Raw genomic sequence first — 57671 nt, 5'->3', positions numbered from 1 at the left:
AAAACACTGTTATACAGTTAGGTAAAAAACTTTTGAAGTACTGTGCTTATTGATTTTAATATTTTTTTTTAATAACTGTATGTTTTTTGTTGTAGTGGTAAAAGTCCATTATGAAATTATAAAATATATCTTGTTGAGATAATAAAGTATTCTAAATGAAAGTATAAAAGCGAGTACCCTAAACTTATTAGTAAAATAATAATATTAAAGATTTTATTAAGAGTATAAAATTAAACACTAACACCTAAATTAAAAATAATTAATATGAAAAAAATTACATTTTTATGCATGCTATTAATATCTGCAATAGCTTTTGCTCAACCAACTACAAATCCAGCTGCTCCGATGCAAGACGCTGCAGATGTAGTTTCTGTGTACGGTGATACCTATACAAGTATTGCAACAAACTACGATCCATTTTGGGGACAATCTGGAGCTGGACTAGTAAACACTTCATATGATCCAGGAACAGGACAAGTTATATTAGCATACCCAAATTTTAATTACCAAGGAACTGAACTAACAGCAACTGATGCTTCTCAAATGGAATTTTTACACATTGACATTTGGACAGCAGCAAGTCCTGGAGCAACTGATATTCAAATAAGTCCAATTAACAATGGATCAGGAACAGTAGAAACGTTAGTTTCTATAGCCTATACATCTGGAACTTGGACAAGTGTCGATATTCCAAAATCTGCTTTTACAGGGATGACATGGGATAGTGTTTTTCAAATGAAGTTTGCTGCAAACGGACCAGGAAGTACAACACCTGTAGATATTTATCTTGATAACATATACTTTTGGAAAAACCCAACAGCAGCTGGTTCAGACGCAACATTAAGTGCTTTGGAAATTGATGCAGCTCCTTTAGCAGGATTCGGTTCAGGAGTATTTAACTATACAGTAGATTTAGCTCCTGGGACAACAGTAGTTCCACAAATTACAACAGCTACTCCTACAGATGCTGGAGCAATGACCAATATTACACAAGCATCAGCAATTCCAGGAGATGCAACGGTTGTGGTTACTTCTCAAAATGGTATGGAAATGGAAACTTATACAGTATCTTTTGTTATAAGCGGACCACCTACGGCAGCACCAGCACCACCAAATAGACCTGCTGCAGATGTTGTTTCAATCTATAGTGATGCATATCCAAATATTACCGTGGGTACATATGATGCTGGTTGGTGTGGTGCAGCAATTTCCGAAGTACAAATAGAAGGAAACAATACATTTAAAAAGAATACCGGTATTCCTTGTCAAGGAATTGACTTTTCTACAAACAGACAAGATTTGTCAGACTTTACACATATTCATTTCGATTTCTATACAGATGACGTAGATTTAGTAGGAGATGTTTTCAATGTAAAATTAGTTGATTTTGCTGGCGGAGGCGGAGAAGCTTCAGCATTAGAAGTAAATATTAACACTGGAACCATGCCAGCTATTGTTGCTAATACTTGGGTTTCTGTTGATATTGAAATTACATCTATAGGTGGTGTTGTAGCTGGTAATCTTACAAGAAGTGATATTGCTCAAATGGGTATCACAACTGCAAACTTAACTAATGTATGGTATGACAATATCTACTTACACAAAAATACAGTATTAAGTGTTGACGAATTCAATACGTCTTCTTTTAAGACATATCCAAACCCAACAAACGATTCATGGAATGTTGTAACAGATAATGTAAAAATCAATGCAATTGAAGTATATGATATTTCAGGAAGACAAGTAACTACGATGACGCCAAATGCTTTTACAGCTACTATTGATGGTAGCTCATTAAAAGCAGGAATCTACTTTGCTAAAATTCAATCGGATAAAGGTTCAAGTAGTATCAAATTAGTGAAAAACTAAAACACATAATAGTACTTATAAAAAGTGTGTCTATGAAAATAGATGCACTTTTTTATGCATTACTAGTCTAACTTAGTATTTTTACATTTCAGATTCAGATATAAATAATAAAACCTCGTACTCAATGAAAAATGTAGTTTCCTTAAAATCATTAGCAAAAGAATTAAATATATCTGTGTCAACTGTGTCAAAATCACTAAATGATAGTGAAGAAATTAGCGCGCAAACTAAAATACGTGTAAAAAACCTTGCCAAACTCAGAGGATATTCACCAAATCCTATTGCGGTTCGTTTACAAAAGCAAGAAACAATGCAAATAGGAGTAATAGTTCCTAATATTGAAAACCCATTCTTTGCTTCCGTGTTAAAAGGAATTGACGAAATAACAAACAGTTCTAAATACAATATCATTACATTTTTTAGTAATGAAAGTCTTCAAAAAGAAAAAGAATGTTTAGACTATTTTTCTAGAGGAAATGTTGACGGAATTCTAATTTGTATAGCAGAAGAAACCAATAAAAAGAAAACGTTTGATCATATTATAGATATCAAACAAAAAGGAATTCCATTAGTATTATTTGATCGTATTCCCATGCAACCACTTGGTTTTGATGTTGTACATGTAAATGATTATGATAGTATTGTAAGCGCTTATGAATATCTAGAAAGTAAAAATTGTAACAATATTGCTTTTGTATCTTCCATTCCTACATTAATTGTTGGACGCCTGCGCGAAGATGGATACTTATCTAAAGCAGAGAGTCCAACTGTAATTGCTTTTGAAGATTTAGACGATTTACAATTAACACTACAAAATACCCTGAAAAAAGGAAAAGTTGACGGATTAATTGCTGCTGATATCAATGCTACCTTACTTTGCAATAGAGCAATACAAACAAGAGGATTAAAATACTCAGAAGAAATCTCTTTAATTGGATATGTAAATGCTGCGCAAAATGATTTAAGTTACCCTAAAATTTCTTATATAGATCAGCATCCGCAAGAAATAGGAAAACAAACTACACGCATGCTCTTAGAACGTTTAGAATCGAAACCTGAAGGTAAAGAAACGAAAGATGTAGTGTTAAATACTACAATTACTATTGGGGAGACAAGCGCTTAAGTCCAATGTTTTCATAATGTTAATAATAGAAGCGTCTACATATTTTACAATCAAACACATATAAAAACTTCTGAGATTATTGTACTTTTGGAAAAAGTAGAATAATGAAGCATATATTTCCCATAGTAGCACTGTTTTTATTAAGTCAATTTGCATTAAGTCAGGTAGTTGTCATAAACGAAATTGATTGTGATACACCTGGAACAGACACAGGAGAATTCATCGAGTTAAAATCTCAAACACCAAACTTTGCCTTAGACGGATACGTTCTAGTGCTTTTTAATGGTTCAACTTCTGGAAATGATAGTAGTTATTTTGCGTTAGACTTAGACGGACAAGTAACTGATGTGAATGGTTTATTACTCATAGGAAGTAGCACGGTTTCTCCTGTTCCACAATTACTAATTGGTTCTAATGTTATTCAAAATGGAGCTGATGCCGTTGCAATTTATCAAGCCAATAGTTTTGATTTTCTACAAGGAACACAAGCCACTACAACAAATTTAATAGATGCAATTGTATATGATACGGGTGAATCTGATGATGTTGGATTACTTGGTCTATTAGGACTTACAACACAAATAAGTGAAGGCGGAAACAACAATACAAATTCAATTCAACGTAGCGAAACAGACGGATCATACTATACTGCAACGCCAACACCAAGACAACTAAATGATGGAAGTGGAGTAGCGCTAAACGGAATTTCTATCAATGTAGCACAAGATCAATATGGAGAAGGAGAAATGTTTACGATTGAATTTACTACAGAATTTCCAGTTTCTTCAAACTTAGATTTAACTATATCTTTGGATAACGGAACTTTTGATGCCACTGACTTTACTGGAAATACAATGGTTACAATTCCATCCGGACAAACATCAATAACAACTTCTATAACGTTAGTAGACGATACAGATGATGAAGGAGATGAAGAGTTAATCATCAATATAGAAGACAATTTAGCTATTGAGTATATCTTTTTGAATAACAACATACTTATTAGAGCTGTGGATAATGACTTTACAGTTGCGCCTTTTGGAACTCCACTAAATCCAACATTTGGAACGGTTGCAAGTACAGCGCCAAATGGTTATTATGACAGTATGGATGGGTTGGCTGATGCAGCTTTACAAAATGCAATGCAAGCTATTATTGCTGATGTAAATACAGTACGCGCACAAACATATGCTGATGTATATGACATGTTGCGTGAAGCCGATCAAAATCCAGCAAACAGTAATCAAGTTTGGTTGGTATATACAGAACAAGGGCGAGCAAAACTAGATCAACAATCAGGCTCAAACAGTACAGGAGCTTGGAATAGAGAACATACATTTCCACGTTCATTAGCTGGATATGGAAGTATTGAAGCAGATGATATTGCGGATGGAAGAGACGTATTCTGGATCACAAGACCAGACTCATTAAGACATGGAAACTCAGACGGGCATGCATTGCGTGCTAGTGATGGACCAGAAAATAGTTCAAGAGGAAATCAACATTATGGACAATACACAGGACCAACAGGAACGGCTGGAAGTTTTAGAGGAGATGTAGCACGAAGTGTACTTTTCTTAGCTGTTCGTTACAATGGTTTATCTATAGAAAATGGTTTTCCTGCTGTAGAAGGACAATTAGGAGATTTGGCTACATTGTTAGATTGGCACAGAAACGATCCGCCAGATGATTTTGAAATGAATCGTAACAATATTATTTACACATGGCAATTCAACAGAAATCCTTTTATAGATCATCCAGAATTAGTAGAGCATATTTGGGGAAATCAAACGGGCGTTGCTTGGGCACAACCATTATCAAATGAAGAATTTACAGCAGAAACTATTAAAATATATCCAAATCCTGCCAAAAAGCACATTACTATTTTTGGTATAAAAGAAGAAGCCACATTAGAAATCTATGCTATAGATGGACGAAAACTACTAACGAGTCAATTCTCAGGAATGGCTACAATTCCACTAGATTTAACAAATGGTATTTATCTTTCACGAATAATTTCTCAAGGAAAAACAATTACCAAAAAGATCGTGATTCATTAAATATAGTTTGTATACAATTTGGATAACATCAATTATACAATTACAAATCTTGTTGATTTTCTTGGTTTAGTACAAGGACTATTTTTAGGTGTCTATTTAATAATAGAAAATAAAAAGAATAGACCAACACTATTACTTGGTGCTTTCTTAATAGTATTTAGTTTTGAATTACTCGAAACTATATTGGTCGATTCGAAAATTATTGATCAATATCCTTCATTATTATTTTTGCCGCTAAACTTTTTTTATCTGACAATGCCTTTGTTTTACTTATATGTAAGACATATTACTGATACAAAGTTTTCTAAAAAAGATACCTTTATAATCACCTTGCCAGGGATTGTAGAGTTTTTATGCATGACAATACTCTTTTTATTACCAGCAACGACAAAAGTTGGTTTGGAAGATAATATATTCTTTGAGTTATCTTTTATAATATTTATTGTACTCTCTTTCCCATATTCGGTATACTATGTTATAAAGACAATACGACATATAAATAAGCATAATAAGAATGTAAATGAATACTATTCTAATACAGATGGAAAGCGTTTAAACTGGGCAAAAAAAGTAGCCTATTTCATGTTAGTATTTAGCTTTTTGTGGATAATAGAAATCTTTCAAGAAGAAAAATTCTTTGAAGACTATACATATCCTATACTATCTTCAATAAACGTAATTTTTATTTTTTGGATTGGAATTTCAGGTTTGAAACAATCAAAAATATCTGTGACAACCAGTGAAATGGAATTACCTTTAGAAGAAGACACAATTTCTGAAGTAGCAGCAAGTGCAGAAAGCAAACAACTAATTGCGCTTATGGAAATTGATAAATTATATAAAGAATCTGATTTATCACTATCTGATGTTGCAAAAGCAATCGGAATTCCACAGCGAAACCTTTCACAACTCATTAAACAACATACAAACAAAAACTTCAATCAGTTTGTAAATTATTACCGTGTAGAAGAAGCAAAACGACTTCTAAAAGATCCTGATTACGACAATCTAAACATGTTAGGAATTGCTTTTGAGTCGGGATTTAGCTCAAAAGCAACATTCTATGCCGTTTTTAAACAATTTGCAGGAAAAACTCCAAATGCTTATAAACAAGCAGTTTAATTCACTAGTCCAGAGTCCAGAATTATGTAAAAGAGTCTAAAATCACGATTTCAGACTTACCTATCTATATCCAAGACCTTTTTAGAACAATTACATTTCATATTTGTAGAAACAAATTCGAAGTCGAATAAACTTTAAAAACAATAATATGAAAAAAGTAATTGTATTAGGATTATTAATCCTTGGATCCGTATTCGGAGCAAACGCACAACAAAAATACGAATACAAAGTAATTACAAGTGTAGAATCAATTGTAGCAAACGGATTAGGTAGATCACGATTGATATCTGCTTCAGAAGAAAGAGATTATAAAAGCTTCACTTCAAATCGTTCAGAAGAGAATGATAAAAGAAACAAATCGAAAAGAAAAGACATTCGTGTAAAGAATTTCGAAGAAACAAAACTATTAAACTTCTATAACCTTGGTGGAATTCGTTTTCAAAATATTGTAGCCAATGATGCTGTGGTGACTTCAAAGATTAATACAATGGGAGATGAAGGCTGGGAATTATCTTTTGTTGTTAGTGGAGTTGAAAGTGATGCAGGAGAAGAAGATGGACAAGGAATCTACATAACACGATATATTTTTAAACGTGTAAAAGAGCAAAAACAAAAGGAAAAAGAGTAAATCTTTTTTTAAGCTAACCAACCATCAAATTTACCAAAATCACTAAGATGAATTTTAAAAATTATAAAAAAGAAAATCTAGCTCTTTTACTCATCACTTGAACCATTTTTTTGATATGGGAATTGCAAGTGATCAAATGGGCAGAAACGGTTGAAGGTTCAATCATGCGGGTTGACTTAGTCGTAATTTTACCAGGAATCATCATTCTTAGTTATTACTTATTGAGAGGTTTAAAAAAAAATAACAATTTATAAAAACACAACAAATGAAAAATATACTATGGAGTGTAGGCTTTTTATTTCTTTGTGTCATTACTTCTTGTAATGGGCAAAAAGCAATAAGTGCAAGTACACAACAAGCCTGTGCAGAAAAAGATGGATACTGGTATAAAAATAAATGCTGGGAAGGTTTTGAAGATGAAGGAATTGCCAAGAAAGATATTGATAGTGTTGTAAAAGCACAAATGAAATTACTAAAAGATGCTTCAATTACTTTGAATGGTAAAAAACATGAAATAAATTTCTTTTTTCCAGAACAACAAGAAGGTAACATCTTATTCGTTACTTCATTTAAAAACATGCAAGAAACTGTCTTAGTCATTGTTTCGGAAAATGATATTGAATACGGAAAAAAAGGAAGTTTTGAAGCAAATGCAATTTATTTGAAAGGTGATATTACTGATGAAAACAATGAACCAGAAATGGTAGCACAAGGAACTGCAAACGGAACAGTTGACGAAGATTTCAACGTACAAATCAGTGGAACATTGAAAGGAGAAAGCGAATACACGTTTGCAATAAAAGGAAATGAAGCGGTAATGGGAGCTGGAAACAGTAAAATAGAAATCAAAGGCAATGAAGCATACCTTTCGGGTACTTTAGGAACAATTACTTATCACCAGATAAAAGACATAATTGACAATCATAAAAACGTTAAAACAATAGTGTTAACACAAATTGATGGATCTATCAATGATGCTGTAAACATGCATACAGGACGTATTTTAAGAGAAGCAGGATTAAATACAAAAGTACTAGTGGATAGTAATATTGCTTCTGGAGGAGTTGATTTATTTTGCGCAGGAAACAAAAGAACCATAACTAAAGGAGCAAAACTAGGTGTACATTCTTGGGCAGGAGAAAATATAAAAGCAGACGAATTGCCAAAAGATCATCCAGCACATCAATATCAAATAGCATACTTTACACAAATGCTTGGAGAAAAAAATGGTCCAGATTTTTACTTCTATACACTTTCAGCAGCACCGCCAGAAACAGTACATTATATGTCAGTTAAAGAGATGACAGATTGGAAACTAGAACAATAATTAATAAAAATTACTATGAAAAAAATAAACATAAAATATTCATTATTGCTATTATGTGTTGCAGTATTATTCATTGCATGTAAAAATGACGATGACACGAATACAAACAGTTCTTCAACTACAGTTTTTGATATTTTTACAGTACAATCGGATAATGAAACGGTGGTTATGAACGGAGAAATAAAAAGTAGAACATTGCAAGATTTTAATAATATGTTAGCTGCATATCCAGATATAAAGCAAATTCACATAGCAGAAGTTCCAGGCTCTAGTGACGATGAAATTAATCTTCAAGTAGGAGTGAAGGTTCATCAAAAAGGAATCAATACACATATATTAAACAATGGATTGATTGCTTCTGGAGGTGTAGATTTTTTCTTAGCAGGAATACAAAGAACAAGAGGAACTAATACACAAATAGGAGTCCATTCATGGGCAGATGGAAATGGAAATGAAGCTACAGATTTTCCAACAAGTAGCAGTGAACACTTGCGTTATATTGAATATTATGAAGGCATTGGTTATTCAAATCAATGGTCGAGAGATTTTTATTTCTATACGATTAATGCAGCTTCAGCAGCCAACATTCATTGGATGACAGAAGCAGAAATTACACAGTACGAATTAATTACACAGTAAATTAAAAAAACTCTCGTTAGTAAAATAATGCAGAGTTTTTGTTTTTTTATGGATTAACGTGAGTTTAATGTGAAAGTTCTAATATAAAACGTTAAGCTTATAAAAATTAAAACTTGTCACTTCGAGCGCAGTCGAGAAGCTTTTATAGATTAAAGCTTTGAACCATACGCCAAATCACCTGCATCGCCCAATCCAGGAACAATATAACCGCGAGAATTTAATTTCTCATCAACAGCAGCAATCCATAAATGTGTGTCTTCAGGAAAGTGATCTTGTACATAATCAACACCTTCTGTAGAACCTAATACAGACATAATATGTATGTTTTTTGGCGTTCCTTGTTGTAACAATACGTCATATACATTTTTCATCGTACGACCAGTAGCCAACATAGGATCAACCAATAATAATGTTTTTCCTTCTAAGGATGGCGTTGCCATATAATTTACGACAATTTCAAATTCGTCTCCATCATCAATATGATCACGATACGCAGAAACAAAAGCATTTTCAGCCTGATCAAAATAGTTTAAAACGCCTTGATGCAATGGCAAACCAGCACGAAGAATAGAACAAATAACCACATCTTTTATGGGTAAAGTCATTTCTTTTGTTCCTAATGGCGTTGTTACGGTTTCGAAACTACTTTCTAATACTTTACTACTTTCATAACTCAGAATTTCTCCAACACGTTCAATATTTCTACGAAAGCGCATGGAATCCTTTTGAATCGTAACATCGCGCAATTCAGAAATAAATTGATTTAATAAAGAAGATTGTGTAGTGAAATCGTGAATTATCATAAAATATCGTTTGAGAATACAATAGTACTAATTTTTTCAATTCTAAGCATAATCTTCATTTCCGTAAAAGATAACTTTCTCATAATCTTGTATAAATTCACTTTTACTTATATTCGCCAAAAATAGAAAGCAATGTTAAAAGGAGTTTTATTCGATATGGATGGTGTAATTGTAGATACTGAACCATTGCATCACAAAGCTTACAATGGAATGTTTGATGAAGTTGGAATAGATGTTTCTCCACAATTATATCAATCGTTTACAGGACAATCAACCATAAATATCTGTAGAAAATTATGTGATCATTTTAGTTTATCAGAAGCTCCAGAAACGTTGGTACAGTTAAAACGAAACAACTTCAAACATTTATTTGCAAATGATCCGAGTTTAACATTAATAGACGGTGTTTTAGACATCATTAAGGAATATCATGAAAATGATTTAAAACTGGTGTTAGCATCTTCAGCTTCTATGATGACAATCAATAATGTTTTTGAACGATTTAACTTAAATCAATACTTCATTGCAAAATTTAGCGGAGCCGATTTAAAACAATCAAAACCACATCCTGAAATCTTTGAAAAAGCTGCGTTTGCAACAGGTTATGAACGCTCAAATTGTATGGTGATTGAAGACTCAACCAATGGAATAAAAGCAGCAAACGCAGCTGGAATTTTTTGTGTTGGATACGATAGTGTACATTCTAAAAACCAAGATTATAGCATTGCCAATATGGTGATTTCAGATTTTAAAGAAATTCAACATAGCAAAATTCAGGAAATATTTAAAAAGTAGTTACAATTGATATTTGTTTAATCTAGCATTGTTTTAATATTAAATTTTTGCTTCTTAACTAATTTAATAACAGTGTTTTCTGTTAAATTTGAATTGGCTTCAATACGTAGTACATTGTCTATATCTTCAAAATCAACAGACCAATTTATAATATCTGAATGATTATTAAAAACAGTTTTTAAATGCATTACTTCTTCTTCTGATGCTATGTCAGTTTGAAAGATGAGTATTTCCATAAGAATAATGATGATATTTAGCGTAATTCCGATTCGTCTGTTTGTATTTTCTTTTCTTTTCGTTCTATGTATTCCTCATAAAGTCGATCACCTTCTTCTTCCCAAAACTTATCATAATGTTCCCATTTAGAAAAATCACTTTTCGATTTTTTAGTGTCATGATCTTTACATTTTTTAGATGATTTTCCTCCTCCGCAACCGCCAAGTAGTACTTTAAACAATATAAATAGACCAACAGCTTGCCAATAGTTAATTGTAGTGAGTCCAAAAATTTCGGGCATCAACCAATTCCATAACCACATAATTACAAAACCAAACAAAATGGCTAATCCAGTAATTGCAATAATTCCAAAAATGATGATCCCTACAATTTCTAAAGGAGATTTTTTTCTCATTTTATGTGCAAAATAATTTTTCATGATATCTTATATTTTTTGTTTATTAATTTCTAATTCAATTTTTTTATACAATATTCCAATAGCTCTATGACGTCTGGACATTAAAGTTCCTTCAGGAATTCCTGTTTCATTTGAAATCTCTTTATATGAATACCCTTCAATATCAACTGCAATAATAATATCTCTATATGGTGGACTAAGCTGGTGAATGCAATTCTTTAAAACTAAAATCTTTTCTTCTGAAACTTGATCATCTGAAGACTGTTGCAACATTTCTGCGATCTCAGAAAATTCATTATCAATCTTTATAGGTTCCGTTTTTTTAGGTTTTCGCATAATATCAATAATCCTATTTCGTATGGATGTATACACAAAACCAGCAACATTATTAATAGGAGCGTACCTATCAGCTCCAGAAAATAGTTTTAAAGCAACATCCTGAATAATATCTTCCGCAGTACGATTTGCGGTATCTCTTATTTTGGTGTTCACAAAAACCTTGAGAGATTGATATTCTCTTCCAAAAAAATCTTTAAGTTTTTTATTATTATCTGATTCCAAATTCATTTAAAACCTTTTTACAATGGCTTTTGATTTAAAAGACGATACTTTTTGAATCTATTGCATATTTAATGCTTTTTTTTACCAAAATAGTATCCGTTTTATATAAAATACTTGAGTAGTGCTCTATTCGGGAAAGTAGGAAAGCTTTGTCATTAAGTTTTTAATGATTGATTGCCAAATAGAAAATTGTAGAAATGTAACCTAAAGAAATCAATTATGAATGTTCAGGGTATATAGGTTTCAGATGTTTATAAAGTCTTTTATGAAGAAATGATAAAATTATTTATCTCTATACAGAAAATTATAAAGATCAGAATCGATATCATCTTCCGTAAATAATATACCATCTTTACCAGCAGAAATCAGAAAATATTTTTTGCCATCATCAAGAAGTTCATAATAAAATGGATTTCCCCAACTGTCTATAAGTACATCTTCATCATCAAAAGGATTATCTTTAAAACACTCTAAATCAAACGGGTATTCACCATCTGTGTCTAATTTTTCAAAATATAATAAGGACATTACCGTATATAACTTATCTATGGTTGTTGTTTTCTTTCGTAAAGGAATATAGGATGAAAGAAAAATAACAGAAATCAACATAAATAAACCAATACTAGTATAAGAAATGATTTTTCGAAAAGATAAGATGCTTGACATATAAAGTAAATATACTAAAATGTAAGAAAAGTAGCTGGTATTTAAAAAAAATGTTTTTATTTTACCTGTTTATGAAAAACAATATCATCTTCAGTGTGTAACTTTCCATCTTTTCCTTTTGAAATAAGTATAAAATCTTCACCATTTTCAGTCTTTTCATAGAAAATTTCATGATCCCAACTATCAACAGTTAAATCTCCATGAATAGGATTTCTTCTTGAAAAACTTCCTAAGTCATCAGGAAATTTGCCAGTAGTTTCTTTTTCAAGCTTTAAAAGATACACAGCTGACAACATCTTATCCTTGGTTTTATTTTTTTTCTGCATAGGCGAAATAAATGAAAAGAACAGAACACACACACCAAAAACAATTATTGGAACAATAATGTATGCTTTCAATACACGAGTTCTTGCTTTTTCACCAGAGAAAAATTCTTCTTTTAGAATATAAAATTCAGCTACTAATTCAGCTATCCAAAGTCCTAACATAATTCAAATTATTAATTAAATAGTTCCAACTTCCATCATTCAACTTTCTTTTATTAGTAGTCATAATTAATTCAATGTTACTTTTTTATCTTAGAAATAGTCTTTCCAAACATTTTAGAAGGAGTTTTCATGTCAGAAAGAGAAAGTTCTATAGCTAAGGTAATCAATTTTTTAACAGAATCATTTCGATAATCGGCAACACTTTTTATAGGAATATGCCGAATCAATTTTCCTGTACCTACTAACAATTTATTCGGATCATTAAGAAGTACACCTTTATTGAAACCTAAATTCAAATGATTTGTATATATCGGAATCATACAAAACGCATCAGAAAGTTTCTCTGAAATTGAAAAAACACTTGTTAATGCATGCGTATGATATACAAGTTCATTTGCTTCAGGATACAATTCCAGCACATAATTTCGTAAGTCTGCATACAAATCGATACAAACTTGTGGCTTTAATTGAAGAAATTTCTTAAAATCAGGGTGTATAATCCGTGTAGAACTCATAAATTATAAATGGTTTAATTGTCTCAAATATAGTGAAATACGATAGTAATAGATAATTGTAAGCAAATGAATGAAGAGAATTGTATAAACATGATTTTTTATCAAAACTTTACAATGTTAAAATTTGTTCACAGAACAAATTGACTTAGCTTTGCACAGCTATAAAAAAAGAACCGTCATCGAAGATATAATTATAACAATGTTGTGGAGTATTTCACCTTTCGGAGAAGCCAAAGTTGGTATTCCGATTGGCCTGAAATCAGATGCGAATCCGTATATTATTTTTGTTGCTGCATTTGTGGCAAATGTATTGGTATTTCCTGTAATGATCTTTTTCTTAGACCATATTAATAGATACCTATTACACTGGAATTTTTATAAAAAAGCAGCTTTATTTGTTGCTAAAAAAGCAAAGCGAGGCGCAAAAGATAAAATTCAGAAATATGGTTTTTGGGGATTAATGTTATTTGTGATGATTCCAATTCCAGGAACAGGTGTATATGCAGGAACAATAGCAACCTATCTTTTCAATATAGAACGCAAAAAAGCATTTTTAGCAAATACAATCGGAATATTTTTCTCTTCTGTAATTGTTTGGGTAACCTTCTATTACGGTTTTAGCTTTTTTGACTAAAAAAGAAGCATAATTTTTTTCTTTCGAAATAAAAATATATGTTTGCTCCAGAATTTTAAGAAAATGAGAACTACAAACGTTAACATCATCGCATTAAACGGCGCTATCAGAACTGTGTTTTTTGGTAGAGCAGCATTGGTATTCTAAAAAGTAAATCTTCATATAAAATATACGTAAGGCTTTCTTTTTAGAAAGCCTTTTTTGTTCTACCGAATTTCTATAGACTAAAGCAATAGTATTTTAAATTCAAAAAGAATAATCCTAAACATCATGTTTACTTTAAAAATTATAGTAACTAAAATAATTCTACAAACGTAGGAGAGGATTGCTATTGTAAGAACTTAGCGGAAAGCCTCTCAATATTGAGAGGCTTTTTTGTATTACAAAAATTATTAAACTAGAACAAAATGAAACGATTAAAAAACATACGAAACATAGGGATCATAGCGCACGTTGATGCTGGAAAAACAACCACTACCGAGCGTATATTATATTACACAGGAACCATTCATAAACCTGGAAATATTGATGATGGAAATACGGTAACTGATAGTGATGTACAAGAAGCTTCACGCGGAATAACCATTTCATCTTCGGCAATTTCAGCTGACTGGAAATACAATGAAAAAATGTATCAAATTAATATTATTGATACACCCGGACATATTGATTTTGCTATTGAAGTAGAACGTTCATTACGTGTATTAGATGGTGCTGTTGCGCTATTTTGTGCATCTTCTGGAGTAGAATCACAATCGGAAACGGTTTGGAGTCAATCGGAACGTTACGGAATTCCAAAAATTGGATTCATCAATAAAATGGATCGAGTAGGAGCCGATTATTTCAAAGTATTATCACAAATAGAAGAAGAGTTTGGAGCAACAACCTTACCAATTCAAATTCCTATTGGTGATGCAGACGATTTTAAGGGAATCATTGATACTCTTAAAATGAAAGCGATGTTTTGGAATGCTGACGATTATGGAAAGTCACAAGAAGAAACCGAAATTCCTGAAGATTTAGTCGAATTGGCTGAAAAATGGCGATCAATTTTAATTGAACGTATCGCAAATTTTGATGATACTATTATGGAACAATACCTAGATAATACTACTATTGTGGTAAATGATTTACATCGAGCCATAAGAAGAATTACGCTGGAACGAAAAGCCGTTCCGATGTTATGTGGTTCAGCATATAAATACATTGGTGTACAGCCTTTATTAGATGCAGTTGTGAATTATTTACCAAAACCACAAGATATTGAAATAGTTGATGGAGTAGATTTATTGACTGATGAACTGGCAACGTTAAATTGCAATGTTGATGAACAATTATCAGCGTTTGTTTTTAAAGTTATTGTTGATAAATATGTTGGTAAGTTAGCAATGGTTCGATTGTATTCAGGAAATATTGAAACGGGAACACAAATTCTAAATTCTAGAACTGACGCTAAAAATAGAGTGAGTAGAATTCTTAGTATTCAAGCAGATAAGTTCACAGAATTAACTAAGGCAAATGCTGGAGATATTGTGGCGTTGATTGGTTTAAAAGATGTGAAAACTGGCGATACGCTATGTGAACTCGGTAAACCATTTGCACTAGAATCAATAGAAGTTTCTGAAGCTGTCATTAGTTTGGCTATTGAACCTGTCTCCAAAAATGATGAAAAGAATTTTGGTGATGCTTTGGCGAAATTATTAGATGAAGATCCTTCGTTACGTGCTTCATACGATAATCAAACAGGACAAACCTTATTGCACGGAATGGGTGAGTTGCATTTGGAAGTTCGTATTGAAAAATTGCGAAGTGATTATAAAATAGAGGTAAACAAAGGAAATCCAAAAGTTTCCTATCGTGAGCAATTGACAAGTTCAGTAACACATACCGAATTGTTAAAAAAACAAACAGGAGGAAGCGGAAGCTTTGCAGAAATTACGTTTACTATAGAACCGAGAACAGATACTGAAAAAGGGTTATTATTTGTAAACGAGAGTAAAGGTGGCGTTATATCGAAAGATTGTGTCAATAGTGTAGAAAAAGGTTTCCGAGAAGCAATGAAATCAGGTGTTTTACTAGATTATCCAGTAGAGGCAATGAAAGTTACTTTGTTGGATGGAAAAATGCATGAAACGGATTCGAGTAGTCAGGATTTTGAAACTGTAGCAAGACAAGCGTTTCGCAATGCTGCAAAATTAGCAAACCCTATTTTATTAGAGCCGATCATGGATGCAGAAATTAGTTGTCCAGAAAATTATCTAGGAAATGTAACTTCTGATATCAACAAGCGTCGTGGAATGATTGTTTCGATAAAAGAAAATGGAAATAGAAGAAAAGTAAATGCAGAAATTCCTTTACTAAAAACCTTTGGATACATTTCATCTTTACGAACCCTGACTAGTGGAAAAGGTTCTGTTACGTTAAAATTGAAAGATTATAAGCGTGTACCGAACAATATTTTACAACAGCTAGTTTGTTAAATACTAAAAACCATCTAAGAAATTAGGTGGTTTTTTTCGTCATTCTGGACTTGATTCAGAATCTCATCAAACTACAAAAACAAACTAGTAATTGATAAGATGAATAACAAAAGTAATCCAGCAGCAAAGATCATGACCATTTTTCCGATAGCATCATCTTTCTCTTTCTGAGGAGCATTTACATAGGTTTGATAACTTTTCTCATAACGTTTCTTAGAACCAAAAAACAATGCAACAACCAAGTATATAACAGCAATTAATGGAATTGCTATCATTTTCCCTATCATTTTTCCTGTACTATAGCCAAAAATGCTTTTTAGAAACCGTGTCAAATCTTTGGTAAAATCCTCTGAAATAAAACTCCAAATGATAATTATCAAAAAAAGATAAATCATAATTGTCGCTGCAAACAATAAATTACCATACAAACGTCCTTTTTGGACATCGACTCCTTTATTTTTTAATTCCCAGTATTGACTTCCGTAAAGTGCATCTATAACTGTCATATTGTTTTATTTAGATTTTAAAGTTCAAAAAAAATGACGAAATATGCAAAAGATGATTACGAAGGTTGTTTAAGATGCTTTAAAAGAAGATGCTCTGACAATTAAACTTGTACGGAGCTCAATTGTTTTATAAGAAAGGCTATCATTTTCAATTTCTTCAATAAGATACTTAACCGCAGTTTTCCCCATTTTATTTCCAGGTTGATCAATCGTAGTCAAATTGGGCTCAATTATAGTTGAATTAAAAGAATTACTAAAACCTACAACTCCAATATTTTCAGGTATTTTGATATTGAATTTCTTCAAAGTTTTAATTACACCAATTGCGCAACTGTCCGTAATTGCAAAAATTGCATCTGGCTTTTGTTTAAGCGTCAATACAATGTTAGTCAAACGCTTTCCTTGTTTTAACGAAATATCTTCAGTACTTAAAATCAATTTTTCATCAATAGGAATATTATTATCTTTCAATGCTTGCAAATATCCTTCAAATCGTTTTTCGGAATTGAAAGAATTCTCAGTTTCTTTAAAAATTGCAATGCGTTTTTTTCCTATATTAATTAAATGTTCTACAGCATTATATGCAGATTGTTTGTCATCAATAATAACTTGCGTACAAGGAATTTTACTAGAAACTTTATCAAACAGCACCAAAGGAATACGATCTAATACACTCAAAATGTCTTTAACATCTTTAGTTCTTCGAGTTAAACACAACAAAATACCTTCTACACCAAACTGAATCATTGTGTTTAACATTTCAATTTGCTTTTCAAAATTATTTTTTGATTCAGAAATTATGACACGATATCCATTTAACTCAGCAGTTTCCAAAATACCTTCGAGAATAGTGGAAGTATAGTAATGTGAAATTTTAGGTACAACAACACCAATTATCCGAGTACGGTGACTTCGGAATCCTTTCGCAAAAATATTAGGCTGATAATTAAGCTCTTTGGCTACTTTTTCTACTAATTTTTTAGTTTCTGGATTAATATCGGTATGATTATTTAATGCACGAGAAACAGTAGAAGTTGATAAACCTAATTGTTTTGCAATATCTTTGAGGGTAGCACTACTTTTTTTCTTCATTAGGAATGATAAAATGAATTGATTACTCAAAAGTAAATTTTTAAAATACAAATTGCAAACGTTCCCGGGAACGTTTGCATAATTTTTTATTAGCATTTTCGTAAAAATACTGTATCAACTGTGTTAATATTGCAACATAATCAACTATTAATTATTAAATCAACAAAATATGGAAAAAACTATTTTCACTCTTATTTGCGCACTTACGTTCTTTACAGGAATGGCACAGACTGAGATTTCCGGTAACGTAAAAGATGAAACTGGAACTCCAATCCCCGGTGCTAACATTTCAATAAAAGGAGATACTTCTGGTGCAGCAACAGACTTTGATGGTAATTTTTCATTCTCTTCAAACCTTACTGGTAAGCAAACAATTACAGTTTCATACGTTGGTTATGAAACATTTGAAAAAGAAATTGAACTGAACGGAACAACAATTAAATTAAACATCGTTTTAAAGCAAGGAGGAAACGCTTTGTCAGCTGTATTGTTAACGGCAACATCAACAAGACGTTCACAAAAAGAAACACCTTTATCAATCACTTCTTTTGGTGTTAAAGAACTAGCAAAACTTAATACGAGTAGTCAGGCAGATGTATTAAGAAGTGTACCAGGAATTACTGCTGAAGGTGGTGGTGGTGAAGTAGCTTCTAACATTTTCGTAAGAGGTTTGCCTTCAGGTGGACAATACCAATTTAATCCATTACAAATAGACGGAATGCCAGTTTTAAGTACATTCGGACTCAATTCTTCTGCGCATGATGTATATTTTAGAAATGACATCGGAATGAAAAGTTTAGAATTTGTTCGTGGTGGTTCATCAATCTTATATGGAGTTGGTTCTGTTGCAGGTATTATCAATTATACAAGTATTACAGGTGGAAGTCAACAAAAAACAACAATTCGTACTGAATTAGCCTCAAACTCACGTTATAAAGCAGATTTTGTAACAAGCGGACCACTTGGTGGAGAAGATTCAAAAACATTTTATGCATTATCTGGATTTTATCGTTATGATGAAGGTCCATTAAAAACTGGACTCGCTACAGAAGGTTTTCAGTTACGTGGAAACATTAAACACTTAACAGATAACGGATCTATTACATTTTCTGGACAATGGATTGACGATAGTGTACAATTCTTTTTGCCTTATCCATTAGAAGGTGGATCGAGAAACCGTCCAACAGGAAACGATGGAGAAGAAGTATTCACATTACAAACTGCAGAAGCTTCAGATATAGCATATGCAACACCAGACGGAATCTATCGTTCTCCAATTGAAGATGGAGTTGCAACAAAAGGTGGTTACTTCTTAACAAATTTCAAACATCGTTTTACGGATGATTTAAAATTAGATGCAAAATTAAGATACTCACGTTACAAACATCAATTCAATTTATTTCTTGATGGAAGTGGAGTTGGTGGAGCAAAAGTAGTAGAAACTCAGCAAGAATATTTAGATGCTAGAGGTTTAACTTCAGGAGATTTTACTTATTTAAATGGACAACCATTAGCTTCTAATGCATTACTATTCGAAAACAGAATTTTAGATAGGAGCAGACCTTTAGAAGAATTAATGGCAGACATTAAATTCACAAAAAGAACAGGAAATCATAGTATTACCTTAGGTACATTTATGTCTCGATCACAAGCAGGAGATTTTAATGTAATAACAAACTACTTAGGAGAATTTAACAACAGACCACGTTTGGTAAATGTTTCAGGATATAGTATAAATGGTGTTACTAACAGAGGAACAGCATATACAAACAGAAATATTTCAAGTAATAAAATTGCCGTATTCTTAACAGATGAAATTAAATTAGATCGTTGGAATTTTGATATTGGTGTACGTTATGAAAGAGCTTCTGGAGACATTGAAGTTGAAGGAACAGATTCTTTTCAAGTTGATAACACAGGAATTACAAACCTTGACAATGTAGTTTGGGGTAATGGAAGTTTTACAAGAGGTCATGTATCTGCGGATGATTTTGCAGTTGCTTTGGCAGCATTATATAAAGTGAACGACGATTTAAGCGCATATGGAAACTTCTCTAGAGGATATTTCTTTCCAGAGTTAAGAGGAACGCGTTTTGACGGGTTTGGAAATCCATCTACTTACGAAACTGAAAAAATTACACAAGGAGAACTTGGTGTAAAATATGCTAAAAACAAATTTTCTGGTACAGCAGCATTATATGCAGTAAGTTTAAAAGATAGACGTTCTGTAAGTTTTGTAAATGCTCCAGGAGGTGGATTTATTGAAGAAGTAGACACACAAAATACAAGTACATTTGGATTTGAAGGAACTTGGAATTGGGCATTTGTAAAAGACTTTAATTTTGCAGGTTCTTTAACATATCAAAGTCATGAAATTACTAAATCTGAAAGTAACCCAGAATTTGAAGGAAATGAATTAAGAAGACAACCAAATATTTTAAGCACACTTTCTGTAAACTATGACGATGCCAAATTTGATGCAGGAATCATATATAACTACACAGGAAAAAAATTCTCTAACGATGCCAACTCTATTGAATTAGATGCAATTGGTTTGGCAAGTTTAAATTTAGGATACTCTTTTGATTTAGGAGACAATGGAGAAACAATGCGTTTAGGTACGCAAGTATTCAACTTATTTAATTCTGATGGAATCACAGAAGGTTCTCCGCGATTAAATAATAGTCAAACAGAAGAAGAATTTTTTGTAGGGAGACCAGTATTACCTACAAGAGTATTTTTTAATGCAACATTTAACTTTTAAAAATCTTGATTGATTAGCTTTATTTAATACCAGCTCACCACATGTTTTCATAAGTATATTGTGGTGAGTTTTTCACATACCTAATTAAATAACAGCATTGCAAATCAACTAAAAGATTATTCATAAATCATACTAAAATCTATTACGTTTGAAAGAATTACAAAAAAGAGCTATGAAAGTGCTGGAAAACAACTGGAAAGATGGTTTCAGTATTCCATGTGAAGCATTATATCCATTCCAATGGAATTGGGATTCGGGCTTTATTGCTATTGGTTTGGCACATTTCGATATGGAAAAGGCTATAAAAGAAATGGAGACTTTATTAGATGCGCAATGGGAAAATGGTTTTATACCACATATTATCTTTCATACAGAAAGTGATTCCTATTTTCCAGGAGCAGATTTTCATTGTTCATATTTACATCCATCAGCTCCAAAAAAGTATAAATCTACAGGAATGACACAACCGCCAGTTGCTGGTTTTGCATTACAAGAATTATATAAAATTAGCAAAGACAAGGAAAATATTTTGGCAACAATTGAACCATTACTTAACAAAGTATATAAAAATCACGAATACTTCTATAACTATCGTGACCTTCATAATGAAGGATTGGTGTATATCTACCACAATTGGGAATCGGGTACAGATAATTCTCCTTTGTGGGACGATATATTTAGTACAATGCAGTCGCCAGAATTCACTTTTGAAAGAAGAGACACTACACATGTAGATGCTTCTCAACGTCCTTCAAAAAAAGAATATGATCATTATCTAAACATTATAGAAATTGCAAAAACACATAATTATAGTGATCAAAAAATTGCAGAATTATCTCCATTTTTAGTACAAGATCCATTATTCAATACAATGTTGATTAAGTCAAACGAAAGCTTACTTGAGTTGTACAAAATCATTGGAAATCATGAAGAAAAAATTCAGAAATTAGAAGTTTGGCAAGCAAAAAGTATCAAATCATTCAATAAAAAATTATTCAATAAAGAATTAGGCGCATATATACATTACGATTTGCGAAATGACAAACCACTAAATTATGTGTCATCATCTTCATTTACACCATTATATGCTGGAATTCCTACCAAAGAAAATGCTGATATATTGATAAAAACTATGATGGAGAAATTTGGGAAAGATCATCAATATCTGTGCGCTTCTTTTGATCCGACAAGTGAACGCTACAATCCAAAAAAATACTGGCGTGGACCTGTTTGGATTAATGTCAATTGGATTCTATATAATGGTATGAAAAAATACGGATTCACAGAAATTTCAGAAAGAATCAAAAATGATTCTGTAACATTAGTTGAAAAATTTGGATTCTATGAGTATTTTGATGCACGAAAAAGTGAAGGAGAAACTGGCTATGGAGGAAACAATTTCTCTTGGACTGCTGCTTTAATAATTGATATGTTGAATGACAACTAATACCTAAAACGCATGAATTGGCTTGATTATACAATAGTAATAGGATACATCATTTTCTTTTTAGGAATGGGATACTTCTTCAAAGAAAATAAAGATTCCAAAGATTACTTTTTAGGCGGTAAAAGCCTAGGTTGGTTTCCATTAAGTTTATCTACAATGGCAACACAATTATCAGCCATCAGTTTTATTTCTGCGCCAGCTTTTGTTGGTTTAAAACTCAATGGCGGAATGAAATGGCTCACTTTCGAATTTGCCGTTCCTCTCGCCATGATTTTTATTATGATTGTCATTGTACCTCCATTATTTCGATCGGGAGTAGTAAGTATTTATGAATTTGTAGAAAAACGATTCAGTACTTCTACACGTTTGATTTTAAGCATTGTATTTCAAATCAGTCGTGCACTCGGAACAGGTGTAATGGTCTACACTATTGCAATTATTTTACAAGCGGTATTAAATATCGATTTTACATATACAATTTTAATTATCAGTATTATTACGATTATTTATTCATGGCAAGGAGGAATGAAAGCAGTAGTTTGGGGCGATGCTATACAAATGATTATTCTCTTTGGAGGATTGCTAATTTGCTTGTTTTATGGATGGAGTTTACTCAATGAAAAAGGTGGATTAGTTAATGGTTTTGATCCAGCACGTTTACAAGTTATTGATTTCAACTTAGGTATCGGAAAAGGCAATGAATACGGTATTTTACCTATGATTTTAGGAGGATTCTTTTTGTATGTTTCCTATTACGGATGCGATCAAACACAAGCACAACGTCTGTTATCAGCAAAAAATGAAAAAACCGTTAGAAATCTATTATTAGTGAATGGATTATTTCGTTTTCCGGTTGTATTGGTCTATTGTTTAATGGGATTAATCATTGGAGGACTTATATCAATAGCACCAGATTTTTTACAAGATATTGCTTCGACTACACAACAACATTTTCCTGAAGAATTTGCTAAAAATGGTATGAAAGCAGATTTAATGCTACCAGTATTCATCCTAAAATATTTGCCACATGGATTAATAGGAATTTTAATGGTAGGAATACTATCGGCAGCTATGTCTACGTTGAGTTCAACAATAAATTCACTATCTGCGGTAACGGTTGAAGATTTTTTCAACAGAGGAGAAAAGAAATTAAGCAATAAAAAATACATGTCAATTTCTAAAATATCAGTTGTTTTTTGGGGATTTGCCTGTATTGCCAGCGCATTTCTCTTTGGAGGAAGTAAAAGTGCTGTAATAGAAATCATCAATGCAATTGGTTCTGTATTTTACGGGCCAGTTTTAATCACATTTATCTTAGCATTTTTCTCTAAAAAAGTAAATCATATTGGCATGAATGCAGGAATCATTTCTGCTGTGTTGATCAATCTTATATTTTCTAAAACCATGCAAGAAATCTTCGGAATCGACTTAGGTTTTGAAGTCTTCTGGATTTGGTTAAATGTTACAGGTGTTATAATTGCTTTACTAGTAGCATACAGTGTCAGTTATTTTACAAAAAACACACACATAAAAACAGTTAAAAATTTCAATATCACTGTTAAAAAAGAAGACTTTTTTACAAAAGAAGTCTACATATTAGTGGCATTTTTTATACTGATTTTAATTATCAGTTATTTTATGCCAACCATTTTAAATAGTTTTTAATTCTGAAAGTGCATGGCAAAAACTAGATTGATTTCATTAACATGATTTCTCGTTAGTTCCTATGGTTTAGGAAATTTGCAATGAAAACAATCATTCTTAAGTGTTAATTCTAAAAGGAATAGTTGATCATTTGTCATGCACTTATTAACTTAGTGAAACTCAATTTAAGATGTGTAACGAACAAACTGAAAATTGTAAGTTAAACTAACTCTGTGTTAATCTTAAATACAGTTTTTAATTTAATTACTAAAAAATAAATTTTGTGAAAATAGTACTTGCTCCAGATAAATTTAAAGGCGCATTAACAGGTAATGAATTCTGTGATGCTGCTATAGAAGCGATTCAAAGAGTATTGCCTTTGGCAGAAATTGTACGTTTACCTTTAGCAGATGGTGGCGATGGAACAATTGAAATCTTAACAAATCATTTGCAAGGAAAACTCATTGAAGTTACGGTAAAAGATCCGTTGTTCAGATCAATTGAAGCTTCGTATTTATGGTTAGAATCTAAAAAGACTGCATTTATAGAAATGGCAGAAGCTTCTGGAATGAAATTATTGCATCCAGAAGAACAAAATTGTTTAAAAACTACGACATATGGAACAGGCGAGTTTATTGTTAAAGCTATTGAAAAAGGTGCCGAAACAATCATTTTAGGTATTGGTGGAAGTGCTACTAATGATTGTGGTATAGGAATGGCAAAAGCTTTGGGATACAATTTTTTAGATAAAAATGGTCAAGAAATTACACCAATAGGTGAAAACTTAGTTCATATTGATCAAATAGATACGAGCAATGTACATCCTAAACTAGTATCTACAATCATTCAAGTTGCTTGTGATGTTACAAATCCATTACATGGCTTGCAAGGTGCAGCACATGTTTATGGACCACAAAAAGGAGCTTCTGAAAGTGATGTAAAACATTTAAATGAAGGATTGATTCATATGGCAAAACTAATGCATCAGCAATTCAATATGGATGTGCAACAAATAGAAGGAAGCGGCGCTGCAGGCGGAATGGGCGCAGGAACAACTGTATTTTTAAATGGAAAACTAACTTCTGGCATTGAATTAGTCAAAGAACTGCTTGAATTTGATAAAAATATACAAAATGCCGATTGGATCATTACTGGAGAAGGAAAGTTGGACGATCAAACATTTTCTGGTAAAACGATTACTGGTGTAATAACATCTGCTAAAAAACAAAAAATTCCAGTGGCTGTATTTTGTGGCGCTACAGATTTAAGTATTGAGGCACAAGAAAAATTAGGAGTCCATTATGTAAATGCAATCACGAAATCTCCTTGTGATATACAACATGCCATGGCTCACAGTTATGAAAATTTACAGTATGCAGTATATAATTTTGTAAAGTGTTTATAGTTTGACATTCATCATCTTAATTTTTATTAATCAAAGATGTTTAAAATATCCTTATTGCTTAAATCGCTTGCGTAATGCCAACACAAAAAATGCTAAAAACGTTCCACCTAAAACCAATTCTAAATTTCGAAGAATCAACCAATAACCTTCAAATGGATTTTCGGTATCAATTTGCATATACGGTAATGCGCCTTTTACACCTCTTTGTAATGCTCTTGAAATATCATAATCGATAAAGAAATACAATGCAGAAAAAACTAGAATTAAACCAATAAGGCTTACAATTGGCTTCTTAAAATCTTGCGTATAACCTCCAAAAACATCATAAAACTTAAAAACAAACCATTGATAATACTTTCTTTCTAACCAAAGTCTTCGTTTCCGCATTTCCATCTCACTTACATAGGCTTTTCCTGAGAGTTCCCAGTTTTTTGTACCATCAAAGTTCTTTTTTAGTTGACGATAATGATTTTCAGAATCCCGTAATTTTTTTATTAAACTTTCAACTACAGTTTTCCTTGATGGATTTTCATTAGAAAGTTTTAGTTGATTTTCAGTTTTAATGTTTTTTGGAGGTAATTCATTAACAAGTTTTAATCGATTCTCTTTATCATTCCAAATACAGCGGCTAAACCTAACCTCAGAAACGTCACAATTATTAAGATTTAACTCTTCGAAATTTGTATTACTAATGAATGTATTTGAATTAAAGAAAATTTCTTTGAAATATAATTTAATTGGCTCTGTGTAATTTTCTCTATCTCGCCAAGGAGTATTAATTTCTTTAAAATTAACGTCTTCAAAATAGCAATATGAAAAATCAGTTATACCTTTAAAGATAGGCTTGTTAAATATTACTACACTTTCAAATCTTGCTCCATCAAAGTTTACTCGGTCATGAAATTCAGGGCGTACAAAGTCTACTTTTTTTGAAAAAATTGTTGACATAAATTCACTAGGATGTAAAAAACTACATTCAAAAAAACCGACGTCATCAAGGAATATAGATTCATTAAATCGACAAGCAATTCCAGAAAATTCTAACTTTCCAAAATTTACATTTTTATGGAACCTAGAGTCATAGTAAAAGGTTAAACCCTTAAAATTACTATCAACAATATTTGCTTCATCATAACAGTCATTATCTGTAAAGTGAAAACCTTTAGAAAAAGTCGAGCTAACTAGATTTAATTTTTTTAGATTAGATCTACGAAAAAAAACATTTTCCTTAAATGTGCAATTTTGAATAATTAAATCATTTTCGAATTTGGTATTTTCAAAGGTTGCATCATTATCAAATATAACATCAGTGAAAATAGATTTACCTAAAAAATGAGCGCCATCAAAATTTACTTTTAAGCTAAATGACTGGTTGTTAGTGTCTTTCCAGAAAAGCTTAGATCCTTTTTTCCCAAAATTTTGAAATGCTGGGAAGACAAAACTTGAGAAATTGTATAATCGATTTTTTTTTCCTCTTGGCATAGAAAATTTACGAATTAATCTCCAGAAGTTTAAATTTTTTACAATTATATCTGCAGTATTTTTTTTATACCAATCTCTTTTATCTTCTTGAAAATAATCTTTAACTAATCTATTATAATCACCATCTGAGATTTCAGTAATTTCAGGATTAAGTAGTTCTTCAATCCAAGCATACGTTTCTTTTGTAATCATATTGTTAAATATACTTATTTTCTTACTAAAATATAAGTACTGATTTACAAGTAATTGTTACAGTTGAAGATAGAAGTGAGTATTGAGATTTTAGTATTGAGTAAAATACTTTTACATTTAAAATTTAGCATTTTACATTTATAATTTACAACACCTTCTTTCGAAACTTCGTTGGCGTAATACCTTTAATCTCTTTAAATTTTCTATTAAAGTTTGAAACATTAAAAAAACCACAAGCGTAGGCTATTTCCGCAATTGATAACTGTGGTTGATTGGTTAACGATTTACAAGCATTTTCAATTCGAATCGCTGTCAAAAACTGAAAAAATGTTTTATTGGTTCGCTGTTTAAAATACTTGCAGAAAGCATTTGGAGTCATGTTGGCAATAGTGGCAATCTCATCCAAAACTATCTTTTGGTCAAAATGATTCATCACAAACTCAAATACAGCACTCATACGTTTTCCTTCATCGTCCGTATAGTTTTTTGTGTTGATGAAGGATGAAACTGTATCATAATTTGATTCAGTCAAAATAGAAAGCATCTCAAAAAAAGTAGCAAACCGCTTGATTGTATTTTGATTCAATATCGCTTCAAATAAGGGTTTCAATAAAGCTTGATGTTCTTTAAACTTGATTCCAAAACTTGCATCTTTCATTAGTTTTTGCAAATGTTGAAGCTTTGGTAACATAAAAAAATGTTCTCCAAAACTATCGTGCGTAAAAAACACAGAAATCATATACGAATCTTGCTCCGTTGAAACATCACTTTTTAATACATGTGGAAGATTACTTCCAAACAACAACACATCATTTGGTTGAAAATCACGAATAGTATCACCAATAATAAATGTTCCTTTTCCAGAAATGATATATGAAAGCTGAATTTCTTCATGCTGATGCAGTTTTTCATAAAATGTTCGTCCACGATCTTCCTGAACAATCAAAATATCACTTTCTGCTTTCGGTATTTTAAATGGTAATACTTTCATTATAAAAATAGCTAACTAATTTACATCGTGACTTAGATTTTAAGACTTTAAAGTAGAAAATAAGTCAATAATGTGCTAAAATTAATCTAAAAAATTATAAAAACTGATTATTAAGATAGAATAGTATCAATATTGGATAATATCTACAATTTTTAAAACAAATGGCTACTGTACTTTTACCACATCAAAAAATATTAAAATGACTATCAATTGGAAAGGCGTAATGCCAGCAGTAACAACAAAATTTACAAATAATGACCAGCTAGACTTAGAAATGTTTGCTGTCAATATAAAGGCACAAGTAAATGCTGGTGTTCATGGAATTATTCTTGGAGGAACGTTAGGAGAAGCAAGTACACTTACAAACGAAGAAAAAAGAACTTTAGTTCGTGAAGCTGTAAAAATCGTAGACGGAAAAGTTCCTGTTATTATTAATGTAGCTGAACAAACGACTGTAGCTGCAAAACAAGCAGTACAGCATGCTAAAGAAGATGGTGCTAGTGGTTTAATGATGTTACCACCTATGCGATATAAAGCTGATAGCAGAGAAACAGTAACTTATTTTAAAGCTGTTGCTAATAGTACTGATTTACCGATTATGGTATATAATAACCCTGTAGATTATGGTATTGAAGTGACATTGGATATGTTTGAAGAGTTATTAAATGATTGTCCAAATATTCAAGCAGTTAAAGAGTCAACACGTGATATATCAAACATTACACGTATCAAAAACCGTTTTGGAGATCGATTAGCCATATTAAGTGGTGTAGATACCTTAGCACTAGAAAGCATCTTAATGGGCGCAGACGGTTGGGTTGCAGGTTTAGTATGTGCGTTTCCAGCAGAAACCGTAGCAATTTACGCTTTAGTGAAAGCAGGAAAAACTAAAGAAGCTATAGAAATTTACAGATGGTTTTTACCTTTACTAGAATTAGATATCAATACAAAATTGGTTCAAAATATAAAATTAGCTGAAGTTGCTACAGGAATTGGAACAGAAAATGTCCGTGAACCACGTTTACCATTAATTGGAGCAGAAAGAGAAAATGTACTTGAAATCATAAGAAAAGGAGTCAGTACACGTCCAATTTTACCAAATTATAAGCAGTATTTAAGCTAAAAATAAAAATGAGTGCTAAATCTTTAACAGTATTGTAAATTTCATAAAAAAGTCAATAAGTAACTGTTAAATCCAAGGTCATTTTTTTAATAAAGTAGTGAGTCAAATCTGTTATAAATTTCTGAAGCCTTGGAAGAAGTTTAGGATTTGAGTCACGCTTTTATTATTTTTCAAAAAAGCACACTTTTCAGTTCATTTTTGTTAGAAAAACAAAGAGTAGAACAATAAAAAACAATACGTATGATTACAGGGAAAAATTATATCGGAAATTCACTTTCAGCTAAAGGAAGTGTAACGTATAAAACGTTTAATCCGAAAGCAAATACAGAAAATGAAATTGTTTATACTGAGGCAACTTCAGAAGAAATTCAAGAAGCAGCACACCTAGCTTCGGAAGCATTTAAAGAGTTTCGAGCAGTTTCTGGAACGAAAAAAGCAGCGTTTCTAAATACAATTGCTGACGAAATTCTAGCTTTAGATGATGAACTAGTGCAAACATATATGTCTGAAACTGGTTTGCCAGAAGGAAGAGCAAAAGGTGAACGTGGAAGAACTATTGGGCAATTAAGAACATTTGCTACATTAGTTGAAGAAGGTTCTTGGGTTGAGGCACGTATTGATCCTGCACAACCAGATCGCACACCGATGCCAAGAGTAGATTTACGAAAAATGTTAGTTCCTATTGGACCAATTGTAGTATTTGGAGCAAGTAACTTTCCATTAGCATATTCTACAGCAGGCGGCGATACAGCTTCGGCATTAGCTTCAGGTTGTCCTGTTATTGTAAAATCACATCCAATGCATACAGGAACAGGTGAATTAGTTGCATCAGCAATTATAAAAGCCGCAGAAAAAACGGGCATGCCAAATGGTGTATTTTCAAACTTAAATAGTAGCGGAATTGAAGTTGGACAAGAATTAGTAAAGCACCCAAAAGTAAAAGGAGTTGGATTTACAGGAAGTATTCGAGGTGGACGTGCATTATTAGACTTAGCGTCAAAACGTCCAGAGCCAATTCCAGTATTTGCAGAGATGGGAAGTATCAACCCTGTAATTATTTTACCAAAAGCATTAGAAGAAAGAGCACATTCATTAGCAAAGACCTATGCAGGTTCTATCACTTTAGGAACAGGGCAATTTTGTACGAATCCTGGATTGATTTTAGGCTTAAAAAGTGATGGGTTAACGAGTTTTATCGAAACCTTAGCTTCTGAAATAGTAACAATTGCACCACAATGTATGTTACACCCCAATATTCACAATGCATACAGTAACAACAAAGCAAGAGCACAAGCGCAAAAAAATGTGCAAACAAAAGCAAATATTGATGACGCGGTTACTGAAAACTATGCACAACAAGCAGTTGCAACTGTTGATGGTATGACATTCCTAGAAAATAGAACGTTACATGAAGAAGTTTTTGGACCATTTTCATTAGTTGTTCAATGTGAAAGCAAAGCTGAATTAGAACAAATCATTGCTAATTTAGAAGGACAACTAACTGGAACAGTAATTTCTGAACAGAATGAAGCTTCTGACTATGATACTATTATAAATGCATTGTCAGATAGAGTAGGACGAATCATTTTTAATGGAGTTCCTACTGGTGTAGAAGTTGCGCCTGCAATGTTACATGGTGGACCATATCCTGCATCTACGGATAGTAGATTTACAGCTGTTGGTAGAGATGCCATCAAACGTTGGGTACGTCCATTTAGTTACCAAGATTGGCCAAATGAATTATTACCAAATGAATTGAAGAATCATAATCCATTAGGTATTTTACGCCTAGTAAACGATCAAGAAACAAAAGAAGCATTGTAATAAAGTTGCTATGAGAAAGACTTTTTTCTGTATTGATGCACATACGTGTGGAAATCCTGTAAGAGTTGTAGCTGGTGGTGGACCAAATTTAGAAGGTTCAGATATGAGCGAAAAACGACAGCATTTCTTAAAAGAATATGATTGGATTCGAAAAGGATTAATGTTTGAACCACGTGGACATGATATGATGAGCGGAAGTATTTTATTTCCGCCAAGTAATCCTGATAACGATTTTGGTATTTTATTTATAGAAACTTCGGGTTGTTTGCCTATGTGCGGACACGGAACTATTGGTACCATTACCATTGCCATAGAAGAAGGCTTGATTACTCCAAAGACAAAAGGGAAAATCAAAATGGAAGCGCCTGCAGGTTTGGTAGAGATTGAATATAAGCAATCTGATAAAAAAGTAGATTGGGTTCGATTAACGAATGTAAAAAGCTTCTTAGCTGCTGAAAATTTAACGATTGATTGTCCTGAGTTGGGCGAAATTACCTTTGATGTCGCTTATGGCGGAAATTACTATGCAATTGTTGATCCACAAGAAAACTTCTCTGGAATTCACGATTTTACAGCGAGTAAAATCATTCAATATTCACAAGTGGTTCGTGATCGAATTAATAAAAAGTATTCAAATATGTTTATTCATCCAGAAAATGACACCATTCGTGATGTTTCTCATATGTTGTGGACAGGAAATCCGTTAGACGAAACTTCTTCTGGTAGAAACGCTGTTTTTTATGGGGACAAAGCAATTGATAGAAGTCCTTGTGGAACAGGAACTTCTGCACGATTAGCACAATTGCATGCCAAAGGAAAATTGAAGCAAGGCGAAGAGTATATTCATGAAAGTTATATCGGATCAAAATTTGTTGGGCGAGTTGAAAAAGAGACAACTTTAGATGGAAAATTAGCAATAGTACCAAGTATTCAAGGTTGGGCAAAAGTATACGGATACAATACAATTATTATTGACGATGAAGATGATCCGTATGCACATGGTTTTCAGGTAATTTAATTTTTATAAAATAAATTATCCTGAATTTAGCTCAGAATCTGTTAGTTAAGATTATGGTAGTTAGAATTGAGTTTTTTTAATTGTCAGATTGAGCGCAGTCGAGATATAAATTATAAAAAATAATGATGAGATGCTGAATCAAGTTCAGTATGACGATAAATCTAAAAAGGTTGAAAAAAGAAGTAGTTATTATTGGAGGTGGAATTATTGGACTCTGTTGTGCGTATTATTTACAGCAAGATGGACACCAAGTTACCATTGTGGATAAAAGTGATATTTCTAGTGGCGCTTCTTTTGTTAATGCTGGATATATAACACCAAGTCATATCATTCCATTAGCGGCACCTGGCATGATTACAAAAGGTTTAAAATGGATGCTCAATTCATCAAGTCCTTTTTATGTAAAACCACGATTAGAAGCCGATTTCTTAAAATGGTCTTGGTTATTTAAAAAATCTGCTACAGCAAAACATGTAGAAAGATCAATTCCGATTATAAAAGATATCAACTTATTAAGTCGTGAATTGTATATTGAAATGCGTAATTCTGATGATTTTGATTTTCATTTGGAGCGAAAAGGCTTGCTGATGTGTTATCAAACTGATAAAGAAGGAGAAGCAGAATGGGAAATGGGGAAACGCGCAATTAAAGAAGGCTTGAATGTTCAGAATTTGACCAAAGATGAAGTCAAAAAAATTGAACCAAATGTTGATTTTAACATTAAAGGAGCTGTGTACTTTGACTCAGATGCACATATGACACCAACCAATTTTATGTCGCAAATGATTGCTTTCTTAAAAGAAAAAGGCGTTCAATTTTATACAAATGAAGCAATTACGGATTTACATTTTTGTGATGGTAAAATTATTTCTGTAGAAACTTCAAAACGTACTCTTAAAGCAGACGAATTTGTACTTTCGGCAGGTTCTTGGAGTGCTATTTTAGGAAAAAAACTTGCTATAAATATTCCGCTTCAAGCGGGAAAAGGCTACCGAATAGATGTAGAACAAGATACAGGAATTACGATGCCTGCAATTCTGGCGGAAGCCAAAGTAGCCGTAACACCAATGCAAGGTTTCACACGATTTGCTGGAACCATGGAAATAGGAGGAATCAATCATACAATTAATCCAAAACGTGTAAATGCTATTGCAAAAGCTGCAGAAACCTTTTATAATGGTTTAGAAATTCCGAAAAAGTTTATTGATAATGCCGCTTGCGGATTGCGTCCGTGTTCTCCAGATGGTTTACCGTATATTGGAAAAGCGAATAATTATAAGAACTTAACTGTTGCCACAGGTCATGCCATGATGGGTTGGAGTTTAGGACCAGCCACAGGAAAGTTGGTTAGTGAATTAATAGGAGAGAAGACAACTTCTATGAAATTAGAGGGTTTTGAAGTAGAACGATTTTCTTAATTTGTATTGATTTGAAAATTATTGTACACCAAAACCTATTACCTAAAACCGATAGGTAGCACTAGCTTTCATAAAAAAAGGTGTCCCAGGCGTAAAATGAATTTCTTCTACTGGTTGTGTTTCGTTTTGTAAACGTGATGTTGTTGCAAATTGCGTTTCGTTCCATTCGGTATCAAATATGTTCTGAATTTGAATTCCAAAACTTAACTTTTCCCAGTTGTAACCTAAGTTCATATCAAAAACAGAATAACCTTCTGCAACAATAGAATTATCTTCATTTGCTGGTCTGTCATTAATATGTTTGAGGTTAATTCCGCCAAAGAAACCATTTTTAAACTTTAAATTAAAACTACTAGTTACTGTAAAGTCTGGAGCTAATGGAATGTAATCAGCACCATTTGACTCTTCAGTTGCACGTGCATGTGTATAATTTGTATCTACATTCCAAAATAACCATTGAAACGGTTGATAACGCAAGCTTAAATCGATTCCTTGTCGGCGTGTTTTTCCACTTGGTTCTACAATTCCGGCATCGCCAACATATACAAATTCTTGTGCTAGGTATAATTGCCAATAGGCTGTATTTACAACTAACTCAGGAAATGGTTTCCATATAAAACCAACATCAAAACCGTATGCAGCTGGTAAGATTTCTTTTCCATTTTGAGCAATAACAACGCGTGTATCATTAGAGTGAAATCCTTTTCCTGTTTTTAGATACGCTTGTAAATTATCTGAATGATTGTATAAAAAATTCAGTTTTGGACTTAAAATTGCTTCGTTTTGTGATTGTGTTTCGTAGTTTGTTTGTAGAAAATCGTTGTATTGAAAATCAAAATAATCTAAACGTACTGCTGGATTGATCGTCCATTTTCCAAATTCAAGATTAGCATTTATAAAAGCTCCATAATTGGTCTCATTAATATCACCAAATTGAATGTTTGAAAGTGTTTCACGACGATTTAGCGTTTTCGAAAGTTCATTATTATCACTTTGATCTTTTCGCAAACTGATTCCTGTTGTCCATTCACCTTCTAGAGTATTCGTTGAAAATGAACGTGTATATTCACTTTTTAATCCAAATAATGATCTCTTTTCTTGTTGTTTTATTTGATCGCCATTGATTGGATCTTCTAAGAAAAAGGTAAAGTTTGAATAGAGTTTGAAATCATATTTGCTGTAATAGAAACTATTTTTAATTGATGATTTAGCTGAAAGTCGTTTATCATAATTTAAAAGGAAATTAGTTCTGCTAGTCACTCCACCTTCTGTATCGTCTATAGCACCAAAACGATTGATTAACCCAATGTTTACAGCACGTATAGGAATTTGCCCTGAAGCGTCCCAAGTACTTTCAAAGTGTGAAAGTGAAACACCAATATTATCAGTTTCAGAAAGTGAGCCTGTGTATTTTCCGAAAATATTAAAGCGACTAAAATTTTGCGGACTTTCAAATGTGCCATCAGTTACCAAGTATTCCGTTGCAACGTACGCAGAATGATTTAACGTATTCAACACATTGAACATTCCTACCATTCTATACGTATCAAATTGCCCTGCTTCCAGTTTTATCGTACTTTCTCGTAAACGTTTTTTCGTTTTAAAATCTACATAACCAGCCGTATTAAAGTTACCTTGATTTGCATAATATGGACCCTTTCCAAAGTCAATATTATTCAACGTTTCAGGAATCAGAAAGTGCAAATCGGAATATCCTTGTCCATGCGCGTGTGATACCATATTTACTGGAATTCCGTCAGCTGTAATGCTAATATCTGTTCCGTGATCAATGTCAAATCCACGAAGAAATATTTGTTCTGCTTTTCCGCCACCAGCGTGTTGTCCTATAAATAATCCAGGTACTTGTTGTAATATTTCTTGTGAAGAATTTACAGGATTTGTTTGAATATCTATATCGCTAATTATATGCAAAGCATTTAATTCAGGAGTAATGATGACTTCGGTTAACGATATTGATTTCTTTTCCAAAAAAAACTGTAATTCTTTTGTAAGGGAAGAGAGAATAATATATTTGGTTTGGTATCCTATATGCGAAATTCGAAGTGTATCTCCAACGGAAACATTGTCTAATAAGAATTTTCCATATTCGTCGCTGTGTGTATGCTTTTGATTTTGTTGATTGTAGATTTGTGCCTCTGGAATTGGAATATCATACGGATCAGTAAGTAAACCTGAAATTGATTGTGCTGAAATGTTTAAACTTAGGAATAGAAAGAGAATAATTCCAAAAAGTTGATTGTTTGCCATTGTATTTTATGATTGATTTTTAAAATACATACGAAGGAAATTTCGTTGTGGTTTTGATTTGTTTAAATTATTTTTTATCAACCTTAATTTCAATTAATTACATACCTGGAATATGCCTAATTCTGATGAATCAGCGTTAGAATATTAGTAATTAAACTTAAAGAATTTTTCGTTGAATCCGTTTGATTTAATGTTCCAGAAATGTAGGTGTCTATATTGGGACAGTAATACATAAATGAAGCTGTACTTCCTGAATGTCCAATGAGTTCTATTTTAGGTAAATTTTGATCTAATTCGTTCAAAACTACTTTTCGCAACCCAAAACCATAATACATACCTTGCGTTTCTGGAGTCCATTGTTGCATGCGTTCTAAGGTTTTTTTCTGGACTATTTTTCCAGAAAGGAGTGCTTTATGAAATTTTAATAAATCTTGTGTTGTAGAAACAATTCCGCCGCCAGCCCAATCAGCACTGAGGCTTTTGAAAGTTGAGATTTCATACCTACTTGCATACATTTCTGCCATTTGTAATGTTTGTCTAATTGAGGTTGATCTCAAATGCATATACGTATGCTTCATGTGTAATGGTTGAAAGATGTATTTTTTGAAGAATTCATGTAATTCTAACCCACTTATTTTTTCTATAATTAAACCTAATAATACATATTCGGTATCAGTATAATAATATCCTTTTCCAGGTTGAAAATGAGGTATCATTTTTTGTTTTGAAAATTCTATTAATTCTTTAGGTAACCAAGTTTTGGAAGGTTTTTCAAAAAGCTGATTGATCATATTTGGTGTTCCATCAATTGTAGTATCTTCAAAATAATCAGGTAAACCAGAAGTATGCTGTAATAGCTGTGCAATAGTAATTTCATTTGAATAATCAACACCTTCAAACACATTTAATTTGTCCATGATTTCTTTTGATAGATGCATGTTTATTTTGTCTTCAAACTGTAGTCTTTCTTGATCTTTTAAGATGCCAATAGCTGTTGCCGTAACTGTTTTTCCAATACTTGCTAAATAAAAAGGATTTTCTGCCGTAACTATTTTTCCATCTTTAAAGGTTCCTTGTGCAAATTGTATGTCAATATTTTTCGAACTAGAATATACATGTAGAAAAGCATTATAAACATTTTCTTTGTTTAATTCAGTTTTGAATAATTTTGAAATTTTCTTTTCATTAGTCTGTTGTCCAAAACAAATAACTGAATTGAAAAACACAGTTAAAAAGAATAGTATTTTATTCATAATTAGTCGTTTATATTTGATTTGACGAATGTTGCAATTGCATGATACTCTTCTTTATTTGGTACATGTTTTGCATTTTTCAAAAATAATATTTCTTTTAGTGATGGAAAAATACTTTTTGCTTTTGAAATCAATTTTTTACTAGGAAAAAAGATATCATTTTTTGCAGCAATTATATATAATGGAATTTGAATGGAGGCAGCTTCCTTTTTTGTAATGTTTGAAATAGAAGCGTAATGCATTTTGTAACCCAAAACTACTTTTGACAGGTATTCTTCCATAAATGAATTGTGTTCTGAGAAAAGGTGTTTCATGTAGTATTGGAGGTATTTTGTATTTTTTAACCATTGAAATAACTTTAGCGGAACCACGACTTTGCTATAGTTATGAATTCGATTTCTTTTGACAATTCCCACAGGGGCGATTAAAAAAGCTTTGCTAATTCTACTTTGATCATAACTGAGTGCTTTCCAAACAATAAATCCTCCAAAGGAAATTCCGACTAAATACGCGTTGTAAATATTAAGTCGTGATTGTATTTCATAGAGCCATCTTCCGTAATCATCATTTTTAGTATCTAAACGAATTTCTGCACTAGTATTTGGTTGTCCGATAACATCAATTGCATAAATTCTAAATTTACCAATAAGACTTTTCATTGCCTCCAATGCTATTGGTGCACAACTATGAATGTCGTGCACTAATAGTAATGGTTGATTTTTAGATTGTCCGGCAGTAATAACACTGGTGTCTCCAAAACTTGTTTCAATAGTAATAAACTCATGTGGAATATTTAGTTCGTGTAATTTTTTGTAGTATAAATTGATGATTTCTTTTTTGGATTCTATGTCAATAAAGAATGATTTCATGTCTATTTTCTATAAACAGTTAAACCCTAAACCAATATTGAAAGTTGCAAAATCTCTATTAATATTGTTGTTTAAAAATACACGTCCTAATACTATTTTTGATTGTATGTTTACAGCAAAGTTTTTCTTTTTATAAACTTCATATCCAGTACTCGCCATAACTGCGCAACCATAATTCCACTTGTCATTTTGGTCTTTTATATCATATAATGTTGGAGAATCTATGGCTAATCCAATTCCTCCATGAATCCACCAACGATCTTTTACCCAATATTGTATTGATGGAAGAATTCCTCCAAAGTGTCTGTCATTATTATTGAATTCATAAATCATTCCTGGCATTGAAACTGTAAGCGCTAAGTTTTCATTTAGAAAATATCCCAATTTTAGTTCTGGGAAACTGATAGCACCTTGCGATTTGTCAAATGTTTGTACACCTTTGCTATCTTCTACACTAATAACACCGCCGCCAAGACCAATTTCGAACATAAACCCTTTTCTAAAAGTTTCTGTTTCTTGTGCATTACCCATGCTTGATACTACGATGCATAATATTAAAAATAAGATTGAAGTGCTTTGTTTTTTAATTGATGTCATGATTATTCGTTTTTTGAGATGTGCTATTAATTGTTATTGATAAATTGTTGAATGGCGTTTGAAATTTGATTTTTTACACTTTCCCATTTTGGATTGTTTTCTGTAAAAGTTCCGTCCATATTTGTGATGATGAAAAAGCCAGAAGCACCATTTTGCTTTAGTTGTAAGTGCGATGAAATACCAATACTGTTTCCTCCGTGCATTAAATTGTCATCTTTCATATACCAGAATAAACCATGGTTTTCTGCAAAAGAGTTGGGCACAATTCCACTTTCTAGATTTTCGTTGAATAGTAGATTATAATATTCAGGCGAAAACAATACAGCTGATTCTCCACGTGCACCACGCATCATGTCTAGTAAATAGTTTCCTAAATCTTCGTTTGTAGTGTGTATGCTTCCTTCTGCATAACTGTGATTTCCATATCTTGGTAACGATGAGTTTGGATTTAGATATAGTGTTGCTAAATTGGATGTATTTACTTCGTAAATGTCATATGTAGTGTTAGACATTTGCAACGGATTTAAAATGTTTGTTTTTACATATCCGTCAAAAGAAGTATCTGAAACATATTCTATAATGTAACTTAGTAAACCAGTTCCTGTGTTTGAGTACATCCATTCTTCACCTGGAGCCGCATCTAAGTAGTTGTCTAAACTGTATAATTCGCCATCTTCTAGAAAAATTTCAGCTAAGTATTCATCAAGAGCTACTTTTTCACTTTGTTGTATTCCTATACCATTCATTAAAATAGTAGCAGCTTCAGTAGTACTATTTTCTCCAGGTAATATATAATAATTGTTTGCAAGATATACTGATGGAATATCTACAATTCCAGACGTATGCGTTACCAAATGCTTGATTTTAATAGGTGAACTTGGTTGTTTTGGATTGTTTATCTCAATTGGTAAAAGTTCATTGATATTGGTTTCTAATGTAAAATAACCTTGTTCAATGGCTTTTGCAGTTGCCGCACCAACAAAGGTTTTACTTATAGAAGCAATACTATTTACAGTTTGATTTGTATACGGTGTTACAGTGGCTATATTGGCATAACCAAACGATTTTTGATATGCAATTGAATTTTCTAAAGCAACACTTACCGAGAAGCCTGGAATGTCGTTTGTTTGTACTAAATTTTCTAAATATGTAGAAAGTTCTTCGGCGGTTTCTATTGTATTGACCGTTGGAGTAGTAATTGTTGTGTCATCATCGCTTGAGCATGATGAAAATAGAAGCGTGAAAGCTACTAAAATTGGAATTAAATTTTTTGTTACTGTTGTCATAATGTTTCGTTTCCTGATTATTATTTATTTTGATGGGACAAAGTTGCGAGATAACGAAGCGCCAATCGTCTTGAATTATAAATTCGAACGTTCTAAATGAGATTAAAGACTTATTTAGTTATTACAAGGAAGATGATGCTGTAACAACTATATAACCAAAACTATTTGGTTATACATTGATTTGATTTTCAGTGTGTTAAATTGAATTAGAGAAAGGGGAATTTATGGAACTAATTTTGAAAATAGTAAGAGTCAATACTTTTCTATGATTATAATTGCTTTTTAATCCATTGACTAGGCGTGCTATTTTCCACTTTTTTGAAGTATGTATTGAAGACACTTTTTGAGTTGAAACCACTATCATAAGCAAGTCCAAGAATTGTAATGTGTTCAAATTTTGGATCAATCGCAATTGTTTTAAAATGTGCCAATCGGTATTGATTGATGAAATCGTTGAAGTTTTTATTAAACTCAGTATTTAATAACCAAGATAATTTATTAGGGTGTAAATTAATAGTATTCCCAAGTTGTTTTAAAGATAGATCAGAATTTAAATAGAGTTGGTCGTTTTTTAAAGTGTTGATAAGTAGGTTTTTATATGCATTTGTTTCTTCAGCGCTTAGCGGTTTGATATTACTTTTTTGCTCTGTATCGTTTGCATGAATAATTTCATTTGTAGTATGTGAAATGATTTGTTTATTAATATACTCATACTTTTTGTGTGATCGTAATGGAGCTAAAAAAGGATCTAGTTTATAATTGACGAGTTGTCCAAAGCGTAAGTTGATCTTTTCTTCAAAAATAGCCATTGCTTCTGTTATTTTACCTGAATGTATCAGTAGATAAAAATTCCAAGGATAAAGGCTTTTAAAGCTATCTTGAATAGTGATATTAGTATGTTTGTTTTCAGATTTTTTTGAATGAAAACAATCGAAAAGTAATCGGCAAGTATCAGGTTTTAGTAATTGATCTCTTTCTAAGATATATTGATTAAACGCTTTTTTATCTTTTAAAAGTAATAAGCATGCTAATTTGGTTTCTATAGCCAATGCAAAATTTGAATCAATTTCAAGAGCTATATTTAGATATTCAATGGCGTTTTTGTATTGTTTTTTTGTAAAATAAATGTTTCCTTTTGTAAAGTAATGATTTGGAGACAAAGGGTTTATTGCTATTGCTTTATCAATGTATATCAATGCCTTTTCTAATTGATTTGTTGCTATGTAAATTTCGGCTAAACCTTCATGAGCAATCGCATAATTTGGATTGATAGCAAGTGTCTGTTTTAGATATAGAATCCCTTTTTCATAATCCCAATTGATCCAAAAACTAACAGATGATTTAGAGAAAAAGCCTAAATATGAATTTGGATTAATTTGAAAACCTTTTTCTAAATAGAATAGCGCATTTTTTATACCTTCTTCACGTTCAATGTATCCCCAACTTGTAAGAATCCCGTAGGATCTGCTCAATGAAAAATAAGCATCTGCATATTGTGCATCTTCCTGTATCGCTATTTTATACATTTCAATAGCTTTTAAGTAGTCTTCCAATTTCCAATTTAATTGAAATTGTCTGCCTTTTAGATATGATTTGTATGCATTTATGTTTTTAGTTCCTTTTGTTGGAATTTGTTCAGCAATATGAAAGTGACCAAAGTTTTCTCTAATTTGCTCAGCGATAATCAAACTAATTTCATCTTGCAGTTCGAAAATATCTTCTAAATTTCGTTGAAATCGTTTTGACCAAATAGGGAAACCATCAATAGCATTGATTAATTGTACGGTAATTCGAATGGTATTTTTATATATTCGAATGCTTCCTTCCAACACATTGGTAACATTTAAAATAGATCCAATTTCTTTAATGTGAACATTTTTATTTTTGAATGCAAACGATGATGTACGTGCTGTAACTTTTAAACCTTTTATTTTAGTCAAAGCATTGATGATTTCCTCTGTAATTCCATCACAGAAGTATTCATTTTCTTTGTCATTGGACATGTTGACAAATGGTAAAACTGCTATTGATTTTGTTGTTATTTCCAAAGAGTATATATTTTATACTAAACTTTAAACAAGTTCTAATACTTATTTAGACTATTTTATTGTTTCAATTTTCGATTTCTTTAAAGATGTATTAAAAATAGTAAAACTCCTTTTTAAACCAAAAAATGGTTTCAAAAATCCTATTCGTTTAATGATTAGTTCATAGATTATAAAACAACCGATAAACGTACTAATTGTAATGGCTAAGAATTGCATCCAAGCGTTTATTTTTAGTGGTAATATCAACATGGCGCTTGCATATAAAACAAACATATGTATGATGTATACAGGATATGCAGCTTTGCTTAAATAGCTTAGTGTTTTACTTGGTTTATTTAAATATTTATAACCTAATCCGAAGATTCCAAATATCCAACAATTAGATTCAATAGCCATTAAATAATTAGGTGCTTCCGTAGCAAATTCAATATATCGTATTCCAAATAAAATAGCTGCCAATCCTATGTAAAACCATTTCCAAGTTAATACTGTTTGCCAAAAGGTTTTTCCAACATATATAAAAAGGAAACCAAAAAAGAAAGCAAGAAGTCCAATGAAAAATCCATGCCACGTTTGCGCGTATAACGCAAAAATTTGTGGTTTTACTAAAAGTACTTCTATAATGAAAAAGGCACAAATTGCTAATGGCCCTAAAGGATTTTTCATGATAGTTATTAGCTTCTTTTTGAATGTACTATCTTCTAACTTTTTTAAGCATAAAAACACAGGTAATAGTAGTACTACATAAGTAAAAATATTTCCTAAAAACCATAAATGACCAAAATGTGCTTTATAATCTAATGGCATGTTATAGTATTTTTGAAATATAAACATGTGCAATGGAGTAATAGCTATAATTCCAAACAGGAAAGGTAACAAAATTCGTTTTGAACGTTCTTTTAGTAATTGTTTCCAGTTTCTTTTACGCATGGCAAAGTATAAGCCCATTCCAGATACGTAAAATAGAAATGGAATTCGCCATACGTTTAACATTGTCATTGGTTTCCATAAATTTTCTAAAAATTCGTTACTACGTATGAATGCTATAAACATTGCCCACGGCTGAAATATGATGGCTATATGATAAATTAATAGTAAACCAATTGCAATTACGCGTAACCAGTCAATATCGTATCTTCTTTGTGTAGTCATTACAGTGTGTTTTTTTAAAAATTACTTTAACATGGAAGCAATTGTAGGTCTTGTTTTTTCGATATGATCTAGATCCATTTGTAAGCCCATTGGAGCTAATTGTTGTTGTAACATTTCGTAGATAGGTTTGATAGTATCAAATGGTCCCATTACAGATTCTTTGGCTGTAGCACCAAAATTATTTCGTAGTGATTGATCCGATCCAGCATTTATAAGTGCTTGTACAAGTTCTGTTCTACAGAAAAATGCTGCAGAGTGCAATGCTGTTGAACCGTCATTGTTTTTTAAGTTTAAATCAGCTCCAGCTTCTATAAGGGCTTTTGTAATTTCTTTTTTATTAAAACTAACAGCAGTAATTAAAGGAGTTGATCCAGTCATAGCATCTTTTGTATTGAGATCTGTTCCTGCTTTTATGTGTTGCTGTATTGCTTCAATATTATTGCTTAGTACAGCTGTCTGAATGTCAATTTTTGGTGTTTCAATTTTAGAAACATCCGTTGAAGTGTCTGTTGTTTCTGATTTCTTCTCAGACGAAGAAGTACAAGAAATAGTTAGTAAGAGTAGAAGTGCTAATGTAATAGTTGAGATTGTTTTAAAAGAATTCATTTTAATTGTCTTCATGATTGATTGCATTTATTGTTTATATTTTGATTTATGCAACAAATGTCTGGCTGAAAGCAGTTAAAAAAAATAAAGAATACCTGAACTGTAGAATATGACGGATGAATTGTTTTTTATTAGAGATATAAAAAAACGCCATCTGTTATGATGACGTTTATTTGAATTTTTAAACCGCATGAATCTTCGATTTTTATGGGTTTTCAGGTAACTGTTCTGTAATTTGATAGGTACTAAAGTTTAGGAAGTTTCCTGGATGTGCTAATATATTTTGTAAGATGAAAGGTACATCTGGACTTATTCCTGAATATTGTGTTGTTCCATCCAAATTGATATCATTTGAATTATATCCACTTACTGCATATGTTGGGAAATTTAAGAAGTTTCCAGCATCATTAAGTACTGTAGATAAGATTTCTGGTGTATCTGGGCTTGTTCCTGAGTATTGTATAATTGTGTCCGCATTAACATTTCCTGCCCACATAGCTACTTTTCCGGAAGGCATTCCAAAAGTGGTTTGCGCATTATTTCCAAAAGTAATTTGATTGGAAGCATCTGTAAAATCGACAGTAGTTCCCGTTTTTGAAAGCGCAACTGTATTCGTAGTCATGATTCCTAAATGGTTTCTATGTTTTATTACTACATAGTAATTTCCTGCAGCAACTTCAAATTCGAGCGTGTTGTATTGTGAATCTAAAATATCGCCATCACGTTGTAATAACGCTGACTGACTTGCTATAACTTGTGTGTTATCTGTAGCATTTCGTAATTCTACCCAAATCCAATCAACTAAAGCATTTGTATCTTGAATATTGAAAATGTCAGAATCGAGTGTGTTGCCATCTCCATAAGGTGAAGTTGTTGGAATATGACTATTTCTGTGTAAATCGTCTCGCATGAACGATTCTTCTCCTGTATATGGATTTAATGCTGCTCCTTGTAAAAATACTTTCGGATTAATATTAATTGCTAATTTTATAGTGCCTTGCAAAAATCCTTGTGATAGGGTAGTAGTACCATCTGTAATTGTAGTCGTAACAACTTCGCCGACAGTAAAATCTACAGTAGTGGAACCATTAGAAATAGTAGCTCCTGAACTACCAATTACTTGACGCTCTATGGTTTGTGCGTTACTCATATGAATTCCAAAGAGTAAAGAAGTTATAATAAGTATGTTTCGCATCATTTTTATTTTTTGAAAGATAAGTATAAATTGTATTCAGTTAAAATTTACAGTAATTTTTTATACTACATTACTTGATAATCGCAATATGTTTCTAGATATAGCCACTTTATATAGGTATTGGCAATTTGGAGATTCGTCAATTCTATAATTCGTTCCGTAAAGAAAACAGTTTTTAATGCATAAAAAAACGCCATCCTATATATTTGGATGGCGTTTTGGTAACTAGAGCCCAAATCTAAGTTACCTCGTTATAGCTAAACTAAAAGCACTATTTTTTTCTTTACACTTACTCGTTTTCAGGTAATTGTTCAATAATTTGATACGTACTAAAACCTAAAAAGTTATTTGGATGCGTCAATATATTTTGTAGAATGAATGGAACATCAGGTTCCGTTCCTGAGTATTGTGTGTTTCCATCCATATTGATATCATTTGCATTGTAACCTGTTACCACATAGGTTGGAAAGTTTAAGAAGTTTCCAGCATCGTTTAGTACTGTTGACAGAATATCTGGTGTGTCTGGATTGGTTCCAGAGTATTGAACGATTGAATCTTCATTGGCGTTTCCACTCCACATGGCTACAATGTCTGTTGGCATTCCAAATGTGGTTTGTGCATTGCTTCCAAACGTAATTTGATTGTTTGCATCTGTGAAGTTAATTGTTGTTACAACTTGTCTTAATGTGATTGCTGTTGCAGACATGATGCTTAAATGATTTCTATGTTTTACTACAATGTAATAATTTCCAGCAGGCACATTTTCAAAGGTTAAAGGCGTTACTAAATCATCATTTGTAGCTACAATATCACCATCACGCTGTAACACTCCTGATTGTCCAGCAACAACAGTTGTATTGGTATTTGCATCGCGTAATTCAACCCAAATCCAATCGACAATTGTATTTACACCATTATCAGAAAGTCCCACAGTTTCACTGATACTAGCACCATCTCCATAAGGAGAATTTGAAGAGTATAAAGCACCTGCAGTTCTTAAATCGTCACGCATTAAGCTTTCTTCTCCAGTAATCGGATTGATTAATGCTCCTTGCAAGAATACATCCACATCAACAATTACAAAATCGCAACTTGTTTCGTTATAGCTTGTTTGCGTATCTAAGTTTGTCCAATACGTATTACTATAGGCTTCATCATCCACTAAAACACAGTATAAATCATCATTCCCTTGTGTGTTAATTTCAGTAATTGCTCCGTTGTTTCCGTTTTGAACATTTAGACTTATTAATTGATTGTTATCGCAAAACAATGTTTTTAGTGCTATGTTATTGCTTAGATCAAGCGCTGTAAGTTGATTTTGAAATAGATCTAAGGTTTCTAATGCTGTATTTGTAGAAAAGTCTGCGGTAGCGATCGAATTACCATATACGACAATAGTTTTTAAGGCTGTATTGTTTGTGGTATTCAAACTTGTTAACTGATTAGAATCTGCTGATAAATTTTGTAATAAAGTATTTTGTGAGATATCTAAATTTGTAAGTCCGCACGCATTAGCTGAGAGCGTTACAAGGTTTGGACTGTTTGAGATGTCTAACGATCCAATTAAATTATCTGATGCGTTTAAACTCGTTAATGCTATAAAGTCTTCAATTCCTGTAATATCTGTAATGCCATCATTGACAAGATTTAAGTTGGTAACTACTTCAATTAGCGCTGTTGGCACTTGTCCGTCTGCAGAAATGTCATCATAACCTAAGGCTTCTAAACGTGCTTCAAAGTTTGCATCAGGAATGGCAGTGTAGCGACAATATTGATCGTTAAAACTTGTGGTCACATCAATTCCTCCCCAATAAGTGGTACTGTATGTAGCATCATCTACCAAAATACAAGTTAAACCTGAATTGTTGATGGCTACAAAATTGGTAACGTTCATATTATTACCATTCTGAATGTTTACAAATGTTAGATTGTTATCATTTGCAACAAAAGAAGTCAATGCCGTTTGAAGCGAAACATCAATCGTTGTGATGGAATTATTATCGCACCAAAATGTAGTTAGCAATGTATTGGTAGTTAAATCGATGTTTGTCAACGCATTGTTTCCACAACGCAAGTCTAATAAAGCTGTATTTGTAGACACATCAAGAGTAGCAATTGAATTGTTATTACATTCCAAATAGGTTAATGCGGTATTTGCAGAAACATCTAAACTACTTAAATCATTGAAAGAACATACCAATTGTTCAAGATTGGTATTTGCACTAAGATTTATGGTTGCAATAGGTGTAAACTTTGTCCAAAGTATTTTTAATGCAGTATTATTTGAAAGGTCTAAACTTGTAAATGTATTAAGAGTTGCATACAATTCTTCTAAAGCAGTAAAGTCTTCAATTCCTGTAATATCTGCAATGCTTTGCGAATTGATGTCTAAGGTTGTTACGACTTCAATTAACGCTGTAGGCACTTGTCCATCGCCAGAAATATCATCATACCCTAAGGCTTCTAAACGTGCTTCAAAGTTTGCATCTGGAATTGCGGTATATCTACAATAATTACTGTCTCTAAAAGTGACTAACGAATCTATTGTTGTCCAGTTGGTAGTTGCATGCGCTAGATCATCAACGAAAACACAAATTGAATTTGAATTTCCTGTTAGTTGAAAGTTAGTACCTCCGCTTATATTTGTATTGTTTCCATTGCGTAAATCAAAAGATTCTAGGTTATTATTACTAGCTCTAACAACTTGTAATGCAGGATTGTTTGTTAAATCTAAAGTAGTTAGCTGGTTATTATTTCCATAAAATGACCTTAGTAAAGTATTGTTAGATACATCTAATGTTGTGAGATCATTTCCAGTAAGCCATAATACTTGTAGATTGATATTATTAGATAGATCTAGATTTGCAATAGGACAACTTTCACTTTTAAAACCAACTAATAATGTATTTGCAGAAAGATCTATAGATGAGATATTGTTATTTCTAATAATTAATTGTCTTAATTCGGTATTGTTAGTTACATCTATAGTACTTAATGAGTTATAACCGCAATCGAATGTTTTTAGTGCTATAAAATCCTCAATACCAGTTATGTCAGCGATGTTTGCACTTTCTACATCTAAATCTTCTACAACTTCAATCAACGCGGTTGGCACTTGTCCGTCAGCTGCAATATCATCATATCCTAAAGCTTCTAATGCTGCTTCAAAATTGGCATCAGGAATAGCTGTGTAACGACAGTAGGTTTCAGAAAAAATTAAACCTGTACCAACTTGTGCCCAATAAGTTGTGCTATATGCAGCATCGTCTACTAATACACAATCTAAATTGTTGTTATTTGTCACGTTAAACGTGGTCATGTTGCTATTGTTTCCGTTTCTGATGTCAATATGTTCCAAAACTCCTGTTTGTCCTTCAAACCTTGTCAAAACAGTTAATCCTGTTAAGTCCAAAGAAGTAATTAAAGAACCATTTACTTTTAACCAATCGAGTAGGACATTGTTCGTAATATCTAATGTGCTTACATCAGTATTGTCAATACGTAATTCGTTCAATAATGGATTATTTGAGACATCAATTTCTGTAATATTTGTTTTGTATAAGCGTAATTTTTTCAAGTTTATGTTAGTGCTTAAATCTATAGCTGCAATATCTGTTTGAAACGCTTCTAATATCTCTAAAGCAATATTATTACTTATATCTAAAACAGCAATATCATTTACAGGACATTCTAATTTTGTCAAGGCTGTATTTGCCGAAATATCTAATGCACTTAGCTCATTGGCTCCGAGATCAACCTCTTTTAAATTTAAGTTATTTGATAAATCTATCGAAGTAATATTATTACCGTTTGCAGTTAACATTTCTAAAGTTGTATTATTTGAAATATTAAGTATTGTCAGGCTGTTCTCGCCACAGTTTAAATTTGTCAATGCTGTAAAATCTTCAATTCCTGTTAGATCACTAATAGATTTGTTTCTTACATTTAATGCTGTTACGGTTTCAATTAACGCTGTTGGCACTTGTCCGTCTGCAGAAATATCATCGTACCCTAAAGCTTCTAACTCTGCTTCAAAATTGGCGTCAGGAATGGCAGTATAACGACAATACGCATCGCTAAAGGAAGCTACTCCAGTATCAATATTTGTCCAATTTGTAGTACTCCAAGCGGCATTATCTACCAAAATACAAGTCAAAGCTGTATTTCCTGAAGCATTAAAGTCTGCATCTAAAATTGCGGTATTGTTTCCATTTTTAGCATTTAGGAATGTCAAATTATTATTCGCACATTCTAAACTTATCAATGCTGGATTGTTTGAAACATCTAATTTCGTTAAGTTATTATCAGAGATTCTTAATTGTGTTAATGCAGTTAAGTTTGAAACATCAATACTAGTTATATTAGCTCTCAGTATACTTAAGATTTCTAATAGATTATTTTGAGAAACATCTAAACTATTTATGTCTGTATCTTGAAGGTATAAAGTTTTTAAGTTGACATTATTGGTAATATCAATACCTGTAAGATTGGTATGATCACGAAGATTAATGGTTTCAAGTAGCGTATTGTTTGAAACATCAATTGTTGTCAATAGATTGCTTCTTAAATTTAAGAATGTCAGATTGGTGTTTTGACTAATATCAATTGTACTCAGTTGATTGTATCTACCTCTTATATAATCTAGTGTCGTATTAGCTCCAAGCATAACCGATGCAATAGAATTATTATTAAACTCTAAGGTTTGTAAATTCATATTAGCACTCACATCCAAAGAAGTCAATGTGTTATCTGAACAATCTAAATTAACCAATGCCGTAAAATCTGAAATACCTGTTAAATCCGATATAGATTGATTTGTTACATCTAAAGTAGTTACGACTTCAATTAACGCTGTTGGTACTTGTCCGTCAGCGCTTACATCGTCATATCCTAAAGCTTCCAATGCAGCTTCAAAGTTTGCATCTGGAATCGCAGTATACGGTATTTCATTGATAGCAAAACTTCCCAAACTAATAGGGCAGGAGCTTTCATCAAAAGCTACCCAAACATCATAGTTTCCTATCGCCAAATTGGTAATTTCTGCATTGCCAAGTGTATCATCAAAAGTGTACGGATATGTTGTACCGCCATCTACACTAAATTTAATTTGTGTTTCGGTAGCTTCATCATCAAAACTTACTTTGATAATTCCATTATTTTGTCCAGTATTCACGCCTACAGTTTCCGTAACAGAAGCCACAGGTACTACTTGATTTGCCAACGGGACAAAGTATATAGCTCCAGAATTACTTGGACTATCATCTTCATTCTGACCAATTAATAAATAAGGAAAAGAAACGGCTACAGCTCTGTTTGCGAATTCATCCCAACCAGCGCCTGAAGTTATTTTTGCAATTTGCGTCCAGTTATTGGTGCCATTACCTTTAAATGTATAGAGCGCATCTGAATTGATTGCTCCATTTCCAAAAGTTCCTACGTATAAATATTCTCCATCTAAAGCAACATCAGTTCCAAAACGTTGATCATTAAAACTATCTTTATCATCATTTTGAATCATGACGCTATTGGCTTCCAGATAATCGCCATTTGCATCCGCTTTGTACACATAAACTCTTCCTTGATCGGCTTCAGGTGTTGTAGAAGTTTCAAAATTCATAGCACCAATGGCTAAATAATCTCCTTCAACATCTATAGACCATCCAAAAGCTTCTGTAGTTTCAGTACCTCTTAATCTGTGTGTACGTGACCAAGTTCCATCATTTGCCTGATCCCAAATTTGCACAGATCCTGCGGAAGCATTTCCGACAGCAGAAAAATCTTGAGGTCCGCTAACATACGCACGTCCATCTTTTACTAACACATCATGACCAAATCGTGCGCCATCATAATTTGATTGCACTTGCGGCTCTAGTTTTGTTTCGGTATAAGTAAAGGTATTGGTACCATCATTTTCATATAGATACGCACATCCTCCAGTACATCCATTACGCGCTCCAACAAGTACTAAATCACCTTCGATAGAAACTGATTCTCCATAGCGAATTCCAGTAGTACCATCACTAGGTTCAAAAATGGCAACTTCCGTCCACGTATTCACACCATTGTATTCAAATAAATACGCAGCTCCAGTATCTACATCAGCAGCATCTAGTTGCGAACGTGCGCCAACCAATAAGTAGTTTCCTTCTAAGGCAATAGCAGAACCAAAATTATCTCCAGCAAAACCATCACTTGCAGATAAGATTGTTTGTTCTGTCCAATTTCCTGAACCATCATTTGTAAAAATATATACTTTTCCTGCGGCAGCGCCATTGCTACGTGAAACAACTGCAGCGATATTTCCGTCAATAGCAACACGTTCGCCAAATCTATGATTGGACGTAGCATCGCTAGCTTTTGTTTTTGAAGCGCCAGCAGTTGTTACTGTTAGTGTACCAGAGAATAGACTCTCATCAAAAGGACAAGAGGTTTGTCCATAGCCGTACGAAGCGATACATACTAAAATTAAAAATAGATTTCTTTTCATAAGAATTGAATGATAGGTTATGATTGATTTTTTAGCTCTTTTAAAAAGAATTCAAATTCATATAGCGAATCTAATTCAGCTTTCATTTTTTCTTTTTTGGATTGTAGTGTTTCCAAAGAAGATTGCTGTTTATTCGTTTTTGTAAAAAAGTTTTTAATGAAAACTAACATCACGTCTTTATATAAGTTGCTTTATGAATTATGATGCAGCAATACTAGAAATATTTTTTAGTGTGTAAAAGAAATGATAGGGTGCAGAAAAGGGTGCAAAATGTGTAAATATCTGATTATATTGAATTTACATATTCATCTAAAGAATCTTTTGCTGATAGGTTTAATTTCTTTTTTAGACGAAATCGGGTAGATTTTATAGCTTCTAAACTCGTTTTTCTAAGTTCAGAAATCTCTTTTCTTGATAGTCCAAGTTTTATAAATGAGCAAACTTCAACATCCGTTTTGGTAAGATTGGAATGTTTTTCACGGAGTCGTTTTAAGAATTCAAAATTGAGTGTTTCTATATTTTCTTTGAGTAAAACAATTTTTGAATCTTCTAATTTGTCAGCTTTCAATTCGGCAATAATTCCTGTAAGCGAAACACCTTCTTGTTGTTTGGAGAGTTTACTGAGATTGTCGGTTAATTTTTCTTTAGATTGTAAATGAATGATGGTTTCTGTCATCAATTCAGTGATTTCTTCCCTTTTTGAACTGATTTCAGTACTCAATTCATTAATTTTTGTGTTTAGTTTTTCTGCTTCAAGTTGTTTTCTGAGGCGTAATTTTTTATAGTATTTTACACCAAAATAAAACGTAAAAACGATAATGAATAAAGTAATTATAAATAATGCGAGATACCATTTTTTTTGAAGTGATTCATTTTCAGTTTTTAGCATGAGTACATTCTTTTCTTGTACAAACTGAATGCTATCCATATAACGTTCTTTTTCAAAAGCATAGTTTAGCTCTATTTCGCGAATTTCTTTAATCTTAGCTAAGTTTAAAATACTATCGCGCGCTTTGGCATACCTTCTGTAATCTTCCAAAGCATTGTAATAATCTTTTAAATTATTGTAAATGAGACTTCTTCTTCGATAAGATAAAAAATACCGACGTCCCATTTTTTCAGTTTTGGCAATGTCAAGTGATGTATTTATGTGAAATAGCGCTTTATCATATTCTTTTAATGCGATGTAAATTTTTGTGATATTAAAATGAGAAGCTGCAATCGCTGTCTTTTTTCTGATTTTTGTTACATAAGCCAGATTTTTTAGTTGCAATTCCAATGCTTCCCGATATCGTTTTTCTCTGACATATAAATTAGAAATATTTGACATTACTTGATTGATACCTTCTTCATAGTTGGCTTCTGTATAGTATGCTAAGGTTTTATTTAAAAAATATTTTAAAGAATCAATTTCAGTATTGGCTTTATACGCTCTGGAAAGTATATTGTAATTGTGTCCAATACTTCTTGGACGTTTTAATTGTGTATTGATTGTAATTGCCTTGTGAAGTATTTTTTTAGCTTTTTTAAGTTCTTTTTGATAAATAAGTACATTCCCAATATTATTACAACTAGATGCCAATCCTATAGAATCATTGTATTTTTCAAATATTTTTAAGGCTTTGTAATAGTTTCGTAAGGCTTCTGAATAATTGGCACGTCTCCTGTAAATTAAACCAAATTGTTGTAAAATTTCGGCTTTTTGTAATTCCGTGTTATGGGTGTTTTTTGAGGATTCTATTATTTGTAACGCTTCATTTAGATAGGAAGATACGCTGTTAAAATCGCGTCGGAGTTGATAATCGCCCAATTTCAGATATGCTTCAATTTTTAAAGAATCATTTGGCGCTTCTGCTACCACTTTTTCTAATGCTACTAGGGTAGAATCTTTCTCTTGTGCAATACTTGTAAAAGATTGCAAAAGCGTGATTATAAATAGGAGAGAAGCTGAACGCATTTGTATGATAGGTTGTATTACAAAGCTAACTATAAGTTGTGACGAATACAAAACTGCTTGTCTGAACTATTTCCCAATACAGAAATTAGCAAAGATATTTCCTAGTAAATCGTCACTTGTAATTTCTCCTGTGATTTCTCCGAAATGATATAATGCTTGGCGAATATCAATTGCCATTAAATCACCTGATAAGCCAGATTCTAAACCGTAATGCACTTTGTCAATTTCTTCCAAGGCTTTTAGTAGCGCATCGTAATGACGTGTGTTGGTAATGATGGTTTCATTGTTACGCAAAGCGCCTGTGTTTACAAAGGAAACAAGCTTATTTTTTAAATTATCAACACCTATATTTTCTTTGGCAGATAGCAATAATAAATTATCAAACTCAAATGTATTTTTGATGAATGTTTCATCACCTTTATCAATTTTGTTTGAAACGACAACAATTGGTTTTTGCGGGAATTTATTTTGAAGTTTATGAATTTCCTGCAACATCAATTTTGATTTTTCTTGATCGTTGGATAGGAGAGAAGCATCAAATAAATAAATGACAACTTGTGCTTGCTCTATTTTCTCGAATGTTTTTTGAATTCCGATGCTTTCTACAACATCTTTTGTTTCACGAATTCCAGCCGTATCAATGAATCGGAACGAAATTCCATCAATGACCAATTCGTCTTCAATGGTATCACGTGTGGTTCCTGCAATGTCAGAAACAATGGCGCGTTCTTCATTTAACAACGCATTTAATAATGTAGATTTCCCAACATTCGGTTCTCCGACAATCGCCACAGGAATTCCATTTTTGATTACGTTTCCAACGGCAAATGAATCTATTAAACGTTTTAGAACAAATTGAATGCGCTTTACTAAAGTTTTAAACTGTGAACGATCGGCAAATTCGACATCTTCTTCTGCGAAATCGAGTTCTAACTCAATTAAAGAAGCAAAATTTAATAGTTCTTCACGCAAGTTTTTGATTTCATTGCTAAATCCGCCACGCATTTGCTGCATTGCCAATTGGTGTGAAGCTTCCGAATCACTTGCAATTAAATCCGCTACAGCTTCCGCCTGCGATAAATCGAGTTTTCCGTTTAAGAATGAACGCAAGGTAAATTCTCCAGCATTGGCATTTCTACAGCCATTACGCAATAGTAACTGAATAATTTGCTGCTGAATGTACACAGAACCATGACAGGAAATTTCAATCGTATTTTCGCCAGTATACGAGTTAGGTCCTTTAAATAAAGACACTAAAACCTCATCCAAATAACGATCTTCATCAATGATATGACCTAAATGAATGGTATGTGATTTTTGTTTGCTCAACTTTTTATTTCGGATCGATTTAAAAAGCGGTTCACAAATTGTAATGGCATCTTTTCCAGAAACTCGAATCACAGAAATTGCGCCAGCTCCAGAAGGTGTTGCTAAAGCGACAATTGTATCATTTGGAATCATATTCATGTAATTTGTGCAAAAGTAGGGAATATGTTTGGTTTTTGTATGTTGAGTTACTTCGCTTTTTGATATTCGTATTTAACATGAACTCGATATAACTTTTTTCAAATTAATTTTTTAAAACTTTAAGAATTAAAAAATACATACACCTGTATTTCCAGCACTTTATTTTCATTTTCATTTTCTTTGCTCGCCCAAAGAAAACGAAACAAAAGAAATGGCGCTTTTCCAGAGGTATTTTTAGTTTTTCTTTCATTGAAAAACTAAAACCGCATGAATTTTTCTAAATTTTTTGCAAGGATTCAAAAATTTTTAACGAAAAATTCCTGCTATACTGCGGAAAAGAAACGCTTGCGACTGAATACTTATATCGACTGACTTTATTTATTAAACTTCTAAATCATTAATATTTAAACAGTAAGTCGTAAAGCAAAAAAAACGCCATCTGGTAGGTGATGACGTTTTTCGTAATTAGGTGCCTCATATTGTCTAATTACATATAATTAAAGCCAGACTAAAAACTTTAATTTTATTTTTTTACAACCTTGATTGTTTTTTGAGCATCTTTCGTTAGAACTTTTACAAAGTATAATCCTGTTTGTAAACTACTCATATCTAAAGTTTCTAGATTTGATGTTGATTTTAGCACCAATTGCCCATTAATATTAGTTACTTCAACAGTTGTAATATCTGCGACTCCTGTGATGTGGATTTTATCTGTTGTTGGATTTGGATATACTGAAACACCAGTTAATTCTTCAGTAGCTATGCTTAAGGTAGAAAAATTAAAAGTACTAATTCCTGATAATCCTGAATCATCAGGATTTACAACATTTGTAAATGATGCCATTGCATCATCAATCATATCTGCCTGCATAAATGATTTTAGTGGTGTTACTACATTTGCTAAAGCAGAATCATTTGCCAAAATGGAAAGAACTCCTGATGTTGGTGATCCAACTAACTGTATTGTTACTATTGGACTCGTTGTCCCATTAGAAGGTGCGGGTAATGACATTGGACTTCCTAATGTTTCTGTGATTAGATATCCATCTATAGTTGGTTGTCCAAGGTCACTTCCATTAAAGAAAGAAGCTACTGCACTACTTCCAAGTGAAGAAGTGATACTCGCCGTAATACCATCTGGTAAAAGAATTGTAAATCCGTAACTCTGTACAGAAGTAGCAAAGTTAGATGTACTTGCATTTGGAACTGCTGAAATAGTGAAATTATAACTTCCGTTATCTACTAACGTATAGGTATAGCCATCTTGTGCTTGTATCTGTCCAAAGAAAAAACAAAGGACTAAGGCAAGTAGTGTAGGTAAGGTCATTTTGTTCATAATAGTAATTGAATAATATTTATATAGTTAGTTTTCTGGTAATTGTTCTATGATTTGATAGGTACTAAAGTTTAGAAAGTTTCCAGGATGTGCCAATACATTTTGAAGGATGAAAGTCAAGTCGGGAGTCGTTCCCGTATATTGCGTGTTTCCGTCCATGTTTACATCATCTGTTGTGTATGCAACAACACTATATGTTGGAAAGTTTAAGAAGTTTCCAGCATCATTTAATACGGTAGCTAAAATTTTAGTTACATCTGGATCAGTTCCAGAGTATTGAATGAGCGTGTCTCCATTTGCATTTCCTGTCCACATACCTACAATATCCGCCGGCATTCCAAAGGTTGCTTGTGCATTGATTCCATGTGTAATTTGGTTGTTCTCGTTTGTAAAATCTACGGAAGTGATATTAGTCGTCAACGCAACCGTATTGAACGTCATGATGCCTAAATGGTTTCGATGTTTTATTGCGATATAATAGTCACTCACATTTTGATTAAAACCTAGTTCAGAAATTCCATCTACTGCTACTATATCTCCGTCACGTTGTAGCAATGCTGATTGTGCATCGATTACTAAGGTATTGTCGTTTGCATCACGCAATTCTACCCAAATCCAATCGACAATAGCATCCGTTCCTGTAGTATTGAAAACGGCAGCATCGCAAGTTACATTGTCACTGTACGGACTTGTCGTTGGTAGGAGTGAAGCAGTTCGTAAATCATCGCGCATCAGCGTTTCTTCTCCTGTAATTGGATTTATAGCGGCACCTTGCAAATATACTTTTGGAGCCACTAGAATGATATCGCAACTTACATCATTGTAACTAGCTTGCGCATCCTTATCCCAATTATTGTAATTGCCCATTCCCGCGGTAGCTGCTGCGGCATCATCAACTTTAATACAGGTTAGATTTGGATTCCCATACACTTCAAATTGTGTCATATTCGTATTGTTTCCATTTGCAACATTTAAACTTGTGAGTTGATTGTCATGAGCAAATAAATAGTTAAATACGGGATGTTGACTAACATCTAAGCTTGTGAGTTGATTATCAAAACATTCTAAGCCTTCTAGAAGCGGATTTTGCGTAATATCCAAACTCGTTAGCTGATTTCTTGAGCAATTTATATAGAAAAGTGCTGGATTTTGGGTGACATCTAACGCTGTTAAATTGTTGCTATTACAATTCAACTCGACAAGGTTTATGTTTTGAGTTAGATCTAAGGTTGTTAAGTTGTTGTTGCTACATGTTAACGTCGTTAGCGCTGTATTTTGTGTGACATCCAAACTCGTCAATGCTCCATCGAAAAACACCAAGGTTTCTAAGAGTAGATTTTGACTCACATCGATACTTTGAAATAAACCTTTACGAACAATGAGTGTTTTGAGTGCTGTAAAATCTTCAATTCCTGTCATATCAGCAATCAAATCATCGTTGGAAGGAAATGGACCCAAAAATATGTTCAATGAGGTTACATCTACGATATTGGCTGTGGTTACATACTTGTCATTGTCTATTCCGTTACCGTAATTACGATCTTCCAAATAGGCTTCAAAATTAGCATCGGGCACATAGGTATCATAGCAATGTTCGCCATACGAAGCTGTTATGTCTTTTAACCAATTTTGAGTAGTTAAATACGAGGCATTTTCATCATCGACATTGATACAGGTTAGATTTGGATTGTTGGTCGCATCAAAATAGTTGAAATTTATATTGTTTCCATTCTTAATATTCAAACTTGTTAATTGATTGTTTTGTACTTCAATAAATTCCAATGCTGTATTTGCAGAAAAATCAAGATGCGTGAATTGATTATCATTAGCTATAATAGCTATTAAATCAGGATTTCCACTTAAATCCATCGAAGTAATTTGATTATCATTTAATGTCAGC

The 57671-nt window shown here is 32.4% G+C and carries 43 protein-coding genes (1 of these 43 only partly in view); 18 read left to right on the top strand and 25 right to left on the bottom strand.

Going from position 1 to position 57671, the window contains the following annotated elements:
* The first annotated feature begins 264 nt into the window (after positions 1–264).
* The 7 genes from Q0828_RS13665 (at position 265) to Q0828_RS13635 (ending at position 8768) form a co-directional block, all read left to right on the top strand.
* Entirely contained in the window at positions 265–1869 is a 1605-nt protein-coding gene (locus tag Q0828_RS13665) for a T9SS type A sorting domain-containing protein (protein ID WP_298421906.1), read from the top strand.
* 124 nt (positions 1870–1993) lie between these two features.
* The gene (locus Q0828_RS13660; RefSeq protein WP_298421903.1) at positions 1994–2992 is read left to right on the top strand and encodes a LacI family DNA-binding transcriptional regulator; all 999 of its coding nucleotides are present in this window, start codon (positions 1994–1996) and stop codon (positions 2990–2992) included.
* 104 nt (positions 2993–3096) lie between these two features.
* Positions 3097–5052 carry an endonuclease gene (locus Q0828_RS13655; protein WP_298421900.1) on the top strand — a complete coding sequence of 652 codons (1956 nt, stop codon included), beginning with the start codon at positions 3097–3099 and terminating at the stop codon, positions 5050–5052.
* 18 nt (positions 5053–5070) lie between these two features.
* A complete protein-coding gene (locus Q0828_RS13650; protein ID WP_298421897.1) occupies positions 5071–6174 on the top strand; it encodes a response regulator transcription factor in 1104 nt (367 codons plus the stop codon).
* A gap of 148 nt (positions 6175–6322) precedes the next feature.
* Entirely contained in the window at positions 6323–6802 is a 480-nt protein-coding gene (locus Q0828_RS13645) for a hypothetical protein (protein ID WP_298421894.1), read from the top strand.
* 265 nt (positions 6803–7067) lie between these two features.
* Positions 7068–8129 (top strand): hypothetical protein, encoded by a 1062-nt coding sequence (locus Q0828_RS13640; protein ID WP_298421891.1) that lies wholly within the window; start codon positions 7068–7070, stop codon positions 8127–8129.
* Between the two features lie 15 nt (positions 8130–8144).
* Complete coding sequence (locus tag Q0828_RS13635) at positions 8145–8768, top strand: hypothetical protein (RefSeq protein WP_298421888.1); 624 nt, start codon at positions 8145–8147, stop codon at positions 8766–8768.
* Between the two features lie 149 nt (positions 8769–8917).
* On the opposite strand, the gene upp is transcribed toward Q0828_RS13635, so the two are convergent.
* Complete coding sequence (upp, locus tag Q0828_RS13630) at positions 8918–9571, bottom strand: uracil phosphoribosyltransferase (protein ID WP_298421885.1); 654 nt, start codon at positions 9569–9571, stop codon at positions 8918–8920.
* A gap of 132 nt (positions 9572–9703) precedes the next feature.
* Here upp and Q0828_RS13625 point away from each other — a divergent pair, with 132 nt between their 5' ends.
* On the top strand, positions 9704–10366 hold the full coding sequence (locus Q0828_RS13625) for an HAD family phosphatase (protein ID WP_298421880.1): 663 nt from the start codon (positions 9704–9706) through the stop codon (positions 10364–10366).
* A 17-nt stretch (positions 10367–10383) separates the two neighbouring features.
* On the opposite strand, the gene Q0828_RS13620 is transcribed toward Q0828_RS13625, so the two are convergent.
* From Q0828_RS13620 to Q0828_RS13595, 6 genes are all read right to left on the bottom strand, one after another.
* Positions 10384–10602 (bottom strand): hypothetical protein, encoded by a 219-nt coding sequence (locus Q0828_RS13620; RefSeq protein ID WP_298421877.1) that lies wholly within the window; start codon positions 10600–10602, stop codon positions 10384–10386.
* Between the two features lie 17 nt (positions 10603–10619).
* A complete protein-coding gene (locus Q0828_RS13615; protein WP_298421875.1) occupies positions 10620–11021 on the bottom strand; it encodes a hypothetical protein in 402 nt (133 codons plus the stop codon).
* 6 nt (positions 11022–11027) lie between these two features.
* A complete protein-coding gene (locus Q0828_RS13610) occupies positions 11028–11567 on the bottom strand; it encodes an RNA polymerase sigma factor (RefSeq protein WP_298421872.1) in 540 nt (179 codons plus the stop codon).
* Between the two features lie 276 nt (positions 11568–11843).
* A complete protein-coding gene (locus tag Q0828_RS13605; RefSeq protein WP_298421869.1) occupies positions 11844–12227 on the bottom strand; it encodes a hypothetical protein in 384 nt (127 codons plus the stop codon).
* A gap of 56 nt (positions 12228–12283) precedes the next feature.
* On the bottom strand, positions 12284–12715 hold the full coding sequence (locus Q0828_RS13600) for a hypothetical protein (RefSeq protein WP_298421866.1): 432 nt from the start codon (positions 12713–12715) through the stop codon (positions 12284–12286).
* Between the two features lie 77 nt (positions 12716–12792).
* The gene (locus Q0828_RS13595) at positions 12793–13230 is read right to left on the bottom strand and encodes a DUF1801 domain-containing protein (RefSeq protein ID WP_298421864.1); all 438 of its coding nucleotides are present in this window, start codon (positions 13228–13230) and stop codon (positions 12793–12795) included.
* Positions 13231–13429: 199 nt separating this feature from the next.
* On the opposite strand from Q0828_RS13595, the gene Q0828_RS13590 reads away from it, so the two are divergent.
* Positions 13430–13864, top strand: a complete 435-nt coding sequence (locus Q0828_RS13590; protein ID WP_298421861.1) for a small multi-drug export protein — start codon at positions 13430–13432, stop codon at positions 13862–13864.
* Between the two features lie 407 nt (positions 13865–14271).
* The gene (gene fusA, locus Q0828_RS13585) at positions 14272–16344 is read left to right on the top strand and encodes an elongation factor G (RefSeq protein ID WP_298421858.1); all 2073 of its coding nucleotides are present in this window, start codon (positions 14272–14274) and stop codon (positions 16342–16344) included.
* 71 nt (positions 16345–16415) lie between these two features.
* Here fusA and Q0828_RS13580 read toward each other — a convergent pair whose 3' ends face one another.
* Complete coding sequence (locus Q0828_RS13580) at positions 16416–16850, bottom strand: hypothetical protein (protein ID WP_298421857.1); 435 nt, start codon at positions 16848–16850, stop codon at positions 16416–16418.
* Between the two features lie 69 nt (positions 16851–16919).
* Positions 16920–18038: a LacI family DNA-binding transcriptional regulator gene (locus tag Q0828_RS13575; protein ID WP_298421854.1), complete on the bottom strand. Its 1119-nt coding sequence runs from the start codon at positions 18036–18038 to the stop codon at positions 16920–16922.
* A gap of 73 nt (positions 18039–18111) precedes the next feature.
* Here Q0828_RS13575 and Q0828_RS13570 point away from each other — a divergent pair, with 73 nt between their 5' ends.
* The 4 genes from Q0828_RS13570 (at position 18112) to Q0828_RS13555 (ending at position 25202) form a co-directional block, all read left to right on the top strand.
* Entirely contained in the window at positions 18112–20706 is a 2595-nt protein-coding gene (locus Q0828_RS13570) for a TonB-dependent receptor (protein WP_298421851.1), read from the top strand.
* Positions 20707–20854: 148 nt separating this feature from the next.
* Entirely contained in the window at positions 20855–22153 is a 1299-nt protein-coding gene (locus tag Q0828_RS13565) for a trehalase family glycosidase (protein ID WP_298421847.1), read from the top strand.
* Positions 22154–22165: 12 nt separating this feature from the next.
* The gene (locus Q0828_RS13560; protein WP_298421845.1) at positions 22166–23818 is read left to right on the top strand and encodes a sodium/solute symporter; all 1653 of its coding nucleotides are present in this window, start codon (positions 22166–22168) and stop codon (positions 23816–23818) included.
* 262 nt (positions 23819–24080) lie between these two features.
* The gene (locus Q0828_RS13555; protein WP_298421842.1) at positions 24081–25202 is read left to right on the top strand and encodes a glycerate kinase; all 1122 of its coding nucleotides are present in this window, start codon (positions 24081–24083) and stop codon (positions 25200–25202) included.
* Positions 25203–25253: 51 nt separating this feature from the next.
* On the opposite strand, the gene Q0828_RS13550 is transcribed toward Q0828_RS13555, so the two are convergent.
* Complete coding sequence (locus tag Q0828_RS13550; RefSeq protein ID WP_298421839.1) at positions 25254–26876, bottom strand: pentapeptide repeat-containing protein; 1623 nt, start codon at positions 26874–26876, stop codon at positions 25254–25256.
* Between the two features lie 145 nt (positions 26877–27021).
* Complete coding sequence (locus tag Q0828_RS13545; RefSeq protein ID WP_298421836.1) at positions 27022–27867, bottom strand: helix-turn-helix transcriptional regulator; 846 nt, start codon at positions 27865–27867, stop codon at positions 27022–27024.
* 199 nt (positions 27868–28066) lie between these two features.
* Here Q0828_RS13545 and Q0828_RS13540 point away from each other — a divergent pair, with 199 nt between their 5' ends.
* The 4 genes from Q0828_RS13540 to Q0828_RS13525 all read left to right on the top strand — a co-directional run bounded on the left by Q0828_RS13540 (position 28067) and on the right by Q0828_RS13525 (position 33250).
* Positions 28067–28990 carry a dihydrodipicolinate synthase family protein gene (locus Q0828_RS13540; protein WP_298421833.1) on the top strand — a complete coding sequence of 308 codons (924 nt, stop codon included), beginning with the start codon at positions 28067–28069 and terminating at the stop codon, positions 28988–28990.
* Positions 28991–29230: 240 nt separating this feature from the next.
* Positions 29231–30814, top strand: a complete 1584-nt coding sequence (locus Q0828_RS13535; RefSeq protein ID WP_298421830.1) for an aldehyde dehydrogenase (NADP(+)) — start codon at positions 29231–29233, stop codon at positions 30812–30814.
* A 10-nt stretch (positions 30815–30824) separates the two neighbouring features.
* Positions 30825–31832, top strand: a complete 1008-nt coding sequence (locus tag Q0828_RS13530; protein ID WP_298421827.1) for a 4-hydroxyproline epimerase — start codon at positions 30825–30827, stop codon at positions 31830–31832.
* Between the two features lie 170 nt (positions 31833–32002).
* A complete protein-coding gene (locus Q0828_RS13525) occupies positions 32003–33250 on the top strand; it encodes an FAD-dependent oxidoreductase (protein ID WP_298421824.1) in 1248 nt (415 codons plus the stop codon).
* Between the two features lie 42 nt (positions 33251–33292).
* Here Q0828_RS13525 and Q0828_RS13520 read toward each other — a convergent pair whose 3' ends face one another.
* The 14 genes from Q0828_RS13520 to Q0828_RS13455 form a co-directional block, all read right to left on the bottom strand.
* Positions 33293–35518 carry a TonB-dependent receptor gene (locus tag Q0828_RS13520; protein ID WP_298421820.1) on the bottom strand — a complete coding sequence of 742 codons (2226 nt, stop codon included), beginning with the start codon at positions 35516–35518 and terminating at the stop codon, positions 33293–33295.
* Positions 35519–35634: 116 nt separating this feature from the next.
* Positions 35635–36771, bottom strand: coding sequence for a serine hydrolase domain-containing protein (locus tag Q0828_RS13515; RefSeq protein ID WP_298421817.1), 1137 nt, complete (start codon positions 36769–36771; stop codon positions 35635–35637).
* Positions 36772–36773: 2 nt separating this feature from the next.
* Positions 36774–37640, bottom strand: a complete 867-nt coding sequence (locus tag Q0828_RS13510; RefSeq protein ID WP_298421814.1) for an alpha/beta hydrolase — start codon at positions 37638–37640, stop codon at positions 36774–36776.
* A 9-nt stretch (positions 37641–37649) separates the two neighbouring features.
* Positions 37650–38237: a hypothetical protein gene (locus Q0828_RS13505; RefSeq protein WP_298421811.1), complete on the bottom strand. Its 588-nt coding sequence runs from the start codon at positions 38235–38237 to the stop codon at positions 37650–37652.
* Positions 38238–38263: 26 nt separating this feature from the next.
* The gene (locus Q0828_RS13500) at positions 38264–39523 is read right to left on the bottom strand and encodes a serine hydrolase domain-containing protein (protein ID WP_298421808.1); all 1260 of its coding nucleotides are present in this window, start codon (positions 39521–39523) and stop codon (positions 38264–38266) included.
* 269 nt (positions 39524–39792) lie between these two features.
* Positions 39793–41571, bottom strand: a complete 1779-nt coding sequence (locus Q0828_RS13495) for a tetratricopeptide repeat protein (RefSeq protein WP_298421805.1) — start codon at positions 41569–41571, stop codon at positions 39793–39795.
* A gap of 51 nt (positions 41572–41622) precedes the next feature.
* On the bottom strand, positions 41623–42723 hold the full coding sequence (locus tag Q0828_RS13490; RefSeq protein ID WP_298421802.1) for an acyltransferase family protein: 1101 nt from the start codon (positions 42721–42723) through the stop codon (positions 41623–41625).
* A gap of 21 nt (positions 42724–42744) precedes the next feature.
* Positions 42745–43344, bottom strand: a complete 600-nt coding sequence (locus tag Q0828_RS13485) for an ankyrin repeat domain-containing protein (RefSeq protein WP_298421799.1) — start codon at positions 43342–43344, stop codon at positions 42745–42747.
* Positions 43345–43534: 190 nt separating this feature from the next.
* Positions 43535–44524: a hemagglutinin protein gene (locus Q0828_RS13480; protein WP_298421796.1), complete on the bottom strand. Its 990-nt coding sequence runs from the start codon at positions 44522–44524 to the stop codon at positions 43535–43537.
* Between the two features lie 289 nt (positions 44525–44813).
* A complete protein-coding gene (locus Q0828_RS13475) occupies positions 44814–51011 on the bottom strand; it encodes a hypothetical protein (RefSeq protein ID WP_298421793.1) in 6198 nt (2065 codons plus the stop codon).
* A 286-nt stretch (positions 51012–51297) separates the two neighbouring features.
* Positions 51298–52932: a tetratricopeptide repeat protein gene (locus tag Q0828_RS13470; protein WP_298421791.1), complete on the bottom strand. Its 1635-nt coding sequence runs from the start codon at positions 52930–52932 to the stop codon at positions 51298–51300.
* Between the two features lie 102 nt (positions 52933–53034).
* Positions 53035–54429, bottom strand: coding sequence for a tRNA uridine-5-carboxymethylaminomethyl(34) synthesis GTPase MnmE (mnmE, locus tag Q0828_RS13465; RefSeq protein ID WP_298421790.1), 1395 nt, complete (start codon positions 54427–54429; stop codon positions 53035–53037).
* Positions 54430–54958: 529 nt separating this feature from the next.
* Complete coding sequence (locus Q0828_RS13460) at positions 54959–55771, bottom strand: T9SS type A sorting domain-containing protein (RefSeq protein WP_298421787.1); 813 nt, start codon at positions 55769–55771, stop codon at positions 54959–54961.
* A gap of 27 nt (positions 55772–55798) precedes the next feature.
* A protein-coding gene (locus Q0828_RS13455) for a hypothetical protein (RefSeq protein ID WP_298421784.1) crosses the window boundary here: on the bottom strand, positions 55799–57671 show its 3' end. 4679 nt of this gene lie beyond the right edge of the window; only the last 1873 of its 6552 coding nucleotides appear in the window; its start codon lies off the right edge, out of view — the gene reads right to left on this strand; the stop codon is at positions 55799–55801.

This window comes from uncultured Kordia sp., from assembly GCF_947496985.1.
Lineage (GTDB): Bacteria > Bacteroidota > Bacteroidia > Flavobacteriales > Flavobacteriaceae > Kordia.
The sequence above is the reverse complement of the archived record's forward strand: the minus strand, read 5'-3'. Positions and strand labels throughout refer to the sequence as shown.

Bases quoted from the DNA above. Each gene is read 5' to 3' on its own strand.
- Q0828_RS13665 (WP_298421906.1), top strand. From the start codon at position 265: ATGAAAAAAATTACATTTTTATGCATGCTATTAATATCTGCAATAGCT.
- Q0828_RS13490 (WP_298421802.1), bottom strand. From the start codon at position 42,723: ATGACTACACAAAGAAGATACGATATTGACTGGTTACGCGTAATTGCA.
- Q0828_RS13580 (WP_298421857.1), bottom strand. From the start codon at position 16,850: ATGACAGTTATAGATGCACTTTACGGAAGTCAATACTGGGAATTAAAA.
- Q0828_RS13625 (WP_298421880.1), top strand. From the start codon at position 9,704: ATGTTAAAAGGAGTTTTATTCGATATGGATGGTGTAATTGTAGATACT.
- Q0828_RS13550 (WP_298421839.1), bottom strand. From the start codon at position 26,876: ATGATTACAAAAGAAACGTATGCTTGGATTGAAGAACTACTTAATCCT.
- Q0828_RS13570 (WP_298421851.1), top strand. From the start codon at position 18,112: ATGGAAAAAACTATTTTCACTCTTATTTGCGCACTTACGTTCTTTACA.
- Q0828_RS13655 (WP_298421900.1), top strand. From the start codon at position 3,097: ATGAAGCATATATTTCCCATAGTAGCACTGTTTTTATTAAGTCAATTT.
- Q0828_RS13660 (WP_298421903.1), top strand. From the start codon at position 1,994: ATGAAAAATGTAGTTTCCTTAAAATCATTAGCAAAAGAATTAAATATA.
- Q0828_RS13475 (WP_298421793.1), bottom strand. From the start codon at position 51,011: ATGAAAAGAAATCTATTTTTAATTTTAGTATGTATCGCTTCGTACGGC.
- Q0828_RS13605 (WP_298421869.1), bottom strand. From the start codon at position 12,227: ATGTCAAGCATCTTATCTTTTCGAAAAATCATTTCTTATACTAGTATT.
- Q0828_RS13500 (WP_298421808.1), bottom strand. From the start codon at position 39,523: ATGACAACAGTAACAAAAAATTTAATTCCAATTTTAGTAGCTTTCACG.
- Q0828_RS13485 (WP_298421799.1), bottom strand. From the start codon at position 43,344: ATGAAGACAATTAAAATGAATTCTTTTAAAACAATCTCAACTATTACA.
- Q0828_RS13610 (WP_298421872.1), bottom strand. From the start codon at position 11,567: ATGAATTTGGAATCAGATAATAATAAAAAACTTAAAGATTTTTTTGGA.
- Q0828_RS13620 (WP_298421877.1), bottom strand. From the start codon at position 10,602: ATGGAAATACTCATCTTTCAAACTGACATAGCATCAGAAGAAGAAGTA.
- Q0828_RS13640 (WP_298421891.1), top strand. From the start codon at position 7,068: ATGAAAAATATACTATGGAGTGTAGGCTTTTTATTTCTTTGTGTCATT.
- Q0828_RS13530 (WP_298421827.1), top strand. From the start codon at position 30,825: ATGAGAAAGACTTTTTTCTGTATTGATGCACATACGTGTGGAAATCCT.
- Q0828_RS13510 (WP_298421814.1), bottom strand. From the start codon at position 37,640: ATGAAATCATTCTTTATTGACATAGAATCCAAAAAAGAAATCATCAAT.
- fusA (WP_298421858.1), top strand. From the start codon at position 14,272: ATGAAACGATTAAAAAACATACGAAACATAGGGATCATAGCGCACGTT.
- Q0828_RS13595 (WP_298421864.1), bottom strand. From the start codon at position 13,230: ATGAGTTCTACACGGATTATACACCCTGATTTTAAGAAATTTCTTCAA.
- Q0828_RS13560 (WP_298421845.1), top strand. From the start codon at position 22,166: ATGAATTGGCTTGATTATACAATAGTAATAGGATACATCATTTTCTTT.
- Q0828_RS13545 (WP_298421836.1), bottom strand. From the start codon at position 27,867: ATGAAAGTATTACCATTTAAAATACCGAAAGCAGAAAGTGATATTTTG.
- upp (WP_298421885.1), bottom strand. From the start codon at position 9,571: ATGATAATTCACGATTTCACTACACAATCTTCTTTATTAAATCAATTT.
- Q0828_RS13600 (WP_298421866.1), bottom strand. From the start codon at position 12,715: ATGTTAGGACTTTGGATAGCTGAATTAGTAGCTGAATTTTATATTCTA.
- Q0828_RS13635 (WP_298421888.1), top strand. From the start codon at position 8,145: ATGAAAAAAATAAACATAAAATATTCATTATTGCTATTATGTGTTGCA.
- Q0828_RS13520 (WP_298421820.1), bottom strand. From the start codon at position 35,518: ATGGCAAACAATCAACTTTTTGGAATTATTCTCTTTCTATTCCTAAGT.
- mnmE (WP_298421790.1), bottom strand. From the start codon at position 54,429: ATGATTCCAAATGATACAATTGTCGCTTTAGCAACACCTTCTGGAGCT.
- Q0828_RS13505 (WP_298421811.1), bottom strand. From the start codon at position 38,237: ATGACATCAATTAAAAAACAAAGCACTTCAATCTTATTTTTAATATTA.
- Q0828_RS13460 (WP_298421787.1), bottom strand. From the start codon at position 55,771: ATGAACAAAATGACCTTACCTACACTACTTGCCTTAGTCCTTTGTTTT.
- Q0828_RS13615 (WP_298421875.1), bottom strand. From the start codon at position 11,021: ATGAAAAATTATTTTGCACATAAAATGAGAAAAAAATCTCCTTTAGAA.
- Q0828_RS13535 (WP_298421830.1), top strand. From the start codon at position 29,231: ATGATTACAGGGAAAAATTATATCGGAAATTCACTTTCAGCTAAAGGA.
- Q0828_RS13645 (WP_298421894.1), top strand. From the start codon at position 6,323: ATGAAAAAAGTAATTGTATTAGGATTATTAATCCTTGGATCCGTATTC.
- Q0828_RS13480 (WP_298421796.1), bottom strand. From the start codon at position 44,524: ATGCGAAACATACTTATTATAACTTCTTTACTCTTTGGAATTCATATG.
- Q0828_RS13540 (WP_298421833.1), top strand. From the start codon at position 28,067: ATGACTATCAATTGGAAAGGCGTAATGCCAGCAGTAACAACAAAATTT.
- Q0828_RS13575 (WP_298421854.1), bottom strand. From the start codon at position 18,038: ATGCTAATAAAAAATTATGCAAACGTTCCCGGGAACGTTTGCAATTTG.
- Q0828_RS13515 (WP_298421817.1), bottom strand. From the start codon at position 36,771: ATGAATAAAATACTATTCTTTTTAACTGTGTTTTTCAATTCAGTTATT.
- Q0828_RS13590 (WP_298421861.1), top strand. From the start codon at position 13,430: ATGTTGTGGAGTATTTCACCTTTCGGAGAAGCCAAAGTTGGTATTCCG.